50 protein-coding genes and 1 tRNA gene (1 of these 51 running past the window's edge) are annotated in these 56,771 nt (G+C 68.4%); 19 read left to right on the top strand and 32 right to left on the bottom strand.

What is annotated here, in order from left to right:
* From kdpA to V6D00_04355, 6 genes are all read left to right on the top strand, one after another.
* A protein-coding gene (gene kdpA, locus V6D00_04380; protein HEY9898397.1) for a potassium-transporting ATPase subunit KdpA crosses the window boundary here: on the top strand, positions 1 to 1,106 show its 3' portion. It extends 616 nt beyond the left edge of the window; the window shows 1,106 of its 1,722 coding nt (coding positions 617-1,722); its start codon lies off the left edge, out of view; the stop codon is at positions 1,104 to 1,106.
* Between the two features lie 18 nt (positions 1,107 to 1,124).
* Positions 1,125 to 3,212 (top strand): potassium-transporting ATPase subunit KdpB, encoded by a 2,088-nt coding sequence (gene kdpB / locus V6D00_04375; GenBank protein ID HEY9898396.1) that lies wholly within the window; start codon positions 1,125 to 1,127, stop codon positions 3,210 to 3,212.
* A gap of 10 nt (positions 3,213 to 3,222) precedes the next feature.
* Positions 3,223 to 3,792, top strand: coding sequence for a potassium-transporting ATPase subunit KdpC (gene kdpC, locus V6D00_04370; GenBank protein ID HEY9898395.1), 570 nt, complete (start codon positions 3,223 to 3,225; stop codon positions 3,790 to 3,792).
* The gene (locus V6D00_04365) at positions 3,793 to 5,328 is read left to right on the top strand and encodes a universal stress protein (protein HEY9898394.1); all 1,536 of its coding nucleotides are present in this window, start codon (positions 3,793 to 3,795) and stop codon (positions 5,326 to 5,328) included.
* Between the two features lie 82 nt (positions 5,329 to 5,410).
* Positions 5,411 to 5,899 carry a chemotaxis protein CheX gene (locus tag V6D00_04360; GenBank protein ID HEY9898393.1) on the top strand — a complete coding sequence of 163 codons (489 nt, stop codon included), beginning with the start codon at positions 5,411 to 5,413 and terminating at the stop codon, positions 5,897 to 5,899.
* A gap of 88 nt (positions 5,900 to 5,987) precedes the next feature.
* The gene (locus tag V6D00_04355; GenBank protein ID HEY9898392.1) at positions 5,988 to 7,184 is read left to right on the top strand and encodes a hypothetical protein; all 1,197 of its coding nucleotides are present in this window, start codon (positions 5,988 to 5,990) and stop codon (positions 7,182 to 7,184) included.
* A gap of 55 nt (positions 7,185 to 7,239) precedes the next feature.
* On the opposite strand, the gene V6D00_04350 is transcribed toward V6D00_04355, so the two are convergent.
* The 5 genes from V6D00_04350 to V6D00_04330 form a co-directional block, all read right to left on the bottom strand.
* Positions 7,240 to 7,416 (bottom strand): hypothetical protein, encoded by a 177-nt coding sequence (locus V6D00_04350; GenBank protein ID HEY9898391.1) that lies wholly within the window; start codon positions 7,414 to 7,416, stop codon positions 7,240 to 7,242.
* 2 nt (positions 7,417 to 7,418) lie between these two features.
* Complete coding sequence (locus V6D00_04345) at positions 7,419 to 8,954, bottom strand: acyl-CoA carboxylase subunit beta (protein ID HEY9898390.1); 1,536 nt, start codon at positions 8,952 to 8,954, stop codon at positions 7,419 to 7,421.
* Between the two features lie 120 nt (positions 8,955 to 9,074).
* Entirely contained in the window at positions 9,075 to 10,115 is a 1,041-nt protein-coding gene (locus V6D00_04340) for an L-erythro-3,5-diaminohexanoate dehydrogenase (protein HEY9898389.1), read from the bottom strand.
* The gene (locus V6D00_04335) at positions 10,116 to 10,955 is read right to left on the bottom strand and encodes a 3-keto-5-aminohexanoate cleavage protein (GenBank protein HEY9898388.1); all 840 of its coding nucleotides are present in this window, start codon (positions 10,953 to 10,955) and stop codon (positions 10,116 to 10,118) included.
* Between the two features lie 107 nt (positions 10,956 to 11,062).
* Positions 11,063 to 11,344, bottom strand: a complete 282-nt coding sequence (locus tag V6D00_04330) for a hypothetical protein (GenBank protein HEY9898387.1) — start codon at positions 11,342 to 11,344, stop codon at positions 11,063 to 11,065.
* A gap of 265 nt (positions 11,345 to 11,609) precedes the next feature.
* Between V6D00_04330 and V6D00_04325 the strand changes: the two genes are divergently transcribed.
* From V6D00_04325 to V6D00_04315, 3 genes are all read left to right on the top strand, one after another.
* Positions 11,610 to 12,461, top strand: a complete 852-nt coding sequence (locus V6D00_04325) for a hypothetical protein (GenBank protein HEY9898386.1) — start codon at positions 11,610 to 11,612, stop codon at positions 12,459 to 12,461.
* 158 nt (positions 12,462 to 12,619) lie between these two features.
* The gene (locus V6D00_04320; GenBank protein HEY9898385.1) at positions 12,620 to 13,468 is read left to right on the top strand and encodes a hypothetical protein; all 849 of its coding nucleotides are present in this window, start codon (positions 12,620 to 12,622) and stop codon (positions 13,466 to 13,468) included.
* 18 nt (positions 13,469 to 13,486) lie between these two features.
* Complete coding sequence (locus V6D00_04315; protein HEY9898384.1) at positions 13,487 to 14,140, top strand: hypothetical protein; 654 nt, start codon at positions 13,487 to 13,489, stop codon at positions 14,138 to 14,140.
* Between the two features lie 39 nt (positions 14,141 to 14,179).
* Here the strand turns inward: V6D00_04315 and V6D00_04310 are convergent, their stop codons facing one another.
* Positions 14,180 to 15,619: a PLP-dependent aminotransferase family protein gene (locus V6D00_04310; protein HEY9898383.1), complete on the bottom strand. Its 1,440-nt coding sequence runs from the start codon at positions 15,617 to 15,619 to the stop codon at positions 14,180 to 14,182.
* Between the two features lie 361 nt (positions 15,620 to 15,980).
* Here V6D00_04310 and V6D00_04305 point away from each other — a divergent pair, with 361 nt between their 5' ends.
* On the top strand, positions 15,981 to 16,310 hold the full coding sequence (locus tag V6D00_04305; protein HEY9898382.1) for a hypothetical protein: 330 nt from the start codon (positions 15,981 to 15,983) through the stop codon (positions 16,308 to 16,310).
* 65 nt (positions 16,311 to 16,375) lie between these two features.
* Here V6D00_04305 and V6D00_04300 read toward each other — a convergent pair whose 3' ends face one another.
* From V6D00_04300 to nosZ, 6 genes are all read right to left on the bottom strand, one after another.
* A complete protein-coding gene (locus V6D00_04300) occupies positions 16,376 to 17,203 on the bottom strand; it encodes an ABC transporter permease subunit (protein ID HEY9898381.1) in 828 nt (275 codons plus the stop codon).
* A gap of 1 nt (position 17,204) precedes the next feature.
* Positions 17,205 to 17,642 (bottom strand): nitrous oxide reductase accessory protein NosL, encoded by a 438-nt coding sequence (locus V6D00_04295; protein HEY9898380.1) that lies wholly within the window; start codon positions 17,640 to 17,642, stop codon positions 17,205 to 17,207.
* Entirely contained in the window at positions 17,639 to 18,565 is a 927-nt protein-coding gene (locus V6D00_04290; protein ID HEY9898379.1) for an ABC transporter ATP-binding protein, read from the bottom strand. Before V6D00_04290 ends, V6D00_04295 begins: the two co-directional genes overlap by 4 nt.
* A complete protein-coding gene (locus V6D00_04285) occupies positions 18,562 to 19,923 on the bottom strand; it encodes a nitrous oxide reductase family maturation protein NosD (protein ID HEY9898378.1) in 1,362 nt (453 codons plus the stop codon). The genes V6D00_04290 and V6D00_04285 overlap by 4 nt, the downstream gene beginning before the upstream one ends.
* Positions 19,923 to 20,531 (bottom strand): hypothetical protein, encoded by a 609-nt coding sequence (locus V6D00_04280; protein HEY9898377.1) that lies wholly within the window; start codon positions 20,529 to 20,531, stop codon positions 19,923 to 19,925. Before V6D00_04280 ends, V6D00_04285 begins: the two co-directional genes overlap by 1 nt.
* Before the next feature lie 63 nt (positions 20,532 to 20,594).
* Positions 20,595 to 22,460: a Sec-dependent nitrous-oxide reductase gene (gene nosZ / locus V6D00_04275; protein HEY9898376.1), complete on the bottom strand. Its 1,866-nt coding sequence runs from the start codon at positions 22,458 to 22,460 to the stop codon at positions 20,595 to 20,597.
* A 304-nt stretch (positions 22,461 to 22,764) separates the two neighbouring features.
* Here nosZ and V6D00_04270 point away from each other — a divergent pair, with 304 nt between their 5' ends.
* Positions 22,765 to 25,062: an aconitate hydratase gene (locus tag V6D00_04270; protein ID HEY9898375.1), complete on the top strand. Its 2,298-nt coding sequence runs from the start codon at positions 22,765 to 22,767 to the stop codon at positions 25,060 to 25,062.
* A 68-nt stretch (positions 25,063 to 25,130) separates the two neighbouring features.
* Positions 25,131 to 25,661, top strand: coding sequence for a methylated-DNA--[protein]-cysteine S-methyltransferase (locus V6D00_04265; GenBank protein HEY9898374.1), 531 nt, complete (start codon positions 25,131 to 25,133; stop codon positions 25,659 to 25,661).
* Here the strand turns inward: V6D00_04265 and nhaD are convergent.
* The 4 genes from nhaD to V6D00_04245 all read right to left on the bottom strand — a co-directional run bounded on the left by nhaD (position 25,642) and on the right by V6D00_04245 (position 29,366).
* The gene (gene nhaD, locus V6D00_04260) at positions 25,642 to 27,099 is read right to left on the bottom strand and encodes a sodium:proton antiporter NhaD (GenBank protein HEY9898373.1); all 1,458 of its coding nucleotides are present in this window, start codon (positions 27,097 to 27,099) and stop codon (positions 25,642 to 25,644) included. The genes V6D00_04265 and nhaD overlap by 20 nt on opposite strands.
* 87 nt (positions 27,100 to 27,186) lie before the next feature.
* A complete protein-coding gene (gene mscL / locus V6D00_04255; GenBank protein ID HEY9898372.1) occupies positions 27,187 to 27,675 on the bottom strand; it encodes a large conductance mechanosensitive channel protein MscL in 489 nt (162 codons plus the stop codon).
* Positions 27,676 to 27,815: 140 nt separating this feature from the next.
* Positions 27,816 to 29,057 (bottom strand): DEAD/DEAH box helicase, encoded by a 1,242-nt coding sequence (locus tag V6D00_04250; protein ID HEY9898371.1) that lies wholly within the window; start codon positions 29,055 to 29,057, stop codon positions 27,816 to 27,818.
* 24 nt (positions 29,058 to 29,081) lie between these two features.
* Entirely contained in the window at positions 29,082 to 29,366 is a 285-nt protein-coding gene (locus tag V6D00_04245; GenBank protein ID HEY9898370.1) for a CxxC-x17-CxxC domain-containing protein, read from the bottom strand.
* Positions 29,367 to 29,796: 430 nt separating this feature from the next.
* Between V6D00_04245 and V6D00_04240 the strand changes: the two genes are divergently transcribed.
* Positions 29,797 to 31,536, top strand: a complete 1,740-nt coding sequence (locus V6D00_04240; GenBank protein HEY9898369.1) for a thiamine pyrophosphate-dependent enzyme — start codon at positions 29,797 to 29,799, stop codon at positions 31,534 to 31,536.
* Here V6D00_04240 and V6D00_04235 read toward each other — a convergent pair.
* Genes V6D00_04235 through V6D00_04220 form a run of 4 tightly spaced genes read right to left on the bottom strand, consistent with a single transcriptional unit; the run spans position 31,520 to position 37,152 of the window.
* The gene (locus tag V6D00_04235; protein ID HEY9898368.1) at positions 31,520 to 32,608 is read right to left on the bottom strand and encodes a glucose 1-dehydrogenase; all 1,089 of its coding nucleotides are present in this window, start codon (positions 32,606 to 32,608) and stop codon (positions 31,520 to 31,522) included. The two genes, V6D00_04240 and V6D00_04235, sit on opposite strands and share 17 nt — an antisense overlap.
* 21 nt (positions 32,609 to 32,629) lie before the next feature.
* Positions 32,630 to 35,668 (bottom strand): FAD-linked oxidase C-terminal domain-containing protein, encoded by a 3,039-nt coding sequence (locus V6D00_04230; protein ID HEY9898367.1) that lies wholly within the window; start codon positions 35,666 to 35,668, stop codon positions 32,630 to 32,632.
* Positions 35,669 to 35,679: 11 nt separating this feature from the next.
* Positions 35,680 to 36,768 carry an enolase C-terminal domain-like protein gene (locus V6D00_04225; GenBank protein HEY9898366.1) on the bottom strand — a complete coding sequence of 363 codons (1,089 nt, stop codon included), beginning with the start codon at positions 36,766 to 36,768 and terminating at the stop codon, positions 35,680 to 35,682.
* 6 nt (positions 36,769 to 36,774) lie between these two features.
* Complete coding sequence (locus tag V6D00_04220) at positions 36,775 to 37,152, bottom strand: sensory rhodopsin transducer (protein ID HEY9898365.1); 378 nt, start codon at positions 37,150 to 37,152, stop codon at positions 36,775 to 36,777.
* Positions 37,153 to 37,378: 226 nt separating this feature from the next.
* Here V6D00_04220 and V6D00_04215 point away from each other — a divergent pair, with 226 nt between their 5' ends.
* Together V6D00_04215 and V6D00_04210 are read left to right on the top strand one after the other, a co-directional pair.
* Positions 37,379 to 37,711 (top strand): hypothetical protein, encoded by a 333-nt coding sequence (locus tag V6D00_04215; GenBank protein HEY9898364.1) that lies wholly within the window; start codon positions 37,379 to 37,381, stop codon positions 37,709 to 37,711.
* 28 nt (positions 37,712 to 37,739) lie between these two features.
* The gene (locus V6D00_04210; protein HEY9898363.1) at positions 37,740 to 38,282 is read left to right on the top strand and encodes a hypothetical protein; all 543 of its coding nucleotides are present in this window, start codon (positions 37,740 to 37,742) and stop codon (positions 38,280 to 38,282) included.
* Between the two features lie 81 nt (positions 38,283 to 38,363).
* Here V6D00_04210 and V6D00_04205 read toward each other — a convergent pair whose 3' ends face one another.
* From V6D00_04205 to V6D00_04195, 3 genes are all read right to left on the bottom strand, one after another.
* Entirely contained in the window at positions 38,364 to 39,191 is an 828-nt protein-coding gene (locus tag V6D00_04205; GenBank protein HEY9898362.1) for an endonuclease, read from the bottom strand.
* 153 nt (positions 39,192 to 39,344) lie between these two features.
* Positions 39,345 to 40,220 (bottom strand): DMT family transporter, encoded by an 876-nt coding sequence (locus tag V6D00_04200; GenBank protein HEY9898361.1) that lies wholly within the window; start codon positions 40,218 to 40,220, stop codon positions 39,345 to 39,347.
* A gap of 49 nt (positions 40,221 to 40,269) precedes the next feature.
* A complete protein-coding gene (locus V6D00_04195) occupies positions 40,270 to 41,169 on the bottom strand; it encodes a MerR family transcriptional regulator (GenBank protein HEY9898360.1) in 900 nt (299 codons plus the stop codon).
* A 127-nt stretch (positions 41,170 to 41,296) separates the two neighbouring features.
* On the opposite strand from V6D00_04195, the gene V6D00_04190 reads away from it, so the two are divergent.
* Together V6D00_04190 and V6D00_04185 are read left to right on the top strand one after the other, a co-directional pair.
* A complete protein-coding gene (locus V6D00_04190) occupies positions 41,297 to 42,256 on the top strand; it encodes a TIGR01777 family oxidoreductase (protein HEY9898359.1) in 960 nt (319 codons plus the stop codon).
* Between the two features lie 10 nt (positions 42,257 to 42,266).
* Positions 42,267 to 43,214 (top strand): aromatic ring-hydroxylating dioxygenase subunit alpha, encoded by a 948-nt coding sequence (locus tag V6D00_04185; GenBank protein ID HEY9898358.1) that lies wholly within the window; start codon positions 42,267 to 42,269, stop codon positions 43,212 to 43,214.
* A 3-nt stretch (positions 43,215 to 43,217) separates the two neighbouring features.
* Here the strand turns inward: V6D00_04185 and V6D00_04180 are convergent, their stop codons facing one another.
* Both V6D00_04180 and V6D00_04175 read right to left on the bottom strand, forming a co-directional pair.
* The gene (locus V6D00_04180) at positions 43,218 to 45,623 is read right to left on the bottom strand and encodes an ATP-binding protein (GenBank protein HEY9898357.1); all 2,406 of its coding nucleotides are present in this window, start codon (positions 45,621 to 45,623) and stop codon (positions 43,218 to 43,220) included.
* Positions 45,624 to 45,777: 154 nt separating this feature from the next.
* Positions 45,778 to 45,850, bottom strand: a tRNA-Glu gene (locus V6D00_04175).
* Positions 45,851 to 46,112: 262 nt separating this feature from the next.
* Here V6D00_04175 and V6D00_04170 point away from each other — a divergent pair.
* Entirely contained in the window at positions 46,113 to 46,667 is a 555-nt protein-coding gene (locus tag V6D00_04170) for a hypothetical protein (protein ID HEY9898356.1), read from the top strand.
* Here V6D00_04170 and V6D00_04165 read toward each other — a convergent pair whose 3' ends face one another.
* The 4 genes from V6D00_04165 to V6D00_04150 form a co-directional block, all read right to left on the bottom strand.
* Entirely contained in the window at positions 46,668 to 47,099 is a 432-nt protein-coding gene (locus V6D00_04165) for an ATP-binding protein (protein ID HEY9898355.1), read from the bottom strand. It abuts the gene before it with no gap.
* 89 nt (positions 47,100 to 47,188) lie between these two features.
* On the bottom strand, positions 47,189 to 47,377 hold the full coding sequence (locus V6D00_04160) for a hypothetical protein (protein HEY9898354.1): 189 nt from the start codon (positions 47,375 to 47,377) through the stop codon (positions 47,189 to 47,191).
* A 70-nt stretch (positions 47,378 to 47,447) separates the two neighbouring features.
* Positions 47,448 to 49,679: a hypothetical protein gene (locus V6D00_04155; GenBank protein ID HEY9898353.1), complete on the bottom strand. Its 2,232-nt coding sequence runs from the start codon at positions 49,677 to 49,679 to the stop codon at positions 47,448 to 47,450.
* 93 nt (positions 49,680 to 49,772) lie between these two features.
* Positions 49,773 to 53,021 carry an adenylate/guanylate cyclase domain-containing protein gene (locus V6D00_04150; GenBank protein ID HEY9898352.1) on the bottom strand — a complete coding sequence of 1,083 codons (3,249 nt, stop codon included), beginning with the start codon at positions 53,019 to 53,021 and terminating at the stop codon, positions 49,773 to 49,775.
* A gap of 186 nt (positions 53,022 to 53,207) precedes the next feature.
* On the opposite strand from V6D00_04150, the gene V6D00_04145 reads away from it, so the two are divergent.
* Entirely contained in the window at positions 53,208 to 53,654 is a 447-nt protein-coding gene (locus tag V6D00_04145) for a hypothetical protein (protein HEY9898351.1), read from the top strand.
* Positions 53,655 to 53,696: 42 nt separating this feature from the next.
* On the opposite strand, the gene mce is transcribed toward V6D00_04145, so the two are convergent.
* The 3 genes from mce to V6D00_04130 all read right to left on the bottom strand — a co-directional run.
* A complete protein-coding gene (mce, locus tag V6D00_04140) occupies positions 53,697 to 54,119 on the bottom strand; it encodes a methylmalonyl-CoA epimerase (GenBank protein ID HEY9898350.1) in 423 nt (140 codons plus the stop codon).
* Positions 54,120 to 54,123: 4 nt separating this feature from the next.
* The gene (locus V6D00_04135) at positions 54,124 to 55,809 is read right to left on the bottom strand and encodes a methylmalonyl-CoA mutase family protein (GenBank protein ID HEY9898349.1); all 1,686 of its coding nucleotides are present in this window, start codon (positions 55,807 to 55,809) and stop codon (positions 54,124 to 54,126) included.
* Position 55,810: 1 nt separating this feature from the next.
* A partial coding sequence (locus V6D00_04130) for a biotin/lipoyl-containing protein (GenBank protein HEY9898348.1) occupies positions 55,811 to 56,771 on the bottom strand: 961 nt, incomplete at its 5' end.

The following is a 56,771-nucleotide window of genomic DNA, read 5'->3' as shown; positions in this document are numbered from 1 at the left end:
GGGCCTTCGGCCCCCAGGGCATCGCGCAGACGATCCCGCGCGGGCCGGTCGCCTCGCTCGACTCCATCAAGCACCTGGGCACCAACGGCGGCGGGTTCTACGGCCAGAACTCGGCGCATCCGCTCGAGAACCCGACGCCCGCGAGCAACGTGCTGCAGCTCCTCTTCATGATGGCCCTGCCCATGGCGCTGGTCGTCACCTTCGGCCAGCTGCTCGGCAACCGCAAGCAGGCGCTGGTTGTCTTCGGGGCCATGGGGGCGATGTTCCTCACCTTCCTCGCGATCGTCGCGTGGGCGGAGACGGCGGGTAATCCCATCCTCTCGCACCTGGGGCTCGACCAGGCGTCCAGCCCGATGCAGGCGGGCGGCAACATGGAGGGCAAGGAGGTTCGCTTCGGCCAGGCGATGAGCATCGTGTTCGTGGCGGTCACGACCGCCTTCACCACCGGATCCGTCAACACCATGCACGACAGCCTCACCCCCATGGGCGGCTTCGTGCCGCTCGCCCAGATGATGCTCAACAACGTCTTCGGCGGCAAGGGCGTGGGCTTCATGAACTTCGTGCTGTACGGCATCATCGCCGTCTTCCTCACCGGCTTGATGGTCGGGCGCACCCCCGAGTTCCTGGGCAAGAAGATCGAGCAGAAGGAGGTCGTGCTCGCCTCCATCGCGCTCTTGATCCACCCGCTGATCATCCTTGGGCCCACCGCCTGGGCGGTGGTTCACGGCTACGGCCTCTCGTCCTTGACCAACACCGGCTACCACGGCCTGAGCGAGGTCCTCTACGCCTACACCTCGGGGGCAGCCAACAACGGCTCGGCCTTCGCCGGTCTCGACGCCAACACCCCCTGGTTCAACCTGTCGATCGGCCTGGTGATGCTCTTCGGGCGCTATCTCAGCATCATCGCGCTCCTGGCGATCGCGGGATCCCTGGCGCGCAAGCGCCGCATCCCCGAGGGCCCCGGCACGCTCAGGACCGACACGCCCCTCTTCGGCGGCATCTGGCTCGCGGTCATTCTCATCGTCGGCGCCCTCACCTTCTTCCCCGTCGTGGCGCTCGGCCCCGTCGCCGAGCACCTTGCCATGCTCGCGGGCAAGACCTTCTAGGGCACAGGAGACTCACGCATGACAACCCCGCTCACCTCCGAGCGTCCCACGCAGGCTCACACCCCGCGCGGCGAGCGACGCCACACCCCCAAGGTCCAGACCGCAGGCCTCTACCGGCGTGCGATCGCCGACGCCTTCAAGAAGCTCGACCCGCGCGTCATGGTACGCAACCCCGTCATGTTCGTGGTCGAGATCGGCACCGCCCTGACGTTTCTCTTGACCCTCGAGCCGGACCTCTTCGGATCGAGCCGGGTGGGTGCCGGCTACAACGGCGCCATCGCCTTCATCCTTTTCCTGACCCTCCTGTTCGCGAACTTCGCCGAGGCCGTCGCCGAGGGCCGCGGCAAGGCCCAGGCCGACAGCCTCAAGAAGACCAAGGGCGACACCGTCGCCCACCGGCGCGAGCCGGACGGCACCTACCGCGACGTCAGCTCCACCCAGCTCGGGAAGGGCGACGTGGTCCGCGTCGAGCGCGGCGAGATGATGCCCGGCGACGGCGAAGTCATCGAGGGCGTCGCCACCGTTGACGAGTCGGCCATCACCGGCGAGTCGGCCCCCGTGCTCAAGGAGCCCGGCACCGACATCGCCAGCTCGGTCATCGGAGGCACCAAGGTCGTCTCGGACTGGCTCGTGATCCGCATCTCGGCCAACCCCGGCGAGAGCTTCCTCGACAAGATGATCGCCCTGGTCGAGGGCGCCGCGCGCCAGAAGACCCCCAACGAGATCGCCCTCACGGTCCTTCTGGCGGTCTTGACCCTCATCTTCCTGATGGTCACCGTCACCCTCGCGCCCTTCGGCCTCTACTCCAGGAGCCCGGTGGACGTCGCCACCTTGATCGCGCTTCTGGTCTGCCTCATCCCCACGACCATCGGCGGTCTGCTCTCGGCCATCGGCATCGCCGGCATGGACCGGGTGGCCCAGTTCAACGTCATCGCCATGTCGGGCAAGGCCGTCGAGGCCGCGGGCGACATCAACACCGTCATCCTCGACAAGACCGGCACCATCACCTTCGGCAACCGCATGGCGGCCGAGTTCTTGCCGGTGGGCAGCCACCCCCTCGAATCGCTCGCCGAGATGGCGATGGCAAGCTCCTGGCATGACACGACCCCCGAGGGCCGCTCGATCGTGGCGCTCGCCGCGCGACTCGGAGTCAAGGACCGCCCCGAGTGGAGCCAGGGCGAGGGCATCGCGTTCTCGGCCGAGACCCGCATGAGCGGCCTCGACCTGCCGGGGCTCGGCGTGCGCAAGGGCGCGACCGACGCCATCAAGCGCTACGTCCAGGAGCGTGGCGGCAAGGTGCCGGCCGAGCTCGACCTCGCGGCCCGCCAGGTGGCCGAGCTGGGCGGTACGCCGCTCGCGGTGGTCGCCGGCAACGAGGTCTTCGGGGTGATCTACCTCAAGGACACCATCAAGCCCGGGATGCGCGAGCGCTTCGAGCAGATGCGGCAGATGGGCATCAAGACCGTCATGTGCACGGGCGACAACCCGATCACCGCCCGGGTCATCGCCCAGGAGGCGGGCGTGGACGACTTCCTCGCCGAGGCCAAGCCCGAGGACAAGATCAGGCTCATCCGCGACGAGCAGGCCAAGGGCAAGCTGGTCGCCATGACGGGCGACGGGACCAACGACGCTCCCGCCCTCGCCCAGGCCGACGTGGGCCTCGCCATGAACTCGGGGACCCCCGCTGCCAAGGAGGCCGCCAACATGGTGGACCTGGACTCGGACCCCACCTCGCTGATCGACGTGGTGGCCATCGGTAAGCAGCTGCTCATCACCCGCGGGGCACTCACCACCTTCTCGATCTCGAACGACGTGGCCAAGTACTTCGCCATCATCCCGGCGATCTTCGTTGTCGGCGTGCCCGAGCTCATGGCCCTCAACGTCATGCGTTTGCACAGCCCCCAGAGCGCGGTCCTGTCGGCCCTCATCTTCAACGCCCTCATCATCCCGGCGCTGATCCCGCTGGCGCTCAAGGGCGTCAAGTTCCGGGCGCTCACGGCCGACCAGATGCTGTTTCGCAACGTGACGATCTACGGCCTCGGGGGCCTCGTCGTCCCCTTCATCGGCATCAAGCTGATCGACCTCGCGGTCGCGCTCTTCGTCTAGGAGGTCCGAGATGTTGCGCCAGGAATTCGGCCCCTCGCTCAGGCTGACGCTCGTCATCTTCGTGCTGTGCGGCCTTGCCTACCCGCTCATCACCACCGGGATCGCCCAGGTGGCGTTCCCGCGCCAGGCCAACGGGAGCCTGATCACGAAAGGAGGCATGGTCGTCGGCTCGGAGCTGGTGGGGCAAAGCTTCGAAGGGCCCCAGTGGTTCCACGGTCGCGTCTCGAGCATCGGCTACAAGGCCGAGGCCTCGGGCGCGAGCAACCTCGGCCCCACCAGCAAGGCGCTGGCCGAGCGGGTCAGCGCGGACGTCGCGGGCGAAAGGCGGCAGAACCCCCAGGCGGCAAATCAGGCGCTGCCGGTGGATCTCCTGACCCAGTCCGGCTCGGGGCTCGATCCCCACATCACCCCGGCAGCGGCCCGCTTCCAGGCCGGCCGGATCGCGGCCGCCCGGAGGATGACGCTCGGCGAGGTGGAGGAGCTCATCGCAAAATCGACCGAGTCTCGCACGCTCGGCCTGTTCGGCGAGCCGCGCGTCAACGTCCTGAAGCTCAATCTCGCCCTGGCCGAGAGGGGATAGATGAAATCGTTCAAGGAACCCCGCGCGGTTCTTGCCATGAACGAGGGGCCGGACGCGGACGCCGTGTCCGGTGCCCTCTTGAACCTCGGGATCGAGGCTTACCGGGCCGCCCAGATCCCCTGGGCGGTCTCGATGGCTGCCAGGGCCGACACCCTCGTGATGGTCTACGACGCGACGGTCGTGCCCCGCGAGCAGTTGCTCGCCGACCTGCGCGCGATCCGCGAGCGCCCCGAGTCGCGCGACGTCCTGCTGGTCGTGCTGCTGCCGCTCGAGGCGGCCGCCCAGGCCGAGACCTACTCGGCAGCAGGCGCGAACCTCGTCGAGCAGACCCCGCTCACCCCGGCCAAGGCCACCCGGATCCTGCTACGCCTCCTGCGGCAGGCGCGCTTCGCGGACGAGGAGGCGGCGAAGGACGCCTCGATCGCCTCGACCCCGATGGCCGCCCTCCTGCAGCGCGCGACGCGCCGCCGGGGCCGCCACAAGATCTACGTCGGGGCGGCCCCGGGCGTGGGCAAGACCTACGCCATGCTGCGCGAGGCCCACGATCGCAAGGGGCGCGGTGAGGACGTCGTCATCGGGCTCGTCGAGACTCATGGCCGCCATGAGACGGCCCAGCTCGTCGAGGGCCTCGAGATGGTGCCGCGCCTGCACCTGAGCTACAAGGGCACGACCCTGACGGAGATGGACCTGGACGGCATCCTGGCGAGACGGCCCGGGCTGGTGCTGGTGGACGAGCTCGCGCACACCAACGTGCCCGGCTCGCTGAACGCCAAGCGCTACGAGGACGTCCAGGTGATCAGGCTGGCGGGACTGCCCGTCATCTCGACCCTGAACATCCAGCACATCGAGAGCCTCAACGACATCGTCGAGCGGATCACGGGCATCAAGGTCCGCGAGACGGTGCCCGATTCGGTCCTCGAGGACGCCGATGAGCTGGTCTTGGTGGATATCTCGCCCGAGGCCCTGCAAGAGCGCCTGCAAGCGGGTCAAATCTATGCCCAGGACAAGGTGACCCAGTCGCTGGGCAACTTCTTCACCACCCACAACCTGACGGCCCTGCGCGAGATGGTGCTGCGCGAGGTGGCCGACAAGGTGGACGTGCGCCTGGAGGCCGTGCGCGCGGATATCGGCAAGGCCGAGGAGCCCATCGGGATCCAGGAGCGCGTCCTCATCTGCCTGACCCCGACCGTCCAAGCCCAGCGTCTCGTCCGACGCGGCGCGCGCCTGGCCGATCGCCTCAACGCGGAGCTGAGCGTGCTCTTCGTCGAGGACCATCGTCCGACGCAAGAGGAAGAGAAGATCCTGGCCCAGAACTTCAGCCTCGCCGAAACCCTGGAGGCCGAGACGGCGCGAATCCGGGGCCTGGACGTCGGTCAGGCGATCGCCCGGTACGCCGCCGAGCACCAGATCACCCTCATCCTGCTCGGGGAGTCGCGGCGTTCGCGGGTCACGGCCCTCTTCCGGTCGCCGATCCTCGATGCCATCCTGCATGCGACGAGCGACATCGACGTGGTCACCGTCGCGAGCCAGGAATAGCCCTGTCTTCACGATATCTTCGGTTTTGGTAGGGCCGGCGAGGGTTATATTGGTACGGTGTCCGTCGCTACGAGGTCCTAGCATGAGTACCCTTTCCTCCCTGGACTACGTCCGCGCCTTCAGCCAGGCGGCTGAGAAGGTCCTGGAGCAGTTGCTCGGGGAGAAGCCCGTGCGCGGCACTCCCAGCTTCCAGCTCGGGGCCACCCTGCAGTTGCAGCAGGTCAACGCGATCGTTGGCCTGACGGGTGGGGTGAAGGGCCAGATCGCCTACGGGATGGACAAGCAGACCGCGCTGGCCGTCGCCGGGGCCATGATGATGGAAGAGGTCACGGCCCTGGACGAGATGGGCATCTCGGCGCTGAGCGAGCTCTCCAACATGATCTCGGGCAACGCCACCGTGATCCTGAGCCAGTCGGGCGCGGTCTCGGACATCACCCCGCCTTCGGTCGTCATGGGAAGCTCGGTCATGGCCGCATGGTACGGCATCCGGGCCATGGTCATGCCGCTCAAGCTGAGCCTGGGGACGCTTTACGTGACGGTCGGTCTGAGGCCGAAGCTCAACAGCCACTGACGCCGGGGTACCCTCCTGGCGTCGCTTCGCAAGTCGCCTGCGTGCGAGGGGTATAACCTTCTCATGTACCGACCTTGCGAGGAATCCCATGAACGTTGATCGATCCAATGCCGCCACGCCCCCGGCCAAGCCTTCTCGCCTCGAGCCGATGGGCACCGCTGCTCCTCTGCCCGAGACGCCGCCGAAGGCCGCGATCGCCAGCGATCGCTTCGTGCCGACTTCGAGCGGAGCAAGGCCGTCGGCCGACGGCGCCCTGCGCGAGGCCCGTCGCGTCTGGGTGAATCCCAGGACCGAGGAAAAGGGATTCCGCCGCATCCTCCAGGACCCCTACGACGTCAACGGCACACAGGCGAGCGTCGCCAAGGCGAACAAGCTTCTCGCGGCCAACGCCCCCGAGGAGAAGGGCGCGATCGCCGCGCTGGACGACACCCGCAGGCAGCAGTACGACCGCCTCAAGGCGCTGAGCGCCCAGGATCCGCAGGCCCGTCTCGCCCTCCAGGCCCTGCTGCTGGACGGCAAGTTACCCGGCGAGCGAAAGAACCAGGCAGGAGACGACCTGCTCGGGGCCCTCGACAGGCTCGCCCAGCAGCCGCTCGCGAGCGGCCTCAAGCGCTCGGAGCTGGTCAGCGATCTGCTCCAGGAGCTTGCGATCCCCTCGGCCATCAACCAGAAGAACAAGAACACCTGCGCCCCGGCGACCCTCCAGATCCTGTACGCGACCGAGGAGCCGGCCGAGCTGGTCCGCGTGGTCGCGGGCCTCGCCACCCCCGAGGGGCGCGTGAGGCTCGCGAGCGGCACCGAGATCGCTCGTGTGAGCGGCACCGAGCGCCCCGACGGCAGCAACCGCACCGCCTCCAGCCGCCTCTGGCAGGCGGCACTCATCGAGCTCGGCAACGGCCCCAGCGCCACCTACGACAACGCCAAGGACCAGAATTCCAGGGGGTTCGACGGGCTCGACCCGATCCAGATCGGCGAGGTCCTCAACGCCCTGAGCGGCCGAAAGGTCGAGAAGCTCACGATCTACGGCCAGAAGATCGACGACATCATCGACCGGATCGACGCGCAGACCAAGGCGGGAAGTCCCGTGCCCATCGGCCTCAAGTGGGGAGAGCGCGACGCCGACGGCGAGATCCACGGGGGCCACATGGTCCTGGCGACCGGTATCCAGGACGGGCGGCTGTACTTCGACAATCCCTGGGGGATCGAGGAGAGCCTCCCCTTGAGCGAGATCAAGGCCCGCCTCACCAACGCCCATCCTTTCGAGCCGTTGCCGGCAAAGCCTTAGCCCTTCACGAAGAATCCCCCTTCCGAGCGGAAGGGGGATTCTTCGTGAAGGGCGCTTACACGCGGCTCGGGAACTGGTCCCGGGCGTTGATCCCCGTCACGGCGCCGACCTGCTCCAGGCGCGCCGCGAGGCCCCAGGGGTTCACGGGCTTCGCGAGCTCGACCTTGACCTCGGCCTCCAGGTAAACCGAAAGCGCGGCGGCGATCGCCGCCATCTGCTGCTCTGTGGCCATGGCTAGAGGGGGATGTTGCCGTGCTTGCGGCGCGGGCGCTCGACGCGCTTGTTGCGCAGCATCTGCAGGGCGTCGATCAGGCGCGGCCGGGTCTCGGCCGGGTCGATCACGTCGTCGAGGAAGCCGCGCTCGGCCGCCACGTAGGGGTTGGCGAAGCGATCGCGGTACTCGGCGATCAGCTCGTCGCGCTCCTCGGGGTTGGCCGAAAGCTCGCGCCGGTACAGGAGGTTGACCGCGCCCTCCGCGCCCATGACGGCGATCTCGGCCGAGGGCCAGGCGAGGTTCACGTCGGTGCGGATGTGCTTGGAGCCGAGCACGTCGTAGGCGCCGCCGTAGGCCTTGCGGGTGATGACGGTGATCATGGGGACCGTCGCCTCGCAGTAGGCGTAGAGCAGCTTCGCGCCGTGGCGGATGATGCCGCCGTACTCCTGGGTCTTGCCGGGGAAGTAGCCGGGAACGTCCTCGAAGGTGACGATGGGGATGTTGAACGAGTCGCAGAAGCGCACGAAGCGCGCACCCTTGACCGAGGCGTTGATGTCCAGGGTGCCCGCCATGTGGCTGGGCTGGTTGGCGACGATGCCCACCGTCTGGCCGCCCAGCCGGGCGAAGGTGGTGATGATGTTCGGCGCGAAGTGGGGCTGGAGCTCGAACAGCTCGCCGTCGTCCACCACCAGGCTCAAGAGCTCCTTCATGTCGTAGGGCTTGCTGGGCAGATCGGGGATGATGTCGCGAAGGGCCTGCTCGGTACGGTTCGCGGGGTCCGCGGTGGGCACCACCGGGGGCTCTTCGAGGTTGTTGGAGGGCAGGAACGAGAGCAGGTAGCGCAGATTCTGGAGGCACTCCTCCTCCGAGGGGTACATGAGGTGCGCCACGCCGCTGGTGCGGTTGTGAACCCCGGCGCCGCCCAGCTCCTCCTGGGTCACCTCCTCGCCGGTCACCGTCTTCACGATGTCCGGGCCGGTGATGAACATGTAGCTGGTGTCCTGGACCATGGCGATGATGTCGGTCATGGCCGGCGAGTACACCGCGCCGCCCGCGCAGGGGCCCATGATGGCCGAGATCTGGGGCACCACGCCCGAGGCCTGCACGTTGCGCCAGAAGATCTCGGCGTAGCCCGCGAGGCTCTCGACGCCCTCCTGGATGCGGGCGCCGCCCGAGTCGTTGAGGCCGATGACCGGCGCCCCGGTCTTGACCGCGAGGTCCATGATCTTGCAGATCTTCTCGGCGTAGACCTCGCCGAGGCTGCCGCCCCAGACCGTGAAGTCCTGGCTGAAGACGTAGACCAGGCGCCCGTCGATCCTGCCGTAGCCGGTGACGACGCCGTCGCCCGGGACCTTCTTCTGGTCCATGCCGAAGTTGTTGCAGCGGTGGGTGCGGAAGCGGTCCGTCTCGACGAAGGTGCCCGGGTCGAGCAAGAGCTCCAGCCGCTCGCGGGCGGTCAGCTTGCCGCGCTCGTGCTGCTTGGCGATCGCAGCCGCCCCGCCACCCTGCTGGGTCGCCTCCTGGCGGCGCTTGAGGTCGGCCAGCTTGTCGGCCATCGTCGTTTCCTTCGGCTTGGTCAATTCCTTCACGGTTCGCCTCATCTATGATTCCCCGCCCCCCGGTGGGGCGGGGTCAGGGGTGGGGGGATCGCATCGTTCGGATCCCCCCGTGAACCCTCAGCCCTTCGACACTTCCTCGATCATCGCCCGCAGCGCGGGATTCTTCCGCACCAGGTCGATGGCGTAGTCCGCGTGGCCCTCGGCGTAGCCGTTGCCGATGAGCAGCTCCACGTCCTGCCCGACGCTCTCGGCGCCGAGGGCGGCCCCCTGGAACGAGGTCGCCATGCTGAAGAAGTACACCCGGCCGTGGTTGCGGCACGCGAGGATGCTCGCCATCTCGGTGTTGGGGATGTTGACGCAGTTGATCACGAGGTCCGCGTAGGCCCCGCCGGTCAGCGCGCCCACCTGCTCGTAGGTGCCCACCGGGTCGAGCGCGTTGCCCTCGACCACCTCGACGGCCTTGGGCATCTTCTTGAGGAAGTCGGCCTGGGCCTTGGTGGGAACGATCCCGATGACCTGGCCCTCGGGGCCCGCGAGGTCGGCGGCCACCCACGAGCAGAGCATGCCGCTCTTGCCCGCGGCGCCGAGGATCACGACCTTCATGCCGGGCTTGACCAGGCGCGCGGTCTGGGCGGGCGCGCCGCACACGTCGAGCACCGACATGGCGAGCTTCTCGGGCAGGTCGGTCGGGATCTTGGCGAAGAGGCTCTTCTCGAACAGGAAGGCATGGCCCGAGACCTTGACCTGGTGGGCGCTCCAGTCGATCGCACCGATCGAGTCGAGCAAAAGCGGGGTGGTGGTCAAGGAGACGAGGGTCACGATGCGATCGCCGACCGCAAGGTCGCCGCGCGCGCTGCCCACCTCGGCCACGCGCCCGATGAGCACGCCGCCCGAGCCGGTGACCGGGTTGTGCATCTTGCCGCGCTCGGAGATGATCTCCATCAGGCGCGAACGCATGCGCGCGTCGTCGCGGCCGGTCTCCTCGGCCAGCTGGGTGAAGGACGCCGAGTCCACGTTCAGGGCCTCGACCTCGATCCGGATCTCGGTCTCGCGGGTGGGGCCGTTCACGTCCAGCTTCTGGGCCGAGTAGGGCAAGGCGCTCGCGGGGGCGAGGACGCGGTGGGTTCCGAAGGGGTTGGTCTTAAGCACGGTCGTCATCTAGGCAAGGCTCCTGATGGGCATCTTGAGGATTTCACGGGCCTGGTCGGGGGTCGCCACGGGGCGGTTGGCCTCGGTGGCGAGGCGCGCCATGCGCGCCACGAGCTGGGCGTTGGACTCGGCGAGCTCGCCCTTGCGGTAGTAGAGGTTGTCCTCGAAGCCGGCGCGCACGTGGCCGCCCATGGCGATCGCGATCATGCCGAGGGTGAGCTGGGCGGCGCCGACGCCGGCCACGGTCCAGGTCGCATCGGCGGGGATCTGCTCGATCATGTGCATGAGGGCCCTGGGGGTACCGGGCGAGGCGCCGGGCACCCCGAGCACGAAGTCGAAGTGGAGGGGGCCCTGGAGGATCCCCTTCTTGAGCAGCTTGGTGGCGCTCGCGATCATCCCCGGCTCGAAGATCTCGAGCTCGGGCTTGATGCCGCGCCTGGTGAACTCGCCGGCGAAGGTCTCGATCAGGCTGGGCGGGTTCCAGAACACCTCGTCGCCGAAGTTGACCGTGCCCATGGTGAGCGAGGCCATCTCGGGGGTCGGGTCCAGCTCGCGCACCGGCTTGAGCCGATCGTCAACCGTGGCCGTCACCGCGCCACCGGTCGAGATCTGGATGATGCAGTCGACCTCGGCCTTGATCAGGCGGATCGTCTCGGCGAAGCGCGCCGGGTCCTGGCTCGGGGTGCCGTCGTCCTCGCGCACGTGCAGGTGGACGATGGCCGCACCCGCCTTCACCGCGCCGATCGCCTCGCGGGCGATCTCGTGGGGGGTGTAGGGAAAGCCGGGGTGCTGGGCGCGGGTGATCTCGGCGCCAACCGGGCAGCAGGTGATGATCAGTGGATTTGCCATGCATTGCTCCTTGTGTCCCTCCCATTCTGCCCGATCCGACCAGGCGCGGCAAGGGAAAGCGAGGGCATCGCGCCCGCTGCGGCCGAAGGGAAGTGGATGAGCGGTCCTTAGAGCGGGATCTCCATTTCCTTGAGCTGTGAAAACATCTCGTTCAGCTCTTCGATCTGGGCCTCCAAGGCACGTAAGTCCCGGGCTTCGGCGTGTTTCTCGAGCCGGCGCGCAATGGCCTTGCAGAGTTCGGCCATCTTGCGGCGCAGGTTCAGCCCCTCCTCGATGAGCTCGTACTCATTCTTGGTCTGCTTCTCGGGGGGCTTGCCGAGGAGCTCTTCGAGGCTCTTGGCCTTGAACTCCCCTTTTTTGAACTTCAAGAAATCTCTGGACTCGTCCATGGGCCCTCCTGTTGTTGTAACCGTGCCTGCTCATCGAATGGCGATGCTATCGGCCATGAGGTCTGTCGCTCGAGGCGGACGGCCCCCGTGGATCGTACCCCGCCATCACTCTCGGATCAAGGACGGCGGCCTGCTCTCGAGCAGCCCGAACGCCATCGAGGCGCGCGGTGAAATTTTCGAGCAAGGTTTAAGGGTAGATTTGCTATAATTAAAAGAAAGATTTTGCTTCTTTAAGAGATTATTAAATACAGGAGGCCAACCCCCGATGAAAGCCCTTCGTGTCCTCCCCCTTCTGACCCTTACCGCCGTCTTCGCCGCCGCCGGCTGCGGCCTGACCCCCTCGCAGGTCGCGAGCACCAAGCAGGATGCGGTCATCTCGCCCTACGCGCTGACCGGCGACATCACCTTCAACCTCTCCGAGAACGGCGGGTACAGCACCCAGGCGACGGCCGCCGACGTGGCGACCTTCGCGTTCGAGATTTCGAGCAGCGTCCTGTCGGCCCCCCGCACCCAGGTCTTCACCAAGGCCAGCCTGCCTGCGGACAAGCGCGTGAGCTTCAAGGAGCTCGCCCCCGGCGCCTACACCGTCAAGTCGACGGCCAAGGATGCGACGGGCAAGGTCATCGGCACCGTCACGGGCAGCACCACCGTGGTCGCAGGCAAGTCCAGCGTCCTCAAGCTGAGCCTCAAGCTCGCGGATACCGAGCTCGACAACCCCAACGGCAACCTGTACTTCGACCTCGAGATCCTCGACGGCGACCTCAAGGTGAAGCCCATCGAGGAGCCCGCCACCCCCTCGGCCACCCCGACCCCCACGCCGAGCGCCACCCCCAGCCCGGCTCCTTCGGTGAACGCGATCGCCATGTACAACCTCGCCACCCGCGTCACCGGCTCGGGCGCCTTCGAGGTCAAGGGCAGCCTCTACAACGTCGACACCGTGGTCCGCGTGGCCGAGGTCAAGGTCGAGTTCAAGAAGAAGAAGCTCTTCAGCAGCGAGTACAGGGTCACCGAGACCAAGGTGGTCCCGGTGGTCGTGAACGCCAAGACGATGCAGGACTTCACCATCGTCTCGGACGACGAGGCCGCCTCGGCCTCGGTGAGCTTCACCGCGAAGTAGGAAACACCCCTCGACGGAAAAGGCCCCGGAACGCGCGCGATCCGGGGCCTTTTCCGTTGAAACCGACCCTGGGTGATGCTAAGATTTCGTCCAGCTAAGCAGGTGATCTTACGGTTAACATGTCACGATAGGCATCCATACATCAGGAGACGCACCAGATGAAGCAATTTTCGCTGCCGCGCCTGGCCATTCTCGCCGCGTCCTGCCTTTCGGCCTACGCCGCGCCTGCAATGGCCGCAGACAGGTACCTCGGGAACAGCGCCCTTCCGTCCGGGGACATGCGCTACGGCTACGACGTCATGACCTGGCAGAACACGACCGCCGGAGCCAGCACCCCTTTGATGTCGGGGGGGATGCACACCTTCACCGTCACCGACAGGACGGGCGTCGTCCTCGCTGCGCTCACCTCGATGTTCGGGACCGAGGCCAACCGCATGAACGCGGAGCGCGAAGCGATTCGCAGCCGAAAGACGAGCTACAGCTACGCCGTGCGCGAGGCCGCACCTAACCCCGACATGCTGCTGAGCCTCACCACCGGCTTCAGCGCTCAGGGCGGCTACGCGATGACGGCCGCAGGCGGCGCCGCGGCCCCCCTCGACGCCTCGCTCGTGCGGGTGGACCTCGGGTTCGACATGTTTCCGCTGCTCGGGGGCGTCGTCGCCTTCGACACCGGGATGGGGTCTTTCTCGAGCACCTCGGCCACCGGGAGCGTCGTTGCCCCCAAGGCCGTCATGCTCGCTCCTATCGGCCTGAGCTGGCGATGGGTCCCGGACCTGCCGGTGCTCAACAACCTGGTCCTGCGTCCGTTCGCTCACCTCGACTGGGCCGACGCGCTGAGCCGGAAGGGCTTCGGGGCGAACGACTTCGGCCTCTCGGCCTCGCTCGTGCTGTCGCCCTACCTTCAGCTCGATGCCCGTCATGCCGTCTCCAGCCGGGGGGTGACCACCGGGACCACGACCGAGCTGGGTTACACGACGACCACGCTCGGCACCACGATGTACTTCTAGCGCGAGGAGACGATCACCATGACCAAGCGATTTTTCAGCCTTCTCGCCCTGACCGCGGCCCTGGTCCCGGCGCTCGCCGCTCCCGCCTCGGCGGCCGCCGGCTGGGGCAAGGGCCTGTTCGGCGTCTTGCCCGCATGGGGCCCCCAGCCTCCCGAGCAGATGGCCCGAGGCCCGCTTCACTTCTCGATGGGAGCCCAGCAGCACCCCGTGCACGGGATGGTGGGCAGCGCCCTCTTCTCGGCCGTCGGCCCCATGGCCGAGGGGGACGTCTCGCTCGTCGCCTCGCAGGGATTCATCAACCACTTCGTGGCCGGGGCGGGCGCCCGGTTCGTCGGGCAGACGGGGCTCTTCCTGCCCCTCAACCTGATGCCCGTGATGGGGATCGAGGGGGCCATGTACATGACCGAGTCCACCCCGGGCGCCAATACCGACGTGGGCGTGCCGATCCTCGTCCCGCTCGGCCTGCGCTATTCGCTGCCGATCGGCATCGGCTCCGTCTCGGCCGAGGCGACCTATCACCGCCAGATCTACGACGTCCTCGGCGGCAAGTCGGACTTCAGCCGCGTGCATTACGAGCTCAGCCTGAGGCTCGGCGGTTTCAGCGTGGCGGCCTTCCGCGACGACGGCGGGATCCTCGCCGGTCCCGGCGCGCGGATCGGCATGAACTTCTGATCGCTTCTCGGCTTAGAGGGCGGGGCCATTCCCCGCCCTCTAAGCCGAGGTCTCGAGGCGCCGGGCGATCGCTCCCAGGCGCATGATCCCGTCCTCGATGCGCTTGGACCAGGAGTTCGCGCAGCTGATCCGGATGCAGTTCTGGAAGTTGCCGCTCGCCGAGAAGATGGGACCCGGCGTGATGCTGATTCCCCCCGCGAGCGCCTCCTGGTGGAGCGCGACCGCATCGACCCCCTCGGGCAACTCGACCCACAGCAAGAACCCGCCCCCGGGATGGGTGACCTTGGTCCCCTCGGGGAAGGCCTCGGCGATGACCCGGTGAGTCCGGGCCATGTTCGCCTGGAACGTTCCGCGCAGCCCCTTGAGGTGGCGCTGGTAGCCGCCCTGCTCGAGAAAGCGGGCGAGCGCGACCTGCTGCAGGCCCGGCGTGGCGAGGGTCGTGACCCCCTTCAGCAGCACCACCTCCTGAAGGAAGCGCCCGGGCGTGCACCAGCCGATCCTCAGCCCCGGCCCGATGGTCTTCGAGAAGGAGCTGCACAACAGCACCAGGCCCCGGGTGTCATAGGCCTTGCAGGGCTTGGGCCGCGTGCCGTCGAAGGACAGGTCCCCGTAGATGTCGTCCTCGATCAGCGGCACGCCACGCTCGCCCAATAGCTCCACCAGCTCGCGCTTCTTCTGGTCGCTCATCACGCTGCCGAGCGGGTTGTTGAAGGTGGGCATCACGAGGCAGGCCTTGACCTTGTGCTCGTCCAGGGCCTGCGCGAGGGCCTCCAGGCTGATCCCCGTCTCGGGGTGCGTCGGGATCTCGACGGCGTGCATGCCCAGGCTCTCGATGGCCTCCAGGACGCCGAAATAGGTGGGGGACTCGATGGCGATCGCATCTCCCGGCCGGGCCACCGCCCGCAGGCAGAGGTTGAGCGCCTCGATCCCGCCGCTCGTGATGACGAGGTCATCGGGCGAGACGCTGCAGCCGAACTCGGCCGAGTAGCGCGCGATCTGCCGCCTCAGCTCCAGCGAGCCCGGGGCGAAGTCGTACGCCAGCACCAGCTCGGGTCGATCCTGGCAGACCCTTGCGGTGATGCGGGCCATTCGGTCGAGGGGGAGCAGGTCGAGGCTGGGGGTGCCCGCGCCGAGCGGCAGCAGCCCGGGGTCGCGCGAGACCACCAGCACCTGGGTGATCAGGTCGCGCACCGTGACGGGGCCCGCGTAGGTCTGGCTCAGGACGCTGAACGGCTTGGCCTCGGCGTGGCCTTTCGCGCTGACGTAGAAGCCCGAGCGCTCGCGCGCCTCGATGAGGCCCTTGCGCTCCAGCAGCAGATAGGCCTGGTTGATGGTCGAGGGGCTCACGCGCTGCTGGCGGCTGAGCGCGCGAATGGACGGGACCCTGTCGCCTGGGCGCAGGGTCCCGTTTCCGATGAGCCGTGCGACGTCATCGGCGATGGACCGGTAGAGGTTCTGCTGGTCTTGAACCGGCTTCATCCCTGGCTCCTGAACGGCGGGCTCAGTCCGCCGCGTCTTGTGCCCCCGTCTCGAACGCCTGGCCGAGCAAGGGCACCATGCCGCCGCCGCGTGCCATGATCTCGAAATACCTCAGCAGGAACTTTCCGAATCCCATGTGCCCCCCTTCCCTTCGGCGCGGTGAGGAAACGCCCCCTCACCCGATGCCTCCACGCTATCACCCGGGCGGATCCGCCAACAGGAGCAGTTTCGGGACATTTCGACCAGTACAGTTGCGGGCGGGCGGGCGTTTTCATGTCGGGGGAAGTCGTATTATGCTCGGCCCAGCCTGGCCGCAGGGTGGCTTGGCCTCTTCCCACGGCGATCGAGAGGGGGATACGAGGTGAAGGCATTTGCAGGAGTTGCCCTGGTGCTCGTCACGGCGCTGATCGGCTGCCAGGGGGGAGAGCGGGGCGCGCAGCAGGCGGGCGGCGGGGGCGGGCCCAGCCCCAGCCCGTCGGTGATCGCCCACGGCGCCACGGGCGGCCCTGGAAGCTACGGCGGCCCCGGGATGGGCGGCGTGGACCTCGATGGGATCGGTCCACCCGCCACCCAGGGCGGTGGCGGCGGTGGCGGCGCCGGCTGGGATAAAGGCGGACACTATTCCCCGGGGATGTCCGCGAGCACCTCCGAGGATCCCAACGTCAACCCGATCAATAAACCGCGCCGCTAACACCCCCAAGCACGAGCATCCCCCGCCCCAATCAGGGGGGCGGGGGATGCTCGTGCCATCGGCGCTTAGAGGTCGGCGCGGCGGAACAGGCGCAGGGCGAGCCCCAATGGGGCGACCATCCAGAGCGCCAGGGCGACGATCAGGGCGACGAGGGCGCCGACGGGGCCGAACATGCGCATCAGGCTCGCCCCGGTGGCCCCGAAGGCAGTCGCCGAGTCGAGGCTCAGGATGCCCAGCACCCTGACCAGGTCCACCGGGTTCAGGAACAGCAAGAGGACCAGGGCGGCCGAGAGCTGCTTGGCGCCGATGAGCACGGCCCCGCCGACCACCAACAGGTCGTAGAGGATGACGCTGCCGAACCAGACCGCGACGGCGGCCCCCAGGGCGCGCACCCGGTCGGCCGTCACTGCCGAGATGAGCAGGGAAACGCTCAGGAAGGCGACCTCCAGGGCGATCGCAAGCCCCGTCAGGGCCAGGAAGCGCCCGGCGTCGGCGCCGCCCGCCCGGACGCCGATGACCAGACCGGCCGCGCCGAACCCCACCAGGGTCGAGGCGACCAGCGTCAGGGCCAGGCCCAGGAACTTGCCGACCATCACCTCGGAGCGGGTCACGGGCTGGGAGAGCAGCAGCTCGAGGGCTCCGCGCTCGCTGGTCATGCTCGAGGTGCCCAGGAAGAGCGCGACCAGAGGAAAGAGGATCAGCACCAGGTTGAGCAGGCTGGCCGAGGTCTTCGCGAACCCGGTCACCTCGGCGTAGCCCGCCCCGACCAGGCCGAAGTACGACAGGCCCAGCGCCAGGACGGCGAACACCGCCGCGAACATCCAGACGAGGCGGCTGCGCAGGGCGTCCAGGAGCTCGCGCTGGGCGATCGTCCAGATGGGTTGCCATTCCATTTTAAAACCCCTTCAGCACCGAAGACCAGGTGACGGTCTTGCCCTTGTACCTGGCAGGCAGCGCCTTGGCGTCCGCAAGGGACGAGAAGGCCACGATGCCGTAGCGCATGGGCGTGGGGTACGTGCTCTTGACCAGGATCGCGCGCTCGAGCGGGAGCCACCGCTCGCTCTTGAGGTCGTGCACGAACATGCCCTTGATCTTGTCCTCAAGGAGCTTCTTGCGCCGGACGTACTGGGCCATGCAGCCGATGTCGTCGAACTTCTTGACGTCGCCGTTCTTGAGGGTGATCTCGGCGGAGAGGGGCACGTCGGTGACGGCCATGGCGCAGGTGGCGCACTCGTCGGCCTCGGGCATGACGTCGACCGGCTTGCCCTGGCTGGTGAAGCCCACCAGGGCCAGGCTCGCGAACAGGGCGACGGACGGGATCGTGGGCTTCATCGGATGGATACCTCCTCGGGGGACGAAGTCGAGCGGTGGACGACGGCCATGAAGATGTCCTCAAGGCTCGGGTCCTCGGTGCGCAGGTCCTGGACGGCGACCCCGCGCTCCTCGAGCGCCAGGATCACCGCAGCCTTGCGGTGATAGTCGATGGTCAGGCGCAACGTCTCGCCGCGCAGCTCCGCCTCGCGGGCCCCCGAGCGCAGGGCGATGGCCGCGGGATCGGTACCGCCCGCCACCCGCAGGACCATCCGGGTCGGAAGGGCCAGGCTCTCGCGCATGGCATCCAGCGAGTCGATGGCGGCGATGCGCCCCTGGTTGCAGATGGCGATGCGGTCGGCGACGGACTCGACCTCGGCGAGCAGGTGGGAGCACAGCAGCACGGTCGTCCCCGAGCGCCGGCGCTCCTGGATCGTCTCCTTGAAGAGGAGCGAGCCCTCGGGGTCGAGCCCCGCGGTCGGCTCGTCGAGCACCAACAGGCGTGGCTCGCCCAACAGCGCGACGGCCAGGCCCAGGCGCTGCAGCATGCCCCCCGAGAAGCCAGCGGTGCGCCGATCGGCGGCATGGCCGAGGCCGACGTGCTCGATCAAAGGGGCGATCTGGGTGCGGGGGGCCTTGCGCAGCTGCGCGTAGAAGGCCAGCACCTCGCGCGGGGTGAGGTTGTCGTAGAAGTGGACCCGCTGCGGCAGGTAGCCGATCAGGGCCCGGGCGCGCCGGGGCTCGCGCGCCACGTCGATCCCGTCGATCAGGACCCGGCCGCGCGTGGGCGTCACGAGGCCGACGATGCTCTTGATGGTCGTGCTCTTGCCGGCGCCGTTGGGGCCCAGGAGCGCCAGGACCTCGCCCGAGCGGGTCTCGAGGCTCAGCCCGTCGAGCGCCTTGAGCGCTCCGTATTCCTTTGCCAGGTTCTCGATTCGAATCATGGGCGCAGTGCTCTTCGTGATGCAAGGAGGGGAAGCAGGCCGAGCAGCAGGAGGCCGGCGGCCAGGGCCAGGAAGGGCGCGCTGGGCGACGCCTCTCGCCGTTCACCCGCTGCCGGCTCGGCGGCGACGGTGGGGTGGACGGCCGGGGCCGGATCCCGGATGCTCGGCGCGTCGACGATGGGGAAGGTACGCTCGGCGAACTCCAGGGCCTGCACGGCGGGGCTCAGCAGGAAGAGGCGCGCGGGCGGGTAGTTCTCGACCAGGAAGGAGAAGACGCTCCCGGCCTCGTGGGGAACGTCCCCCAGGCCGTCGCCGTCCAGGTCGTAGCCGCGGTAGTCGCTCCAGTAGTTGCCGCGCCAGGTGTTCTCGCCGATGCCGGTGGGGGTCGCGATCGTCTCGGTGTTGCCCGCGATGGTGTTGGCCGAGAGGGTGTTGCCCTCGGAGCTGCCGCGGACCTCGAAGCCGAGGTCGTTGCCCACGACCCGGTTGCGGGTGATCGTCGAGCGCATGGCCCCGTCCAGGAAGATGCCCACGCGGTTGCCCACCACGGCGTTGCCCTCGACGGTGCTGTCCTCGCAGTCCTTGATCAAGAGGCCGTAGGCGCGGTAGCCCCGGTTGCCCGCGAAGAGGTTGTCGCGCAGGTGGATGCGCCGGCTGAACATCAGGGCCGAGCCCGCCTCGGTCTCGGTGAAGCGGTTGCGGCTGAAGGTGTTGTCGTCCGAGGACATGTAATGCAGGCCGTAGCGCACCCGGCGGATCGCGTTGTCCCGCATGTCGTTGAAGGGCGAGGCGTTGAAGTAGATCCCGTCGCGCGTGTCCTGGATCCGGTTGCCCTTGATCAGGTTGTGCGCGGAGTTGTGAAGGCGGATCCCGTCCCCGCGCTCGTGGATGCCCATGGTCGCGATCCCGGTGATGTCATTATTCATGATTCGGGCGTGCTGGGTGTCGCTGATGTAGAGGCCGTAAAGGCTCTGGTCGATCGTGCAGCGCTCGACCACCGTGCGGTCGGCGTCGATCTTGATGGCGGCCGCGTCCGAGAGGATCTCGCGGCTGCTGCCCGTCAGGTGCAGGCCGACGATCCGGCAGCCGGGCGCCTTGACGGCGACGACGTCGCCCTTGCCGAGGCCGTCGATGGTGGGCATGCCCTCGCCCACCAGGGTCAGCGGCTTGTCGAGGAAAAGCCGCTCCGGGTAGCGGCCGGCCGGGATGCGGATCACGTCGCCGGGATGCGCCGCGGCGATCGCCGCAGCGATGGTGGGAAAGCCGCCCGGGCCCACGCGCCACTCGGCGGCCCGGACCGCAAACGGGAGGGCCAGGGGCGCGAGGGTTGCAACCAGGATGAGCGCTGCCGGCCGCATCACGCTCTTCGCGGCCTCAGGTGCAGATAGAGGGCGTAAAGCAGCAGCCCACCGGTCACCATGAGCATGAAGCCGCCCAGCCCGAACATGCCGTGGGTCATGAAGTTCACGAGCTTGTTGCTGCCGAGCAGCGGCGGGGTGAAGCCCTTGATCTTGAGAGGAGCGTCCAGGGACAGGTTGTGACCGTAGGAGTAGAGCTTGAAGTAGGCCGAGGCGATGCCGGCCACGCCGGTGAGCGCCAGGGTCGCCGTCGCGGCGGCGAGCAGCTCCCACCAGGCGAGGGCCGCGGCCAGGACAAGCAGGACTGCCGTTGCGGCCAGGGCGATGGGCATCAGCTTCAGCTCGGGGAAGTTCTGGGCGTGGATCTCGGCCATGCCGATGTAGTGGTTGAGGGTGTTGATCTCCTGGAGGTCGTTGATCAGGGGGTTGGCGCTGCCTTCGAGCTTGTAGGCGTAGACGTTGAGGTTCAACATCTCGGGGTACTGGGGTGCCTGGAGGTGGAGGGTCCAGAGGGGGAAGAGGAAGGAAAGACCGACGAGCACGGCGGCGACGAGCGCCAGAAGGCGCGGGATCTTGGTCATGCGGCGGTCGGTTCTGGGGATGGCCATGGCTTGCTCCTTTGAGCCCTGTGGTGAGGGGCCCGGCTGCCCGGGCCCCTCGATGGTTGCCTGCTAGGGCTTGACAGTCAAGTAGCCCTGCATTTCCTGGTGAAGCGCCGAACAGAAGTTCGTGCAGTAGAAGGGGAAGACCCCCGGCTTGTCCGCAACGAACGACACGGTCTTGGTCTCGCCCGGGTCGATCACCACGTTCAGGTTGTACTCGCTGATGCCCAGGCCGTGGATCTCGTCGCGGGTCTGCTCCGCGTTGGTGACGTGGATGGTCACCCGGTCGCCCTTGTTGACCGCGATCTCGGTCGGCGCGAAGAAGGTGCGGATGGTGAACATCTTGATGGTCACGTCCTTGCCGTTGCGGGTGATCGTCGCGTCGTTGGGGTTCCAGATCGCGTTGGGATTCTTGTTCTCGTCCTTCGGGTAGACCTCGATGGGCTTGATCGCATCCGTCTTGATGATCTGGGCGTAGTGGGGCTCGGGCTCGGTGAAGGTCTCGTAGAGCATCGTCATCTTGTTGCCGGTGATGTCGATGAGCTGCGAGCTCTCGGGCTGCGAGGGACCGGTGGTGATGTGACGGCCCTTCGAGAGCTTGTTCAGGGAGACCAGGTACTTGCCGTACGGATGGCTGGTGTTGCCGCCTGCGGCGGCGATGTGGCCGACGTTGTAGGCGACGGGGATCTTGTCGAGGACCTCCCAGGTGCCGACCTTCCACTTGGCGACCGCGCTCTCGAGGAAGAGCGAGGTGTAGGCGTTGCCCTGGTCGTCGTACTCGGTGTGCAGCGGGCCCATGCCCACGGGCACCTCGGCGGTCTTCACCGACTCGAACTTCACGACCGGCACGCCGTCCTCGTCGCCGGTGAAGTCCTTCTTGTCGATCGCCGCCTGGAGCTTGGCGAAGTCGAAGATGGTCACGACCGGGGCGAGCTTGCCCGAGGCGGCCATGTACTTGCCGTCGGGGGTCACGTCGACGCCGTGCGGGCTCGACGGGGTGGGCAGGAGGTAGACGATGCCCGGCACCTTGGCGGGGTCGATGACCGGGACGCCGCCGACCATGTCGGCCTTGCCCGCCTTGACCGCGGCCTCGGCCGCCTTCCAGTTGCAGGCCACGACGTAGTCCTTGGGGTTCTTGCTCGCGGTGACCTCGAGGCGGCCGGTGGCGCGCTCGGAGTTGTAGCTCGTCCAGAAGGCCCAGCCCTCGGAGGGGCCCTTGCCGGTGCTGCCCAGGTCGAAGTCCAGGGGCGGCATCTTGATCTGGAAGCCGTTGGACATGTTGCCGGTCTTGGGGTCGATCTTCACGCCCGCGACGATGCCATGGTAGGCGGTCTTGTACTGGCTGACCGGGGCGAAGCCGCCGGCCAGAGGCGCCGAGAAGCGCGAGGCCGACAGGATGTACTCGGTGTTGTTGGTGACGAAGGCCGAGCCGTGGTTGCCCGAGACGTTCGGGATCTTGATGATCTGGTGGGTTTTCATGTCGCGCAGGTCGATGCGGGCCGCGCGGTTGTTGGCGTTGTCGTTGACGAACAGCCAGCGGCCGTCGTAGTCGCCGTTGGTCTTCGAGAGCGAGGGGTGGTGCACGTCGCCCCAGGTGTAGCCGCCGAGCATCTTCTTGGACTCTTCGTCGTACCCGTAGCCGGTGCCGGGGTACGGCGTGAAGACCGGGATGGTCGCGATGTGGCGCATGGAGGGGATGCCCGCCAGGTAGACCTGGCCGGAGTGACCGCCCGAGTAGAACAGGTAGTAATCGTCGAGCTGGCCGGGCGGCACGAAGGTGCGCTGAGCCGCATCGTGGGCGATTCGATCGTCCCCGCCCGCGGCCCCGCCCTTGGTGGCGCCCTTGTCGCCGCCACCGGACGGGCCGCAGCCCGCAAGAACGATCAAGCTGGTGGCTGCCGAGAGGGCGGCCAGGAACCTCGCTTGTTTCCTCATAGATACATCTCTCCCTGCTGTTTGCGATGGAGGGCGCGGTCGCGAGCCTCCACCTTGGGCATGAATGCTGGGGCCTTGATTCGATTCAAGGCATGGAGTCCTTACATTAGGTTACCATGCGCCGAGATGTAAGCGACATCCGTGGAATACCCAGAGGGCGCGCCGGCCTCGGCGCTTGGAGGACCTGTTCGCTCCGATGGGACCGGGACATGCGCCTCGTTGCTGTAGGCGGGTGGCTTTTGCTCTAGGATGGGAGAAAGGGCGGGTCAGGCTCTTGAACAGGCCTTGGAGAGAGGTGTTTCCCATGATCGACACCACCCCCGAGATGGTCCAATCCCTCTACGAGCGGATGGAGGAGCGCCTCGCCCTGGTTCGCAAGCGCCTCGCTCGTCCCCTCACCCTCTCCGAGAAGGTCGTGTTCGGCCACCTGGACAGGCCCGCGGACCAGGTCCTGATGCCGGGCGCGGCCTACCTCAGCCTGCGGCCCGATCGCGTCATCATGCAGGACGCCACGGCCCAGATGGCCATCCTCCAGTTCATGCAAGCCAAGCTGCCCAGGGTCAAGGTGCCCACCACGGTCCACTGCGATCACCTGATCCAGGCCTACGAGGGCGCGCTCGCCGACACCCGGCGCGCCGAGATGAGCAACAAGGAGGTCTACGACTTCCTGAAGAGCGCCTGCGCCAGGTTCGGCATCGGCTTCTGGGGACCGGGCTCGGGCATCATCCATCAGGTGGTGCTCGAGAACTACGCCTTTCCGGGCGGTCTCATCATCGGGTCCGACTCGCACACCCCCAACATGGGGGGCCTCTCGATGGTGGCGATCGGCGTCGGCGGGGCGGACACGGTCGATGTCATGGCGGGCTTCCCGTGGGAGGTCCTGCAGCCCAAGCTCGTGGGCGTCAAGCTGATGGGTGAGCTCTCGGGCTGGACCGCCCCCAAGGACGTCATCCTCAAGGTGGCGGGCATCCTCACGGTCAAGGGCGGCACCAACCGGATCATCGAGTACTTCGGGCCCGGCGCGCGGACCCTCAGCGCCACCGGCAAGGCGACCATCTGCAACATGGGGGCCGAGGTCGGCGCGACCAGCTCGATCTTCCCCTACGACCCGCACAGCGCCCTGTACCTCGAGGCCACCGAGCGCGCGGCGCTCGCCGCGCTCGCCAACCGCCATGCCCACCTGCTATCGGCCGATCCCGAGGTCGAGGAGTTCCCCGACCAGTTCTTCGATCAGGTCGTCACGATCGACCTCAGCACCCTGGAGCCCCACGTCGTGGGCCCCCACACCCCCGATCTGGCGCGGCCGGTCTCGCAGCTCGCCAAGGACGTCGAGAGCCACCAGTACCCCAGCCGGATCTCGGTGGCCCTCGTCGGCAGCTGCACCAACTCGAGCTACGAGGACATCTCGCGCGCCGCCGATATCGCCGAGCAAGCGCGTGCGGCGGGGGCCAAGATGAAGGTCCCCTTCATGGTCAGCCCCGGATCCGAGCTGATCCACCAGACCATCCAGCGCGACGGCCTGCTCGACAGCCTCGAGGCGGTGGGGGCGACGGTGCTCGCCAACGCCTGCGGCCCCTGCATCGGCCAGTGGCGCCGCGACGAGGTGCAGAAGGGCGAGCAGAACACCATCATCACCTCCTTCAACCGCAACTTCCCGGGCCGCAACGACGCCAACCCCGAGACCTTCGCCTTCATCGCGAGTCCCGAGATCACCATGGCCTACGGCCTGGCCGGGACCCTGTGCTTCAACCCCCTGACGGACTCCCTCACGACCCACGACGGCCGGGTCTGGCGGCTCTCGCCGCCCAAGAAGGCGCCCGAGGTGCCCGAGAAGGGCTTCTTGGGGCGGCGCGTGGGCTACGTGGAGCCCCCCGCGGACGGCAGCCAGGTGGCCATCCTCATCCCCGAGAGCAGCGAGCGCCTGCACGTCCTGGATCCGTTCGAGCCCATGGCCGATACCGAGTTCAACGAGATGCCCGTCCTGATCAAGACCAAGGGAAAGACGACCACCGACCACATCTCCCCGGCGGGGGCCTGGCTGCGCTTCCGCGGTCACCTGGACAGGATCTCGGACAACATGCTGACCGGGGCCATCAACGCCTGGACCGACGAGCGGGGCAAGACCAACAACGTCTACACCGATCAAGGGGGCTTGGACGTGCCCGCGGTCGCGCGCGACTACAAGGCGCGCGGCAAGCGCTGGGTGATCGTCGGCGACGAGAACTACGGCGAGGGGTCGAGCCGCGAGCACGCGGCCATGAGCCCGCGCTACCTGGGGTGCGCGGCGGTCGTCGCGCGCAGCTTCGCGCGCATCCACGAGTCCAACCTCAAGAAGCAGGGGATCTTGCCCCTGACCTTCGTCAACCCCGCCGACTACGACAAGATCAAGCAGGGCGACCGCGTCTCCATGGAGTACCTGCGGGAGCTGGACCCCGTGCGGACCGTCAACATGCTCGTGAAGCACGCGGACGGCAGCGCGGACATCGTCACCCTCAACCACACCCTGACCATGGAGCAGATCGGCTGGTTCTATGCGGGATCCGCCCTGAACCTCCTCACGAAGATCGAGAACAAGATGGGTCAGCCGGGCAGCTCGTGCTGAAGAGGTATCGGGCCCCTGCCGTTCGGGGTAGATAGTGTTCACGACGTGAAAGGGTGGATGGAGCGCACATGAAGGTTCAGGGAAATGCCGAGATCCGCTTCGCCTTCGGCGAGCGCTCGCTCGGCGCGCTTCTCGTCGCCATCAGCGAGCGGGGCGTCTGCGCCATCCTGATGGGCGACGACCCGGACGCCCTGCTGCGCGACCTGCAAGGTCGTTTCCCCGGGGCCGATCTCATCGGCGGCGATGCCGACCTCGAGCCGCTCGTCGCGAAGGTGGCGGGCTTCATCGAGGAACCGGCCCTGGGGCTCGATCTGGCGCTCGACATCCGCGGCACCGCCTTCCAGGAGCGGGTCTGGCAGGCCTTGCGAGAAATTCCCGTCGGCTCGACGGCGAGCTACACCGACATCGCCAGCCGCATCGGCTCGCCGCGCGCTTTCCGGGCGGTCGCCCGGGCGTGCGCCGCGAATGCCCTGGCCCTGGCGATTCCCTGCCATCGCGTCGTGAGGAGCGACGGCGGGCTATCGGGGTATCGCTGGGGCGTCGAGCGCAAGCGCGAGCTTCTCGCGCGAGAGGCGAAAATCAGAACAGCGAACGGTTGATGAGCAGGTGCGCGCCGATGCTCGCGGCGTAGCCCAGGGCGATCGCCCAGCTCCAGCGCAGGTGGGACATGAAGGTGTAGACCCCTCGGGCCTGGCCCATCAGGGCCACCCCCGCCGCCGATCCGATCGAGAGCAGCGACCCGCCGACGCCCGCGGTGAGCGTCACGAGCAGCCACTGGCCGTGGGACATGTCGGGGTTCATGGAGAGCACCGCGAACATGACCGGGATGTTGTCCACCACCGCCGACATGAGCCCGACGAGCACGTTGGCCGTCGTCGGGCCCAGCTCGCCGTACATCCAGCCGGAGGCCAGCCCCAGGTAACCCAGGGTGCCGAGCCCGCCCACGCAGACGATGACCCCGTAGAAGAACATCAGGGTGTCCCACTCGGCGCGCTCGAGCTGCTTGAACACGTCGAAGCGGTCCTTGTGGACGTGGGCGTGGGGAATGGCGAGCGGCTCGGCGAACACGTCGTCCGGCTCGTTGACGATGGCCACCTGCCTTTCGGGCGCGCGGCTCAAGAAGTAGCCGTAGAGCTTCAGGATGCCGAGGCCGGTCATCATCCCGAGCACCGGGGGCAGGTGAAGGAAGTTGTGGTAGCTCACCGCGAGCGCGATGGTCCCGACGAAGAGGGCGAGCACCGGCATGGCGCCGGGGCGCATGGTGATGGTCTCGGCGATCGGCTCGGGCTTGCCCTGCTCGATGGAGAAGGCCATCAGGGTCGCGGGCACCAGCCAGTTGACCAGCGCCGGCACGAACAGGTCGAAGAACTCGCCGAAGGTGACGAGGCCCTTCTGCCAGACCATCAGGGTGGTGATGTCCCCGAAGGGGCTGAACGCCCCCCCGGCGTTGGCCGCCACCACCACGTTGATGCAGGCGACCGCGACGAACTTGGGCTTTCCGGCCCCCACCGCCAGCGCGACCGCCCCCATCAAGAGCGCGGTCGTCAGGTTGTCTGCGACGGGCGAGATGCAGAAGGCCAGAGCCCCCGTCACCCAGAACAGGCCCCGCAGCGAGAAGCCGCGCCCCACCAGCCACGCGCGCAGCGCGTCGAACACCCTGCGATCGTCCAGGGTGTTGATGAAGGTCATCGCGGCGAGCAGGAAGAGGAAGAGCTCGCCGAACTCGAGCAGGTTGTGCCGGATGGCGGCCTCGGCGGTGTGGGTGTCGCCCACGCGCGCGTAGGCCAGGCCGATGAGCGCCCAGATGAGCCCGGCTGCGATCATGACCGGCTTGGACTTGCGAAGGTGCAGGGCCTCCTCGCCCATGACCAGGGCGTAGGCCACCGCGAAGACGACGACGCTCGCGATGCCGAACCAGGTGAGCGTCAGATCCAGCGGGGCGGCGCTCTGTGGGGCGCTCGCCCAGGCGCTCGCCGGCAGCATGAGCGCCAAGAGCGCCGTCAGGAGAGGAACGAGCAGGGTGCGAAGCGACGTCATCGGCCATCCTTGCGGGGTACGAGGGGGATTCCCCCTCAAGCATGCCCTGTTTGCCGCTTGAGGGCAACCGGGGCCGCGAGGGGGCGCCTAGCCGCGCGGGGCCTTCTCGGGCGCCTCTCGGGCCTCGGGCAGCCATGTCGTGGTGACGCCCGGCTTGAGGGCCGAGGTGCAGTTGGGGCAGCGGCTCGCCTTGGTCGAGATGTCGGTGTCGCAGAAGGGGCAGTGCTGGGTCGCGGCGCCGCGGCCCGCGAGGCGGTTGTAGGTCCTGATGACGGCGAAGATCGAGGCGGCGACGATGAGGAACTGGATCAGGGTGTTGATGAATGCCCCGTAGGCGATGGCGGGGGCGCCGGCGGCCCGGGCTGCCTCGAGCGACGGGTAGCTCGTGCCGTTCAGGGTGACGAAGAGGTTGGAGAAGTCCGTCTTGCCGAACAGCATGCCGATGGGGGGCATCAGCACGTCGTCGACGAAGGAGGTGATCACCCGCCCGAAGGCCATCCCGATCACCACCGCGATCGCCAGATCGAGGACGTTGCCCCGCGCGACGAACTCCCTGAACTCCTTGACGATGCTCATGCGACTCTCCTTTCGGCGCGTCAGTGCCGGCAGCTTAAGCGCGCACGGGATCAAAGGCCTACAGGGATGCGGCCCTAACCGCGGTCCCCAGAACGGCACGCCGGCCGCGAGATGTCTCGCGGCCGGCGTGGGTGATTCGCTTAGCGTCTGCGCGAGCGCTGTCCAGGCGCCTGGGGCTGCCTGTTCCTGGCGCCGCGCGCATCCATGCGCGGGGCCCTGGGGCGATCCTCGTCCTCTCCCGGCACGCCGAGGGCGGGGGCGGGAAGGCGCGAGAGATCGAGGGGGAAGGGCTCGCAGGCGATCTTCTTCTGGATGGCCTTGAAGGTGGCCTCTCCGTCGGCGGTCACCATGATGACGGTCTTGCCTTCATTGCCGTTGCGGCCGGTGCGGCCGCTGCGGTGGATGTAGGTCTCGGCCGTCGTCGGCACCGCGTAGTGGAAGACGTGGCTGACCCCTTCGATGTCGAGGCCGCGCGCCGCCACGTCGGTCGCCACCAGCGTCCGGATGTCGCCGGAACGGAAGCGATCGAGCATGGTGTTGCGCGCGTTCTGCGACATGTTGCCGTTGAGGAAGCCCGCCTTGATGCTCGCCTTCTGCTCCAGCTTGAGGGCGAGGCGCTTGGTCTCGTGCTTCATCTGGGTGAAGATGATCGCCCGGTCCGGGCGCTCGTCCTCGAGCATGGCGATGAGGGCGTCGAGGCGCTGCTCGGGCTTGAGCCGCAGGTAGTAGTGGCTGATCTCGATGGGAGAGACCTCCGCCTGCTGCACCAGCTTCACCACGGCGGGCTGCTTGAGGTGCCGGTGGGCGATCGCCTCGATCTCCTTGGGCATGGTCGCCGAGAAGATCAGGGTCTGCTGTCGCTGGGGCAGCTGCGCCATCAGGTGCTCGATGTCGCGCCTGAAGCCCATGTCGAGCATCTGATCGGCCTCGTCGAGCACCAGGATGCGCACCCGGCCGAGGTTCAGGCTGCCGCGCTGGAGCAGGTCCTTGAGGCGGCCCGGAGTGCCGACCACCAGGTCCACCCCCCGGCGAAGGGCGTCTTCCTGCCGGTTGAGGCTGACGCCTCCGTAGATGGGGAGCGCCTTGATGCTGCCCGTGCTCCCGATCGAGGCGATCGCCTCGCAGACCTGGATCGCAAGCTCCCGGGTGGGAACGATTACCAGGGCCTGAGGATACCCCTTGGGCGCGAGCAGCGTGAGCAGCGGCAAGCCGAAGGCAAGGGTCTTGCCCGAGCCGGTCTTGGCCTGGACCAGGGCGTCACGCCCGGCCAGGACAAGCGGGATGGCGTGCTGCTGGACGGGCGTGGGGTGCTCGAAACCGAGCGCCTTAAGGCCCCGCTGCACGGCGGGATGGAGGTCGAACTCCTCGAAGTGAGAGGCCAATATGGTTCCTTTCCTCGCGTCGGGTTAGACGCGCGCCTTGGGCTGGAAGCAGTTGCGGCACTGCACCGGCTTGCCGGCGGTCGGCTCGAAGGGCACGGTGGTCTCGATGCCGCAGGTGCTGCACACCGCGGGGTAGAGGGTGCGCGGAGCGCCCATGCCGCCGCCGACGGGGGCGCCGGTCGAAGGCGCAGCCGTGGGGCTAGGAGCCGGACGCGAGAAGCGGCGCGTGGGAGCGGCCTTCTTCTTGTGGGTCTTGGCGTACTCGAGGTTGCGCTTGGCCTTCTCGGCCTTGGTCGAATTCTTGCCCATGGTAGGTTTTCCCCCTTCTTACGAGCGGCCCGGACCGGTTGGCCCGGGCGTCTCGCAAAAGAAAGAGCCCGCGCTGTTAAACGCAGACTCTCCACTTTTAACAATCGTATGGTGGCAACCGGCCTGAGGGCCTATCGCCGATATCCTGATCCATCATAGCAGGACCTGGCCTCATGGGAAAGAGGGAAGCTTCCTTCTGGCGCCAAATACTTGCTCCTGGCATGCGCCCGGGAGGGCCCGCGTTTTTGCCTGACCGGAGGGGCCAGGCGGCGGCAAGGGGGCCGATCGCTTCCCGGCCTTGGGCGAATGTTCCTGCACTTTCTCGAACGGATTGAGCGATTGGGCCATCGCCAGGAGGCGGGGGACTCTCTAGGCTAGAGGCGTGAATCCACCCGCCGTCCGGCGATCCGCCCTATCCTTGGAGGTGCGCATGCCCATTTCTCGCTCGCCGCTCGATCAGGTTCGAAGCGGCCTCCAGAAGACGACCGGCGAGGCGATCATCGAGACGCTGGCCGACTGGGGGGTCGAGGTCGTGTTCGGCATCCCCGGCGACAACGTCGACGGCCTGATCAACGGCCTGATCAAGGAGCGGGACCGGATCAAGTTCGTGCTGGTCAGGCACGAGGAGAACGCCGCCTTCATGGCCACCGCCTACGCCAAGCTGACGGGCAAGCTCGCCGCCTGCCTGACGACCGCGGGGCCCGGCGCCGCCCACCTCACCAACGGCCTCTTCGAGGCGCACCGGGACAAGATCCCGCTCCTGGCGCTCACGGGCAACACCGACTCCTTCAGCCTCGGCACCGAGCAGAACCAGGAGTACAACCCTTACCTGACCTTCGGCGACTGCACCGTCTGGAACGGGGTGCTCGGCGGCTCGCTCAACGCCCGGATCGTCACCTCCAGCGCGATTCGCGCCGCCTACGCCCGCAGCGGGCCTGCTCACCTCAGCGTGCCGGTGGATCTCGGGCTTTCGGTCCTGCCCGGCAACGCCCCCAGGGCCGACCACCAGTTCTCGAAGCCCACCCACGCGCCGGACCCCGAGGCGATCGCCAAGGTGGTCGAGGCCCTGGACGCGGCCAAGCGCCCGGTGCTCTTCGTCGGGCGCGGGTGCCAGGGCCTGGAGACGGCCCTCCTGCGGCTGGCGGACAAGCTCGGCGCTCCGATCGTCAAGGCGCTGTGGGGCAAGGAGACCGTCTCCGACTTCGACCCCCACGTGCTCGGCGGCCTGGGCCTGATCGGGACCCGGCCCTCGGTCGAGGCCATCGCCGACGCGGACCTGCTCCTGATGCTCGGGACCTCCTTTCCCTACACCGACTTCCTGCCCCACGACACCGACTGCGTGACCATCCAGATCGACCAGGACCCCTACCAGATCGGCAAGCGCTACCCGGTGACGATCGGCCTGTGCGCCGACGTCCACCTGGCCGTGCCCGCGATCGCCGAGCGGTGCCAGCGGCACGAGGCGCGCGAGTGGCTCGAGCGGTGCCAGCGCTCGCGCAGCGCGTGGAACAAGATCATGGATCAGCAGGCCGCCAGTTCGCGCACCCCCATGCGCCCGCAGGTCATGGCCCGGGCCCTCCAGGAGTGCGCTGCCGACGATGCCATCATCGCGACCGACTCGGGGGCCAACACCGTCTGGATGGCGCGGAACTTCCTCGTCAACGGGCGCCAGCGCTTCATCGGCTCGGGCCTGATGGGGACGATGCAGTGCGGCCTGCCGTACGCGATCGGCGCGAAGTTCGCCTGTCCCGATCGCCAGGTGCTCGCGGGGGTGGGCGACGGGGACTTCGTCATGGGGATGGGCGAGTTCACGACGGCGGTGAAGTACGCGCTGCCCATCGTGGTCGTGGTCTTCAACAACTCCAAGCTGGGCCTCATCAAGTACGAGGAGGAGGTCGCGGGCATCCCCGAGTTCGGGATCCGCTTCCACAACCCCGACTTCGCCAAGTTCGCCGAGGCCTGCGGCGGCTTCGGCGTCCGGGTCGAGGACCCCAAGGACGCCCGCGACGCCGTGCGCGCCGCCATCGCCTCCGGCAAGCCCGCCATCGTGGATGCCGTCGTCCAGCCGAACGAGATCCCCTTCCCCCCCAAGATCGAGCGGGGGCAGGCGACCGGCTACGGGATCGCCTTCCTGCGCGAGATGTTCGAGGGGATCAAGGAGGAGGGCTGATCGAAAGCACGACCTTGATGTCGTCGGGCTCCTTCTCGAAGGCGGCATCCAGCGCCGAGAGGGGGATCCTGCGGCTGATCAGGCCCTCGAGCCAGCCCGGAAAGCGCCGCTCGCTCTCGAGCAGGTCGTCGACGCCCCGGGCGAAGTCCCGGATGTTGGCGTTGACGCTGCCGAGCACCGCGATGTTCTCGAGCACCATCACCTGGTTGATGACGTCGCCGGGCAGCGCCAGCGCCTGCCTGGAGGGGCTGAGCCCCAGCCTCACGAGGACGCCGTTGGGCGCGAGCGTCAGGATGGCCGGAAAGGAGATCGCGCTCACCCCGGTCGCCTCGACGATCACGTCGGGGCGACCGATGCCCTGGACCAGCTCGCCTAGCCCGTGGTGGGCGTCGCTCGAGTGGAAGCTCGCCCCCAGCGCCCGGGCGAGGTGCGCCTTGGGGTGATCCGCCTCGACGAGATCCACCAGGTGGGTCTCGATCCCCCTGAGCCGCAGCACCAGCGCCGCCAACAGCCCGATGGGCCCCGCGCCGGTGACGAGCGCCCGCTCGGCTTTCCAGACGAGGCGCTCCTGGACGAACGAGACCTCGCGCAGCGCCTTCTCCACGACGCTCAGGGGCTCGAGCAAGACCGCCACCCTGGTCAGGCTCTCGGGGACCCTGACCAGGTACGCTTCTTTCTCGACGTAGGATTCGGCCGCGTAGCCGTGCATGCCCTTGATCCCGCGCTCGCGAAAGTGCCCGGTGCGGCACATGTCGATCTCGCCGGCCTGGCAGTTAAGGCACAGCTCGGGGCAGGGGCGCCGGACGGTCGCGACCACGAGCTCGCCGGGGCGTAACGAGGTGACGCCTGAGCCCGCACGCGAGACGACCCCGAGGTTCTCGTGGCCGATGATCAGGAAGGACTCCCCCGGCGGCGCCTCGCCGTACTTGCCCAGGACGATGTCCCGGTCGGTGCCGCACAGCCCGACCTCGAGCACGTCCACCCGCACTTCGTCCGGGGCGGGCTCGGGAGCGCAGAGGGTTTCCAGGTGAAGGCTCTCGGGCTTGCTGGTCTCGACGGCGGCGGCTCTCATGGGGCCTCCTCTCTGGCGCCTTCAGCGTCCGCGCCGGCGCCAGGCGAACGCGAGCGCTCCTCCCAGCAGGACGATTCCGGCAGCCCCAAGCAGCGCACGCCGGCGGGGCGCGTCACGCGCGGGCTCGGGCGCTCCTCGAGGGGCGCCTTGCCTGATGGCCAGGCTCAGGACCTGGGCCAGGTGCAGCGCCTTGCGGGGCGTGCTCTGCCTGATCTGCTCGCGGCAGCTGAAGCCGTCCGCGATCACGAGGGTCTCGGCGTCGGCCTCGCGCACGGCAGGCAGCAGGACGCGCTCGCCGACTTGCATGGCCACCTCGTGATGCTGCTCTTCGAAGCCGAAGGCGCCTGCCATGCCGCAACAGCCCGAGTCGAGGATCTCGAAGTCGAGGCCGAGCCGCTTGAGCAGCGTCGCGTCGCCGTCCATCCCCATGATCGCCTTCTGGTGGCAGTGGCCCTGGACGATGGCGCGGCCCCCAAGCGCGGGGGGCGAGTAACCCTGGCTCACCAGGAACTCGCCGAGCAGGAAGACCTGCTCCTTGAGGCGCTTGGCGTCCTCGTCGTCGGGGAAGAGATTGCCGAGCTCGTCCCTGAAGACCGCCACGCAGCTTGGCTCGAGTCCCACGATCGGCGTGCCCCGGCGCAAGGCCGGGCGCAGGGCCCGGAGGATCGTCGCGAGCTGCGTCTCGGCCTGGTCGAGGAAGCCGTAGTCGTAGAGGGGGCGGCCGCAACAGAGCTTGCCGCCAGGCAGCACGACGCGGAAGCCGGCGTCCTCCAGGACCTCCACGGCGGCCATGGCCACTTCGGGCTGGAAGTGGTTGCTGAAGGTGTCGGCCCAGAGCACGACCGGCGGGGCGTTTGTGCGCTTGGCCTCGCGTTCGGAAAACCACTGCTTGAAGGTCGTGGGGGCGAAGGCCGGGATCGCGCGGGCTGGGGCCACCCCGGCGATCGCCTTGGCGACCTCGCGGAGGAGGGGCGTCTGGGTGGCGAGGTTCGCGAGCCAGGGCACCCGAGAGGCCAGCTCGGCCCAGCGCTGGATCTGCCCGAAGGCGTAGGCCGCGCGCGGGCGAAGGCGGCCCTCGTAGTAGTGGGAGAGGAACTCCGCCTTGTAGGTCGCCATGTCCACGTTCACGGGGCACTCGCCCTTGCACCCCTTGCAGGCCAGGCAGAGATCGAGGGCCTCCTTGACGCTCGGCTCGCGCCAGCCGCCCTTGAGCACGTCTTGCTGGAACAGCTCGAAGAGCAGGCGTGCGCGCCCGCGGGTCGCGTGCTTCTCCTCGCGAGTGACCATGTAGCTCGGGCACATGGTGCCCATCTTTTCCTTTCGGCACTCGCCGACCCCCACGCAGCGCAGGGTCGCGCGCGAGAAGCTGCCCTGGTCCTGGGGGAACTTGAAGTGGGTCTTCGGCTGGGGCGGCCGGTAGCCGGTGCCCAGGCGCAGGTTCTGGTCCACGCGGTAGGGATCGACGATCTTGCCGGGGTTGAGCTTGCCCTCGGGGTCCCAGATGGCCTTGAACTCCTCGAAGGCCTCGAGCAGCTCGGGGCCGTACATCTTTCCCAGGAACTCCGCCTTGGACTGCCCGTCGCCGTGCTCGCCGGAGATGGATCCCCCGAAGCTCACGACCAGGTCGCTCGCGTCGGAGACGAAGGAGCGGAACTTCTCGATGCCTGCGGCCGTCTCGAGATCGAAGTCGATCCGCGTGTGGACGCAGCCTTGCCCGAAGTGACCGTACAGGTCGCAGCCGTAGTCGTAGGTCTCGAGCAGCTCGCGCAAAGCGCGCAGGTACGCCCCGAGCTTCTCGGGGGCGACCGCCGAGTCCTCCCAGCCCTCCCAGGTGAGGGGCTTGCCGGGCACGAACGCGGTCGCGCCGAGGCCGGATTCGCGCACCCGCCACACGATCGCCTCCTGGGTCGGATCGTCGAAGAGCTTCATGGTGGGGGGATGCGCGAGCTTGGCGAGCTTTCGCATCAGGGCCCGGGCGCGCGCGTCCGACTCGGCCTTGGTCTCACCGCCGAACTCGGCGAGCAACCAGCCGCGCCCATCCGGCAAGAGCTTCAGGTCCCTCGGGTGCAGCCCCTTCACCGTCATGTCGTTGACGAGCCGATCGTCCATCCCCTCGAGGCCGATCGGGTCGGCCGAAAGGACCTCGAGGACGTGATCGCCCGCCTCGAACACGCTGGGGTAGCCCAGCACCAGGAGGCTGCGCGCCGGGGGGCTGGGGACGAGCCGGACGGTCGCATCGAGCACCATGACGCAGGTGCTCTCGCTGCCCACCAGCGCCCGGGCCACGTTGAAGCCGTTCTCCGGCAAGAGCTCGTCGAGGGCGTACCCCGAGACCCGGCGCGGGATCTTCGGGAAGCGCGCGCGGATCAAGGGGGCGTAGCGATCGCGCAGGGAGAGGAGCTTTCGGTAGCGCTCGGCCTGCGCGCCGCCCGCTTCGAGGATCCGCTCGAGCTCCGCCTCGTCGGTCCTTCCGACGCGCATCCGGTGGCCGTCGTAGGTCAGGATCCCCAGCGTCTCGACGTTGTCGGAGGTACGGCCGGCCATGACCGAGTGGACGCCGCACGAGTTGTTGCCGATCATCCCGCCCAGGGTGCAGTGGGTGTGGGTGGCAGGGTCCGGCCCGAAGGTGAGCCCGTGCGCTTCGGCTGCCTCTCTCAGGCGGTCCAGGACGATGCCCGGCTCGACGCTCGCCAAGCGCGCCTCGGGGTCCAGCCAGAGCAGCCGATGCATGACCTTCGAGAAGTCGAGCACGACGGCCACGTTGCAGCCCTGGCCCGCGAGGCTGGTGCCGCCGCCGCGCCCGAGCACTGGAGCCCCGAAGCGGCGGCAGGTCTCGAGGGTCGCCACCACGTCCTCGGCGTCGCGGGGGATGACGACGCCGATTGGTACCTGGCGGTAGTTGGAGGCGTCGGTGGCGTAGAGGGCGCGGCTGCCGTCGTCGAAGCGTACCTCGCCCTTGATGCGCTGGGCGAGCGCCGCTTCGAGCGCTGCTGCCTGGCCGCCCTCTCGAAAGAAGGCGATCCGGGGATCCGTCTTTCGGCTCGTGCGTGACTGGCGCATGCCCTACCTCCTTAGATCGCGTAGCGCTCCGCGTCGGCGCGCTTGAAGGAAAGCCCGAACCCGGGGCGCTTGCGGTCGGGTTCGAGCGCGCCGTCCACGGGCGAGAGGACCCCTTCGAAGAGCATGTGCTCGATGCGCGCGTGGTCGTGGAAATACTCAAGGTGCCGGACGCCAGGGACCGCGCAGCAGACGTGCGCATGCAGGCTGGGGGCGGTGTGCGCCGAGAGCGGGATCATGTGCGCCTCGGCGAGGGCGGCGGCCTTGAGGAAGCCCGTGATGCCGCAGCAGCGGGTGGCGTCCGCCTGCAGGACGTCCACGGCCCCGGCCTCGAGCATGCGGCGGAAGTAGGGGGGATCGAAGCCGTACTCGCCGGCGGCGATGGCCATGCCCGCGGGGGCGCGATCGCGCAGCAGGCGCAGCCCCTCGAGATCGTCCGAGGAGACGGGCTCCTCGAACCAGCTCACCTGGCAGGCCTCGAAGGCCGCGGCGAAGGCGAGGGCCTCCTTGCGCGCGTAGGCGCCGTTGGCGTCGACGAAGAGCGAGGCCTGCTGCCCGATCGCGCGCCGCGCCGCTCGCACCCGCTCGAGGTCGGCGGCCGGATCGCTGCCGACCTTCATCTTGACCATCGTGAGCCCCTGGTCGATCCAGCCTCCGAGCTGCCGTGCGAGGTGTTCGAGGGAGTAGGAGGTGAAGCCGCCGCTGCCGTAGAGCGCGATGCGCTCGCGCGCGGCCCCCAGCAGGCCGACGACCGGGACCCCGAGGGTCCTCGCCTTGAGGTCCCACAGCGCCGCGTCCACGGCCGCGATCGCCATGCTGGCCACGCCGGGCCGGCCCAGGTTGCGGACGCTTCGGATCATCGCCTCCCAGGCGGCCGGGATGTCCAGGGCGTCCCGGCCGATGAGCAAAGGAGCGAGTGTCTTGTGGGCGACGAGGCCCGCCGCCTCGTGGGCGTAGGTGTAGCCGAGCCCCGTCGTCGCGCCCGCATGCGCCGTCACCAGGACCAGGGTCGTCGCGTCCCAGGCGATGGTGCCGTCCGCCTCGGGCCCATCCGTCGGGATGCGGTAGGCCGAGACCTCGATTCGCTCGATCGGTGCGTGCATCTCGGATCACTCGGCGAAGGCGATGGTGCTCAGCAGGGCGTTCTCGGCCTGCCGCGAGTCGAGCCGGGTGTGCTGGACCACGATGGGGACGTCCGACTCGATGACGCTTGCGTAGTCGGTCCCGACCGGGATCGGCTCCGGATCGCTCAGGTCGTTCATGCGAAGGTGGAGCGTCCTGCGCGCGGAGACCTGGATGCGGTACGGCCCGACCGGATCCCGGTTGCTGAAGTACACGGTGATGGCGACGTGGGCGACGCGATCCGAGGTGTTGAGCAGGCAGATCGCCTCGTGGCTGACCATCTCGGGGGCCGGGCCGTGGCTCCAGGCGGGTAGGTAGCCTTCAGCGATCGCCCAGCGGGTCCGCCCAATTGAAGAAGCGCTCATCTGCCCCCCCTTTGCGGCCGTTGCGGGTGCGGCGTGGGCGCATCCTAATCCCCCGCCATTGGGCGAGTCAATTGCCACTCGGCCCTTCCGGGAGGCCGTTTCATCCTTTCCTCTGATTAATGAAAAATCTCCCAAAGGTTTACCTGGACTTGGGAAACTATTCCTGTTAACGGCCCGATAACACCCTCGTGAGTGAAGGTCGCGTGAGACGTCGAGGAGGATTCCGATGAGCAACCTGCAGATTCAGTCGCGCCGGGCCGTTGCCGCTCCCCAGCCCCCGAAGAAGCCTCAGGCGCCCAAGGCGGAAGCCGGCGAGGATCGGGGCCTCACCACCAAGGACGTGCTCAAGCTCAGCGGCAAGGCCGCAGGTGGTGCCGCGGCCGGTGCCGCCGCGACCTGGACCTACGACCTTTTCTTCCACTTCGGCAACAACGGCGGCACCAGCTACGGCGGCGGCGTCTACGCGGCGGGGGCTGCCGTAGGTGCCGCCATCGGCGCAGGCCTGGGCCTTCGCAAGTACCACAAGCAGCAGGAAGAGCAGAACGCCCAGGGCCGCTAGGTCTCTGGGCACGGCAGGAGGGCGTCTCGTGAGCGGTGTTGTCATCCAGCAAAAAGGGGCTTCTGTCGTCGCCCCCCGGGCGCCTCGGCGCCCCGCTTCGCCCGAGGCGCCGGTGCCTGGCCTCGCCAAGCAGGACGCGCTTGCGCTCTCGCCAAAGGCCCGCAAAGAGACCTACGCCAGTCCCGCCGAGGCGGCTGCCCAAGGCGCTGCCGAGGGAGCGGCGATAGGCGGGGCGATCGCCAACGCCGCGATCGGCACCATGATGATCCGCAAGGGCCTGCAGGGGGCCGCCGCCCTTCCCACCCGGGCGGCCGGAAAGGTCCTGCCGGTGGTGGGCATCGGCCTTTCGGCGTGGGGGATGGCCGCCTCGGGAATCGCCCTGAAGAACCAGCTCGGCGCCGAGACGATCGACAAGCGCGCCGTGGCGGCGAGCGGCCTGAGCTTCGTCGGCAATGCCCTGATCGCCGGCGGCAGCGTCGCCGTCCTCACGGGCGTCGGCACCGCCCCTGGTCTGGTCGCTTCGGGTGCCGGCTTCGTGATGACCGCTGCCTCCGCCCTGATCGCTCCATAATCCCTACCGAGACTCACAACACAAGCTCAGCGCCCGGATCCGACGTCGGATCCGGGCGCTGAGCCGTTGAATGGGAAGCTGCTACCGCAGCTTGAACGCGGGGGTGTTCAGGGTGGGCAGGAAGCTGCCCACGCCCTGGACGAACTCCGGCACGTCGACGAACGGATTGCGGTTGCCCTGCAGGCGGTAGACCGCGTCGTTGCGCGCGCGATCCAGCGCCGTGACGGGGTCCTTCGCGTGCCACTTCTTGAGGGTCGCTTCCTCGTGCCGGAAGTTCGAGAGGTCGGCCTGCTGGCCGTAGACGGTGTAGAAGTAGAAGAGCGCCCGGGCCGTGTTGCCCTTCTGCTCGTCGCGCGGCTCGAACACCGTCTCGCCGCTCGCATCCAGCCCGAGCTTGCTGCCACCCTCGCTCCAGGTGACCGTCACCACCTCCCCGAAGGGAAACGAGCTGCGCATGGAGTTGGCGTTGCAGTCCGTGGGGAAGAGGTGATGGAGGTCCGACTTCGCCACTCCGACCGCGCCCTTGCTCTGGGGCCAGGTGTGCTCGGCGTTGAAGCCCTTGCCGTTGCGATAAGCGGAGTTGCGATCGGTGATCTTGTCCAGCTGGCGGTCGGTGTAATCGCACTCGACGACGTCGTCGCCGTCCAGGTCGTCCACGTCGGCGAACATGACGTCGCGGGCGCGGTCATAGCCCAGCTCCTTGTGCTTGGAGACGATGCCGGCGAGCGAGCGCAGCAGGGACTGGCCCTGCTGGCCTTCAGCCGCCCGGTAGTAGTCGGCCGGGGCCTGGTCGAAGGCCTTGGTCCTGGACGTGCCGTACGGCGCGGGCTGCAGGTGCTGGCTGGTCCCGCAGGCGGCGAGCGACGAGGCGAGAAGGACGGACGCGAGGGCGATCACGAATGGTTTCAAGGCTTCCTCCGGTCGGGTTCATGCGTGAATTTAAGAGAAGGTTAACACACCTCGACTCATGAAGGGAAGCCCCTCGGTCGGCTAAAATCGAGAAAAGAAGAGAATTTTAGGCTCCATTCCCCTGCGGACAGGGTCGGATAAATTATCTTCAGATTAAGGGCGGCTCTCGACCCGGGCCCCCTCGGCCTTGCGCGCGCCGAGTGTGCTGCCGATCGAAGCGACGATGACGCTGCCGATCGCCAGCCACTGCCTCGGCGTCAGCGTCTCGCCGAGGACGATGAACCCGATCACCGCCCCCACGGCGGGCTCCAGGCTGAGCAGGACGCCGAAAGTCTTTTTGGGGAGGCGCCTGAGCGCGATCATCTCCAGCGAATAGGGGAGCGCGCTCGACATGATGCCGACGCCGAGCCCCGCGAGCATCAGCGACGGATTGAAGAGCGCGGCGCCGGCATGGGCGAGCCCGAACGGGAGGACGACCAGAGCGGCGACCGTCAGGCCGAGCGAGGTCGCCTGACCGCCGTGCGCCTTGCCCGCTCTCTGGCCGAAGACGATGTAGAGCGCCCAGCACACCGCAGAAGCGAGGGCGTAGCCGACGCCGAGCGGATCGAGCCGGTTCGCGCTCTGGTGGAGCGGCAGCAACAGCAGCAACCCCAGCACCGCGAGGCCGATCCAGACGAAGTCCCTGGGCCTGCGCGAGGCGGCCATCGCGACGCAGAGCGGTCCGGTGATCTCGATGGCGATCGCGATCCCGAGCGGGATCGTGCGCAGCGCCATGTAGAACGTCAGGTTCATCAGGCCGAGCGCGGCGCCGTAAAGGGCGATCGTTCGTGCCTCGCGCGCGGACAGCGGCAGGCGCCAGGGCCGCCAGATCGCAAGCAGGATGACGGCTGCGAAGGTCACGCGGAAGCTCGTGGTGCCCTGCGCCCCGATCAGCGGGAAGAGATGCTTGGCGAACGAAGTGCCGAGCGTCAGGGAGAGGATGCTTGCGATCAGCGCCGCGACGGGCAGCAGGTTCCTGGCGCTATTCAATCGTCTCTTCCACGCGCGCGTCTCCTGTTCCCGTGGTGCCCGGCTACCATCACCTTACCACGGGATCCTGCAGCTGCCTTTCGATCGCCTCGTGGCTCGCCAACACGAGAGACCTGGCAGGCAGCGCGCCAGGGGGCGCCGAGAGCGCCCCCTGGCCGCCGAGCCAGAGTGCGGTCCCGGGCGCGAGCTCGCTCGCGAGCCGATCGAGCTCGGAGAGCTGCGCCTCGTCGGGGCTGTTGACGACGCTGATTCCCACGGCGAATGCCCCGATCTGCTTGGCGGCGAGGGCCAGCCCGGAAGCGGGGAGGTTCGGGCCCAGGTAACAGACTGGAACCCCGCACGAGGCGATGGTCAGGGCTGCGACGAGCAGCCCCATCTCGTGTGGCTCCCCTGGCAAGGTTCCCAGCAAGACCGGTGCATGGAGCCTGTCGATGTGTCGCGTCCTCAGGAGCGCTCCCAGGAGGCTTCTCAAGAGCGAGGTCGCCAGGTGCTCTGCGGCGATTCCGAGCGGATACTGCGACCACCGGGCGCCGACGTGCTCCAGCACGGGCAGCACGACCTCGCGGATCAGCTGCGCGGCAGGAATCACCACAGCGGCCTGGCCGAGCGCTTCATCCGCCGCCGTGTAGTCCAGCCGCTCGATCGCGGCGATGATCCGCTGGGCAGGCAAGCCCTGGTCATGCGCGCGAGCAGGCGCGACGGGCGTGACGAGCGAGGCCAGATCGGCGTCCGCGAGCGTGGCGATCCGGCCGATGGCGTGGCCGGCTCCTGTCGCTTGCTTGAGCAACAGGAGCCGCGCGACATCGCGTTCGCTGTAGAGGCGCAGGTTTCGTTCGGCGCGAACGGGCGAGATCGCACCGTACCGCCGCTCCCAGGCGCGAATGACGTCCGAGCTGAGGCCCGTCAGCTGGCAAACGGCCTTGATCTGATACTTGCCGGAGTCTGGCATGAGGGTCCTCCCGCCTACTTTCTACCCGAGCGGGGGTGGTTTTGTCAATTATTTGTAATGGACAACTCATTGACAGGATCGAGGTGCCTCCCTACACTCCAGGCACGTGGAGGAAATGGAGGTGTCCATGAACGTCTTCGAAGCGAGCACCCCTCTCGAGCGGCGCCATCAGGCCTTCGCTCAAATTGGAACCCAGCGGATCGCCATCACGGGCGCCTCGGGGTTCGTCGGCACGCGGCTCGGATCTTTCCTCGAGACCGGCGGGCACGCCGTCTGGCCGCTTGTGCGGCGCGAGGCGGGCGCGCATGAGATCTCGTGGGACCCGGCGCGGGGTCAGCTGGACCTGGAGGGGCTCGAGGGCGCCGACGCGGTGGTGCACCTGGCGGGCGAAAGCATCGCGGGCGGGCGCTGGACGCCGGCTCGCAAGGCCGCGATTCTCGAGAGCCGCGTGGAGGGGACGCGCTTGCTCGCCGAGGGACTTGCAAAGCTGCGCCGAGCGCCCAGCGTCCTGGTCTGCGCCTCGGCGATCGGTTACTACGGCTCGCGCGCTGACGCCGTCCTCACCGAGGACAGCGCGCCGGGCACTGGCTTTCTTTCCGAGGTTTGTCAGGCCTGGGAAGCCGCCGCCGAGCCCGCTCGCCAGGCGGGAATCCGGGTCGTCCACCTGCGAACCGGCGTCGTGCTGTCCGCGCGCGGGGGGGCGCTCGCGCAGATGATCCTGCCCTTCACGATGGGGGTCGGCGGGGTGATCGGCGGCGGCCGGCAGTGGATGAGCTGGATCGGCTTCGACGACCTCATCGGGGCGATCCACCATGCCCTCTTCACCGAGGCCCTGAGGGGGCCCGTGAACGCCACCGCCCCGCAGCCGGTGACCAACGCGGAGTTCACGCGGATCCTGGGAAAGGTGCTCGGCCGGCCGACGCTCTTCCCGTTGCCGGCCCCGGTCGTTCGCCTGATGTTCGGCGAGCTCGGCGACGCCTTGCTGCTTCAGGGAGCGCGCGTCCTGCCGACGAAGCTGCAGGCCACCGGGTTCACCTTCCGTCAACCCGATCTCGAGGCGGCGCTTCGCAGCGAGCTCGGTCGCTAGGAGGCCCCCCATGCCGGCTGCGCCCTACTACCTCTGGGACTTCTGGTACATCGCGGCCCGGTCGCACCAGCTCAAGCCCCGCAGGCCCCTGGCGGTCACGATCATGGAGACGCGCCTGGTCCTCTACCGCGACGGGGCCGGCGAGGTCGTGGCGCTGCGCGATCGCTGTCCCCACCTGGGGGCCTCGCTCTCGCTCGGTCGCGTGAACGATGGTTGCTTGAGCTGTCCCTTCCACGGCTGGACGTTCGACGAGCAGGGCCGCTGCGTGGCCATTCCGGCGCTCGGCGAGCCGTCGCACAGGCTCGCGAACCTGCGCATTCCCCGCTACCACGCGATCGAGGCGGGGGGCCTCATCTGGGTGTTCTTGAGCCGGGATCCTGCCGCCGCTCCCGGAGGCGACCCGGTCCCGCCCGAGGTGCGCGAGCACGGCTGGGCTTGGGGGATCATCGAGGACCTGTGGCCCACCAACTTCACGCGCTTCGCGGAGAACATGCTGGACATGGGGCACCTCCCGTTCGTTCATGAACGAACCATCGGCCGCTTCGCCAAGCAGCGAGGCCCCCACGTGCCGAAGGTGACGCCTCGCCCCGACGGCTTCGATCTCGAGGACGGCTTGCTGACGTTCCGGCTGCCCAACGTTCACCGCCTCTCGATCTCGCCGAGGATGGTCAACTACATGTGGGGCGTGCCGGTCGGCCCGACGGAAACCCGCGTCTATATCCTCGGCCTGCGGCGCTTCGCCCGTTCGAAGCTGCTGACGCCCGTCTTCAACCGCTTCAATCGAAGGGTCCTCGAGGAGGACCGGCGGATCATCGCCAGCCAGGAGCCGAAACACGTCACCTTCGGGCCCGGCGGGGATCTGCTGATGAGGCCGGACAGCGCGGCGCGGGCGTATCGCCACCTGCTGGAGCGGGTCCTGGACGGAGGCCCGGCCCACGACGAACCGATCGAGCCCTGAGCCTCAGGGGATGACCCGGGAGCGCTCGGCGTCCTCTGGCAGCTTCGAGGCGATGAAGGGCAACTCGAACCAGAAGGTGCTTCCCTGACCCTGGGTGCTCTCGACCCCCACCTTGCCCCCGTGGGCCTCGACGATGGCCTTGACGATGTAGAGCCCCAGGCCGACGCCGCTTTCCCTTCCATCCTTCGTGTTCGCCAGGCGGCTGAATCGCTCGAAGAGCTTCGGAAATTCCTCGGGGGGAATCCCCAGGCCGTCGTCCCTGACTTCGAAGCGGACACCGTCCTCGCCTGGGAGCGCGCGCACCTCGATGGTGCTGCCCTCGGGGGTGTACTTGATGGCATTGAGCAGGAGGTTTCTGAGCACCTGGCCGATCCGCTGGGTATCCCCTTCGACGGCGGGACAGCCCGCGCCGGGCTCGTGGCTGATCACCTTCCGCTTTTCGGCGGCCATGGCCTGCAAGTCGACGACGGCGTTCCTGATGGTCGCGTGGGGATCGAGCGATCGCATCGTCAGGGCGAAGCGTCCGGACTGGAGCTGGCCGGCATTCAGCAGGTCGTCGAGGAGAATGGAGAGTTGCCCGGCATTGCGCTGGATCCGGTCGAAGTACGTGGCGAGCAGGGGGTGATCCTCCGCATGCCCCGTGTGCTTGAGCACGCTCATCGAGCCCAGGATGATCGCGACGGGCGTCCTGAGCTCATGGCTGACCGTGTTGAGGAACTGGTCTTTGAGGGTCTGGGCCTCGCGAATGGCTGCGATCTGGCGAGAGTGAGCATGCTCCTGGTCGATTCGGTCGTAGAGGCTCATCCAGACGGCCAGCTTGTCGATCAAGCTCGTGATGAGGTTGCGATCGCTCACGGAATAGGGGACTTCCGAGCGCTTGGGACCGATGACCACCTGTCCGATAGCCTGGCCCTTCACTTCCAGCGGAAAGTGCAGGCTGTCCCCGTCCGGGTCGGGCAACCGGAAGGCATGAAGGTCGTGACCACCCCGCGAGTCCCTCAGCTCCCACGACGCATCGGGAGTCCGCAGAAAGACCGCGCTGAACCTGGGATGAAGGGTGTCGTCGAGCAGGTCCAGGAACGCGGCGAGCAACGAGGCGCGATCGGAGGTCTGCTGCGCCTCGCTCGTGAAGGCGGCGCGCACCGCGTCCGGGTCGTAGGTCGTGCGAAAGAAGCGCCTGTCCAGCCAGGCCTTGATCCGGTCGCGCGCGGGCGAGAAGCAGAGAGCGACGATGGCGGTCGCCACGAAATTGGCAAGCGCCGAATGGGATCCGAAGCTGAACGAGACCAGGCCCAGGACCGCCAGGTACAGGGCCACCAGGAACACGCTGAGCAGCGAATAGGTCAGCGAGGGCCTGAGGAGGATGTCGATGTCGAACAGCTGATGGCGCGCGATCGCGTAGGCGATCGCCAGCGGCAAGATGATCCCGCAGACCGAACCGATGTTCAGGATCGGGCCGTCGTATCGAATGAGCGGTCCTATGAAGAGCATGAGCAGGGGGAGCAGGGAAACGGAAGCCCCCAGCAGGATGATCTGCGCTTGTACCTTCTCTCGCGCCGAGCTGCTCTTGCTCAAGACCGCCCAGATCGGAACCAGGACGACGGTGAGGCCGCCGAGGACGGCGTAGATCGCCGTGCCCAGGTGAGTCAATGGCCTGAGCGAGGGTTCCGAGTAGAAGGCGAACGAGAACATGCTGAGCGCCAGGCTGAACAGGGCGATGAGCATGACCATCCCAGCGAAGTGCCGCCGGGCGATGCGACGGGGGAAGAGAAGGACCAGCGTCAAGGCCGTCAGGCCCTGGAGAGCGCGCACGAAGACGACCGTGGTCGGGGGCAGATAGAAGGTGGTGTTGGAATCGAAGATGGACAGGAAGTTGAGGGCGCCCGCGACACAGAACGCGAAGTGGGCTCTGGCCACCAGGTCGCCGGGCTTGAGGATGGAGACGACCACTCCGATCAGCAGGTAGAAAACGCCGGACAACCAGAAGCCCAGAGAGTAGGCGATCCAATCGTCGAGTTCGTAGCGCTGGGTCGGGATGACCTTGGTCAATCGTTCGCGGCCTCCGGTCCAGGACACGCGCTCGATCTCGTAGCGAAGGGGTGACCCCACCGGCCTGGTCCGAACGTACTGATAGAACTCCTTGCCCGAGGCGAAGGCCATGTCGTCGACGCTCATGACGCGATCCATGGGCATCAGGTGGGCCTGGGTGCCGCTCCACGACGAAGGAAGCTGGACGTCGACGACCCGATCGCTCAGGACCTTGAAGCCGGGAAATGGGCGGTCGATCGTCTGGAAGGAGAGGATCAGGCTAGAGAGGGCATATCCCCCGAGGAGCAGGAGCAAGGCGTAAAACGCGACGGAACTGGCCTTGAACGGGTGCGAATGAACGCGGACGCGGGTCGGGTTCACGCTTGCTCCTCATGTTCTGGCACGGCCAAGCGCCTGCGGCGCGTTTCAGGCGAGGTGACCCCCCGAATAAGCAAGGGGAAAGGGTTCCTGCCGCTGCCGAAAAGACAGAAAAATGGCGACATGCTAACAATCAAGCATGTCGCCATTTTTTTAGTACCCGATACGGGATTCGAACCCGTGTTACCGCCGTGAGAGGGCAGCGTCCTAGGCCTCTAGACGAATCGGGCGCGTCGTCGAATTGCCTTCGATGTATTCATAATAGCACAGTTTGATTGGCTTGCAAGCCCCTTGCCAAAAAAATTTCCGCTCGCTTAGTGCCCCCATAACCTCAAATCCAGCGGGGACGGGCCTTTTGGTCCCGATGAAATTCGCTCTCTGGCTGCACTTCAGCCTGCGCGATCGCCTGAAATGGCCGGAGCGCCCCCTTCCGTTGCGGGTTAAGGGGTAACAGAGCGAGGGTATACCTCCCGGGACGGAGGTCGTTGCTCGATGAATCGCATGTTTCCCCTTGGTGTCGCGGCGCTGATGGTCGCGGGCTGTGGCCCCTCCTTCGACGAGCGCCACCTGGACGGCCTGGACCTCGCAGGGGCGACCATCGCCGAGTTCCGGGCCAAGTACGGCCCCGAGGACGAGCGCACTCCCCTCTACGTCATGGGGCTGCCGGTCTACCATCGCCTGCTCTTCAAGCTGCTCCCCGAGGATGCGAGCCGGATCACCACCGCCCCCTCGGGCAAGCTCTTCGTCGACGAGGGGTCCTCCCACAACGCGATCCGCGTCTGGCTGCCGCTGCCCAAGGCTCCTCGCAGCTACGAGGATGCCCTCGGCCGCTGGGACAAGCCCAAGCGCAAGACCATCATCCAGCCCTCGGCGGGAGGCTCGCTGCCCCTCAACCTGATCGGGATGCGCTACGCGGAGTTCGAGGTCAACGAGATGGAGGTCGGCCTCTTCTACGACGGCGAATCCGATCGCGTCGCCGTGATGACCTGGGCCCCCCTGTTCAAGGCCGAGGACGAGAGCGCCAAGAAGAAGGACGAGGATCACTGATCAGGCGGCGAGGTTCTTCACCATCACGAGCTCTTGCAGGCCGTCGCGGGTCGAGCGGAACAGCACCAGGTCCATGAGCTGCTTCATGAGGAACACGCCGAGGCCGCTGGTGCGGCGCTCGGCCGCGTGCGCCTCCAGGTCGACCGGAGGCAGGCGATCGCCTTCGAAGCGAACCCCCGGGTTGGTCATGATCACCCGCACGTGGTCGTTCTCGCGGTACAGCTTGAGGGCGATGCTCGAATTCCGCGGGGAGCCGGCATGGGCGATGACGTTGGCGAGCGCCTCGTCGATGGCGAGGGTCAAATCCGCCAGGGGCGCCTCGGGGAGGCCTTCCAGGCTCTTGGCCACGAAGCGCCTGGCGCTCGATAGCGACTGGGTGTCCGGCAAGAAGCGCATCTCGGCGTAGACGTCGGCCTTCAAGGGTATCGACACGGCAACCTCCCCTTTCGTCTGGTGACTTGGAGGATTGTGCCCCGCCTGCATTGCGCGGGTTTTACCCGCCGGTTGAGAAGAGGTGTGGGTCAGCCTTCGAGGGCGGTCAGGGGCAGGGTGGTGGAGGCCCCCGCCGGCGAGCTGATGATCAGGGCGTTGCCCTCGTCCTCGTAGATCGCAGCGACGATCCGGCAATCCTGGCACGCGTACAGCCGTACCGTCGCGCGCTGCAGCGCGCGCTGGCACGAGGGGCAGATGAAGGCTTGCTCGGTCGACATATGCCCCTTGTACCCAATCCTGCTTCGATTACTGCTTGCCAATTCTCGCAGCACTCGTGCGGGCGGCGCCTCAAGGAGCGAGGCGCTGGCCGCCGATTGAAGGCCCGCTCGAGACGTTGCCGCCGAGCCAGGCCAGGAAGGCGTCGGGGCCGCTGCCGGCGATCGCGGGCCCCGAGAGCCCCCCTCCGAGGCTGACGGCGAACGGGGTGCCGGGCGCCGAGAGGTCCTTGTCGAGGACCTGGGCGAAGGCGCCGGGGGCGTCCGGGCGGCCGTCGATCCACGCGAGAAGGTAGCGGTTGGCGTCGAGCGAGGCGATCGCAGGCCACGCCTCCTCGCCGTGGCCCGGGTGCAGGGCCCCCAGGTAGGTCGGGCTCGTGCCCAGGGCCGTCCCCCCCACGACGCGCCGCGCGCCGATCTCGCGCTGGCCGCCTCGGGTCTCGGACCAGACGGCCATCATGTGCCCGAGGCCTCCCGTCAGCCACGGCTGACGCTGGCTGTTCGGCCCTTCGGCCACGCCGAAGGCGCTGAGCGCCGCCACCCCCGAGTCGTTGACGACCCGCGCCATCACGTCGGTGTCGGCGCCGATGGCCTGCTCCCAGCACACCGCGTACGCCGATCCGTCCCAGGCCGCGCTCGGACGCGAGGCGTTGCTCGCGACCAGGGTGGTCGGGGCGCCGAGGCCGCTCGAGTAGAGCCGGCACTGGATCGACGACGGGGATTCCTGCCACGCGACCAGGGCGTCGTTGACCCCCGGGGCCACCGCCAGCGAGAGGACGCCCGGCCGTGTGTCCGCCAGGGTGAGCGGTCCCCCGGATGGAGCGCCGCTGGCGTCGAGGCGCTGGAGCTTGATCTGTCGGCTGCCGGCGCTGCCGTCGGCGTAGGCCAGCCAGAACTTGCCGCTGCCCCACGCGAGGACCGGCATGGGGTCGGCCGGAAAGCTCGCGGCAAACGTCAGGTCGCTCGCGGCCCACGAGGTGCCGCTCAGGCGCTGGCCCTGGATGCGGTAGGTCCCGTTCGTCTCGTCGTAGCCGCTCCAGAGGGCGATCGCCCCTGCCGAGCCGACCGCGACCGAGACCCTGCTGCCCGGCGCGCCGGTGCCGTGCGAGAAGGGAGATCCCACCGTGGGCGAGACGAACACCCGCGCCTCGCTCGAGATGGTGCCGTTGAAGAGGGTCGCAAGCCCGCTTCCTATCGCGTGGCCCTGGTACTGGCCCGGGGTGGCCGGGTCGGGGGCGAGCACGGCGTCGGGGGTCGCCGCCCATGTGACGAACGGCGCCGAGATGGCCTCCCCGGCGCTGTCGCTCGCGAGCGCCGTGAAGCGGAACGAGCCGTTGAGCGGGAGGATGAGGGGACCCGCCGGCGAGAGCCTCAGGTCCGCGATCACCTTGAAGTCGGCGGGGCTGACCCCCGAGATCAGGCCGACCTTGACCACGACCCTGCCGCTCTGCGCGCCGTTGGGCACCCTGGCGCGGATGCGCTGGTCGTTCTCGACGGTCACGTCGCTGAGGCGCACCCCGCTGAGGTAGACCTCGACGGTGCTGCCGAGACCCGCGGACTTCCCGAAGTTCTGGCCGATGATCTCGAGCTGCGAGCCGGGCCCTCCCATCGCGGGGCGCAGCTCGCCGACGACGGGCGGCGTCAGCGAGAGCGGGATGGCGTCGAGGCTGGTGACCTCGCCCGGCCTGACCTCCACGTCGGCGAGCTCGCCCCGGCCGAGGCCCTGGTTGGTCGCCACCAGGCGGAAGCGGCCGGCCGGCACGTTGCTGAGCCTGAAGTTGCCCTGCTCGTCGGTCTTGACCAGGTAGCCGAGGCCCGGGGTGAAGACGTCGGTGCCGAGCAGGTTGATTCCTGCGAGGTTGGGGGTGGTGATGCGGCCCGCGATGCCGCCCACGGGCGCCAGGCGCATGTCGCCCAGGTCGAGCATCACCCCGGATCTCACCGCCACCGACTGGCGCACGGCCTTTCGCTCGTCGGACTGGATCGCCTCGACGTTGACCTCGCCCACCGGAGGGCTGGAGAAGGAGAAGCGCCCGTCCGTGCCGGTGCGGACCTCGGAGGTGGTCTCGCTGATGCCCTGGGTCGAGAAGGGGATGCCGTTGGTGAAGGGGATGGCGTTGGTGAAGCTCGCCCGCACCAGCACCCCGCCCACCGGGCGCCCCTGCATGTCCAGGATCCGCCCGCCCAAGGGCGAGGGCGTGGTGGCCTGAGTGCCCCACGGCCATGGGCAGCCCCCGAGCAGCGCCGCCGTGAGGCAGGCCGCCGCGAGGGTCCATCGGAAGCTCGTCTGGGCGCTGTGGCGCATGCGGCTGCCTTTCCGTGCGACGGGGGAACATTCGCTTGCTCGATAATAGCGAAGGGGGAGGGGGGACGGCCTCGTGGGGGTTGACCAAACAAGTTAGCTAGGTGGGGGAAGGCCGCGCTCGCCCCCTTGCCGGGCGAGGCTCTCCCGGACGCCGCTCATCTTGAGCGAGGCGAGCAGACGATCCGCCTCGCTCGCGGCCCGAAGGGCGTCCTCGGGCCTTCCCTCGGCCCGCAGCAGGCGCGACGAGAGCAGGAGGTGCCGGGCGCGATCGAGCGGGGTCTCGGCCTGGGCGAGGCAGGTCTCGGACAGCCCCAGGTGCCTTCGCGCCTGGGCCAGGTCCCCGAGCTCGAGGGCCGCCTGTGCCTGGGACCTGGCGATCGCCCCGCGCCGCAGCCGATCGCCCTGGGCCTCGGCGAGGCCCAGGGCCCGCTGGTGCCACCGGGCGGCCTCCGGGTAGTCGCGCGCGGCCAGCTCGATGTCGCCCAGGGCCGCGCAGGCCTCGGCGATGAGCTCGGTCTCCTTGATGGCCTCGAGCAGCCCGAGCCCCTCGAACAGCACCGCGCGCGCCTGATCCAGGTCCCCCCTGAGGCGCAGGGCCTCCCCCAGGGCGCAGAGCGAGGCGCCGATCCCGAACCGGTCGCCGAGTGTCTTGCGGATCTCGAGGGCCTCGCGGTGGTGCCGCTCGGCGTCGATGGCCGCGCCGCGCCGCGCCGCGAGATCGCCCAGGTTGTTGAGGACGGTGGCGACGTGGCCCTGGTCCCCGATGCGCTGGTAGATTCCGAGGCTGCGCTGGTAGTGGCCCTCGGCCTCGCCCCAGGCCCCGCAGTCGCTCTCGACCATTCCCAGGTTGTTGAGCGAGGAGGCGATCGCCGCCAGGTCCCCCGCGCGCTCGCGCGAGGCGAGGGCCTGGGTGTGGGCCCGGCGCGCCTCGATCCAGCGGTTCTGGCGGTAGTGGACGATGCCCACGACGCTCAGGGCCCGGGCGCGCTCGAGCTCGAAGGACCCGTTCGAGAGCTCGTCGAGGGCCTCTGCGCAATCGGCCAGGCAGGCTGCGTGGTCGCCGCCGCGCAGCTTGAGCCAGGCGCGGTTGACGAGCAGGGCGGCGCGCACGGGGACCCCGGGCAGGACCAGCCCCAGCGCCTCCTCGTAGCACTCGAGGGCCGCGCAGAAGGCCCCGCGTCGCTCGTGGAGGCCTCCGAGCGACTGCAAGAGGCGCGCCCTGGTCACCGGGTCGCTGGCCAGGGCGAGGGCGGCCTGGAGCCGCTCCTGGGCCGAGCCGTACTCGCCGAGGGTGGTCTCCACCTCCGCCAGGTCGAACAGCAATCGCCCCAGGCGCTGCGGGGCGTCGTCGCAGTCGAAGCGATCCAGGAGGGCGACGGCCTCGCGCAAAAGGGTCCGGGCCTCGTCGTTGGCGTAGGTCAGCCGCGCCAGGCTCGCGGCGCGTTGCAGGTAGGCGAAGGCCTTGGGGGCCTCGTCGGCCTGGAGGAAGTGGCGGGCGAGCGTGGAGACCTGGCCGTCGTGCGTCCCCTGGTGGTGCTCGAGGTGGTGGGCGACCCGGCGGTGGAGGTCGCGCCGCTTGCGCTGGAGCATGCCGTAGTAGACGACCTCGTGAACGATCGCCTGGTTGAAGGCGTAGCCGGCGGGCTCGGCGGGGCGGATCCACTCGCGCTCGGTGAGGCTCAGCAAGGCGGCCTCCGCCTGGGGGTCGAGCGCGACCGCGCGCAGCACCGCCGGGTCGAACACCCGCCCGATCACCGCGGCGACCTCGAGCAGCTCCCGCTCGCTCGTGGGCAGGCGATCGAGACGCGCGGCCACCAGCCCCTTGAGGGAGGGGGAGAGCCCCGCCTCGACGTCCGCCCCCTCCATGATGGATCGCACCAGCTCCTTGAGGACCATGGGGTTGCCCTCCGATCGCCGGACGGCCGCCTGGAGATCCTCGGGGGGGAACGCGCGCTCGGAGGAGAGGCTCTTGGCCAGGGCCAGGGCCTCGCTCTCGCCCAGGGGGCGGACCGAGAGCAGGCTACGGTCGAGGCCGCTCGAGGAGGTTTCCTCGGGCAGCCGGGTGCCCGGGCGCGCCTGGGCGAGCACCATGACGGGCCCCGCCTCCTGTGAAAGCGCCTTCGCGAGCGTCTCGAGCCACCCCCACGAGGCCGCATCGACCCACTGGACGTCCTCGACCACCAGGATCATCGCCTCCTGTCGGGAGGAAGCGACCAGGGCCCGGATCGAGGCCGAGACGGCCGCAGCGATCCGCAGCTGGTCCGCGACCCCCTTGAGCGGCTCCTCGGTGGCTGCGATCCCCCAGAAGAGCGCGATCAGCGCCGCGTCCTCGTCGCCGCTGCTGCCGAGCGCCGCCAGGCGCGAGTCGAGCTTGGCCCTGAGCTCCGCCGGGTGGGCCCCCGGCCCCAGGCCGAGCCACGCCTCGAGGAGCTGGCGCGCCAGCTCGAACGCGCGGTCCTGGTGATAGGAGACGCCGCGCCCCGAGAGGATCTGCGCCGAGGGGCGGGTCTCTTGCAGGAACGCGTCGACCAGGTGAGTCTTGCCGACCCCCGCGTCCCCGATGAGGGTGACCCACTGGGCCACCCCGCCGCGGGCGGCCTCCCAGTGATCGCGCAGGGCGGCGCGCTCGCGCGAGCGCCCGACGGTCTGCAGGCCGAGGCGCCGCACGCCGAGCGCGGCATGGCGGGCGATCAGCTCGAAGGCGACCACCCGCTCGCGCTTGCCCTTGAGGGAGAGGGGGGGCACCGCACGGTAGTCGAAGGCGTGCTGGGTCAGCCGGTGGGTTTGCTGGCTGACGAGGATCGTCCCGGGCTCGGCCGCAGCCTCGAGGCGTTGCGCCAGGTTGACCGCATCGCCCATGACGGTGTAGTCGCGCTTGTGGGCGCCGCCCACCTCGCCCGCCACCACCAGCCCGGTGTTGAGGCCGATCCGGACCTTGAGCCCGAAGCCCATGCGGGCCTCGAGGTCCGCCGCGAAGGCCTGGGCGGCCTCCTGCATGGCCAGGGCGGCGCTCACGGCGCGCGCCGGGTCGTCCTCGTGGGCCAGAGGCGCGCCGAAGATCGCCATGATGGCGTCGCCGATGTACTTGTCGACCACCCCGCCGTAGGCGTAGATCGGGGCGGTCAAGGCCGCAAAGCACTGGTTGATGATCTCGGTGACGGCCTCGGGATCGAGCTGCTCGCTCATGGCGGTGAAGCCCGAGACGTCGGCGAAGAGGACGGTGACCACCCGGCGATCACCCACCGCGGCATCGCGTGCGCCGGCCTGGAGCCGCGAGCCGCAGCGGCTGCAGAAGTTGGCGTCGGGCTCGACCGAATGCGAGCAGGCGGGACAAGGCTTCATCGGGCCCTCCTCGATCGCGCCCCGGCTGGGCGGGGACGCCCCGTCCCCACCTTATGCAACCAGCACCTGCGAGACAACCGAGCGTTAGCCAAGGTTCTTCGTCCCGCTGCCCAAGCCCGCCGAAAGCCGCGTCGAAGGGAGCTATAATGGGTTACCTTGCCCCCGACGTCCGCGAAAGGCCCCGCGATGACCCCTCAACCCCCGCTTCATGCTCCTTCCCGCGCCGCCAAGACCGTGTTTCTGGCGGCGGGAGGCGCGCTCGGTTTTCTGCTCGCCGTCATGGTGGCCGTGATCGCCTTCAAGGGGGAGACCACGACCCGGCCCTCCGGCCTGCGCATGCCTGCCGGGCCGATCGAGACCCGGTACGCCGCGCTCATGCTGAGCGAGGGGCACGAGGTCGCCTTCTACGACGGCGCCAGGGTGAGCGTTCTGGTGAAAGAGGCCGAGTGGAAGGCCCTGGGCAAGGGGGATCGCTTCGCGCGTTTGCGCTTCTTGAGCGACAGCAAGGCCAAGCTCGCCGCCCTCCAGCAGGAGCGCGGCGACAAGGTCGCCTACACCATGAGCGTCAAGAGCGCCGAGCAGCATCGCCTCCTGGCCGAGGAGACGGACTTCAACCCCAAGGTCTACGATTGAGACGAGACGCCCCCCGGTTCGCTGGAACCGGGGGGCGTCGGCCTAGGGGCGCTCGCAGAGCTCGAGCAGGACCCCGTGGGTGCTCTTGGGGTGGACGAAGGCGATCAGCGCCCCGCCCGCCCCCTTTCGCGGCGCCTCGTCGATGAGGCGGTAGCCCCTGGCCTTGAGGTGAGACAGCGCCTCGGCCACGTCGGCGACCCCGAGGGCCACGTGGTGGATGCCCTCGCCGCGCTTCTCCAGGAACTTGGCGATGGGGCTGTCGGGGTCGGTCGGCTCCAGCAGCTCCAGCCGGCTCTCGCCCACCTCGAAGATGGCGGTGCGGACCTTCTGGTCGGGCACCTCCTCGATCTCGTGCAGGGGAAGGGCGAGCCCTTCGGTGTACATGGGCATGGCGTCCGCGAGCGAGTGCACGGCGATGCCGAGGTGGTCGATCCTGCCGATGACGAGCAGGCTGGCTTCGAGCATGGCCCTACACCTTCACGGTGGCGCGGTAGGCCCCGAAGGCCTTGCGCAGGACGTCGCTGATCTCGCCCACGGTGGCGTAGGCCTTGACCGCGCGCAGGATGAGGGGAAGGAGGTTCTCCTCGCCCGAGGTGGCCCGGGCGAGCGCGTCGAGGGCCTCGCTCACGGCCTGGCCGTCGCGCTCGGCCTTGAGGGCGCCAAGCCTCACCTGCTGGGCGTTCTCGACCGAAGGATCGATGCGCTGGATGGGCATCGGAGCCTCGTCCTGCACCTGGAAGCGGTTGACGCCGACCACCACGCGCTCGCCGGACTCGACCTGGCGCTGGTAACGGTAGGCGCTCTCGTGGATCTCCTGCTGGAAGAAGCCGTCCTCGACGCACGCGAGGACCCCGCCCTTGGCCTCGATCTGCTCGAAGTAGCGCGAGATCCCCTCCTCGATCTCGGAGGTGAGGGCCTCGACGTAGTAGGATCCGCCGAGGGGATCGACGGTGCTGGTGACGCCGCCCTCGTAGGCGATGACCTGCTGGGTGCGAAGCGCCGTCAGGGCCGAGGCCTCGGTCGGCAACGCGATCGCCTCGTCCTTGGAGTTGGTGTGCAGCGACTGGGTGCCGCCGAGCACCGCGGCCATGGCCGAGATGGCGGTCCGGACGATGTTGTTGTCGGGCTGCTGGGCGGTCAGGCTCGAGCCCGCGGTCTGGGTGTGGAAGCGCAGCTGCAGGCTCTTGGGGTCCTTGGCATGGAAGCGATCGCGCATGATCTTGGCCCACACGCGCCGCGCCGCGCGGAACTTGGCGACCTCCTCGAGCAGGTCGGTCCACGCGCAGAAGAAGAAGGAGAGCTGCGGGGCGAAGCGGTCCACGTCCAGGCCCCGGTCCAGCGCCGCCTGCACGTAGGCGGTGGCGTTGGCCATGGTGAAGGCGACCTCCTGCACCGCGGTGCAGCCGGCCTCGCGCATGTGGTAGCCCGAGATGGAGATGGTGTTCCAGCGGGGCATCACCTCGGCGCAGTAGGCGAAGATGTCGGTGATGAGCCGCATGGAAGCTGCCGGCGGGTAGATGTAGGTGTTGCGGGCGACGTACTCCTTGAGGATGTCGTTCTGGATGGTGCCCGTCAGCTTCTCGGGGGAGACGCCCTGCTTCTCGGCCACCGCCTGGTACATGCACAGCAGGATCGCCGCCGGGGCGTTGATGGTCATCGAGGTCGAGACCTTGTCGAGCGGGATCCCCTCGAACAGCACCTCCATGTCGGCGAGGCTGTCGATGGCGACCCCGGTGCGGCCGACCTCGCCCACAGCGAGCGGGTGGTCCGAGTCGTAGCCCATCTGGGTCGGCAGGTCGAACGCGGTCGAGAGGCCGGTCTGGCCCTGGCCGAGCAGGTACCGGAAGCGCTGGTTGGTCTCCTGGGCGGTGCCGAAGCCCGCGTACTGGCGCATGGTCCAGAGCCGGCTGCGGTACATGGTCGGCTGGATGCCTCGGGTGAAGGGGAACTGCCCCGGCAGGCCAAGGTCGCGGAGGTAGTCGAGGCCCTCGGTGTCGAGGGGGGTGTAGACCCGCTGCACCGGCACGCTGGAGCCGGTCACCGTGCCCTCGGGGCGCTCGGGGAACTTGGCGAGCATGCCCGTGACCTTGGTCTCCCACTGGCCGAGCATCTCGGCAAGGCCCGGGATCGTCTGGTTGCGAACGGTCTCTTGCATCTTACTTCACCACCGCGAGCACCTGACCGCCCTCGACGGTTTGGCCCGGCTTGACGTTGAGCTCCACGACGGTGCCGTCGACGGGCGCCGTGATCTCGGTCTCCATCTTCATGGCCTCCAGCACCACGAGGGGGGTGCCGGCGGTGACCACCTGCCCGAGCTCCACCGGCACCCGCGAGACGGTGGCGTGCATGGGGGCGGTAAGGGAGCCCGAGGCGGCGGCCAAAACCGCAGAGCGGCCCGCACCCGGGCGCTTGGGCTTGACGGCCGTGAGCGTCGCCTGGGCGCCGATCTCGCTGACGGTGACGGCGAACAGCTCGCGGTTGACGACCACCTCGAACTGGCGCTCGGTGCCGCGCTCGCGGGGCTCGTCGCCCGCGACGACCGTCGCGAGCGGATCGAGAGCGGGGGGCGCGAGCTTCGCGAGGTCCTCCTTCGTCATCTCCTGGCCGATGAAGTGGGTCGTGAGGTCGCCCGAGACGAAGGAGGGGTGGTCGAGGATCGAAAGGTGCAGGGGGATGGTGGTGGGGACGCCCTCCACGATCATCTCCTTAAGGGCGCGCTTCATGCGGGCGATCGCCTCGGGGCGATCCTTGCCCCAGGTGACGACCTTCGCGATCATCGAGTCGTACTGGTCGGGGATGCGGTAGCCCGAGTAGACGGCATCGTCGATGCGCACCCCGAGGCCGCCGGGGCGGCGGTAGCGGGTGATGAGGCCGGGGCTCGGGCGGAAGTTCTGGCTCGGGTCCTCGGCGTTGACGCGGCACTCGAGCGACCAGCCGCGGGGCTGGAGGTCGCCGAGAAGCCAGTCGGCGATGGCTTCGCCCGCGGCGATCCGGATCTGCTCCTTGACCAGGTCGACCCCGTAGACCATCTCGGTGACGGTGTGCTCGACCTGGATGCGGGTGTTCATCTCGAGGAAGTAGAAGTTCTTGTCGGCGCCGACCATGAACTCGACGGTG

Source organism: Pantanalinema sp., assembly GCA_036704125.1.
GTDB lineage: Bacteria > Cyanobacteriota > Sericytochromatia > S15B-MN24 > UBA4093 > JAGIBK01.
This window is presented reverse-complemented; position numbering and strand designations above follow the sequence as displayed.

Coding starts and splice junctions, on each gene's coding strand:
- kdpB (HEY9898396.1), top strand. CDS start 1,125: ATGACAACCCCGCTCACCTCCGAGCGTCCCACGCAGGCTCACACCCCG.
- kdpC (HEY9898395.1), top strand. CDS start 3,223: ATGTTGCGCCAGGAATTCGGCCCCTCGCTCAGGCTGACGCTCGTCATC.
- V6D00_04365 (HEY9898394.1), top strand. CDS start 3,793: ATGAAATCGTTCAAGGAACCCCGCGCGGTTCTTGCCATGAACGAGGGG.
- V6D00_04360 (HEY9898393.1), top strand. CDS start 5,411: ATGAGTACCCTTTCCTCCCTGGACTACGTCCGCGCCTTCAGCCAGGCG.
- V6D00_04355 (HEY9898392.1), top strand. CDS start 5,988: ATGAACGTTGATCGATCCAATGCCGCCACGCCCCCGGCCAAGCCTTCT.
- V6D00_04350 (HEY9898391.1), bottom strand. CDS start 7,416: ATGGCCACAGAGCAGCAGATGGCGGCGATCGCCGCCGCGCTTTCGGTT.
- V6D00_04345 (HEY9898390.1), bottom strand. CDS start 8,954: ATGGCCGACAAGCTGGCCGACCTCAAGCGCCGCCAGGAGGCGACCCAG.
- V6D00_04340 (HEY9898389.1), bottom strand. CDS start 10,115: ATGACGACCGTGCTTAAGACCAACCCCTTCGGAACCCACCGCGTCCTC.
- V6D00_04335 (HEY9898388.1), bottom strand. CDS start 10,955: ATGGCAAATCCACTGATCATCACCTGCTGCCCGGTTGGCGCCGAGATC.
- V6D00_04330 (HEY9898387.1), bottom strand. CDS start 11,344: ATGGACGAGTCCAGAGATTTCTTGAAGTTCAAAAAAGGGGAGTTCAAG.
- V6D00_04325 (HEY9898386.1), top strand. CDS start 11,610: ATGAAAGCCCTTCGTGTCCTCCCCCTTCTGACCCTTACCGCCGTCTTC.
- V6D00_04320 (HEY9898385.1), top strand. CDS start 12,620: ATGAAGCAATTTTCGCTGCCGCGCCTGGCCATTCTCGCCGCGTCCTGC.
- V6D00_04315 (HEY9898384.1), top strand. CDS start 13,487: ATGACCAAGCGATTTTTCAGCCTTCTCGCCCTGACCGCGGCCCTGGTC.
- V6D00_04310 (HEY9898383.1), bottom strand. CDS start 15,619: ATGAAGCCGGTTCAAGACCAGCAGAACCTCTACCGGTCCATCGCCGAT.
- V6D00_04300 (HEY9898381.1), bottom strand. CDS start 17,203: ATGGAATGGCAACCCATCTGGACGATCGCCCAGCGCGAGCTCCTGGAC.
- V6D00_04295 (HEY9898380.1), bottom strand. CDS start 17,642: ATGAAGCCCACGATCCCGTCCGTCGCCCTGTTCGCGAGCCTGGCCCTG.
- V6D00_04290 (HEY9898379.1), bottom strand. CDS start 18,565: ATGATTCGAATCGAGAACCTGGCAAAGGAATACGGAGCGCTCAAGGCG.
- V6D00_04285 (HEY9898378.1), bottom strand. CDS start 19,923: ATGCGGCCGGCAGCGCTCATCCTGGTTGCAACCCTCGCGCCCCTGGCC.
- V6D00_04280 (HEY9898377.1), bottom strand. CDS start 20,531: ATGGCCATCCCCAGAACCGACCGCCGCATGACCAAGATCCCGCGCCTT.
- nosZ (HEY9898376.1), bottom strand. CDS start 22,460: ATGAGGAAACAAGCGAGGTTCCTGGCCGCCCTCTCGGCAGCCACCAGC.
- V6D00_04270 (HEY9898375.1), top strand. CDS start 22,765: ATGATCGACACCACCCCCGAGATGGTCCAATCCCTCTACGAGCGGATG.
- V6D00_04265 (HEY9898374.1), top strand. CDS start 25,131: ATGAAGGTTCAGGGAAATGCCGAGATCCGCTTCGCCTTCGGCGAGCGC.
- nhaD (HEY9898373.1), bottom strand. CDS start 27,099: ATGACGTCGCTTCGCACCCTGCTCGTTCCTCTCCTGACGGCGCTCTTG.
- mscL (HEY9898372.1), bottom strand. CDS start 27,675: ATGAGCATCGTCAAGGAGTTCAGGGAGTTCGTCGCGCGGGGCAACGTC.
- V6D00_04245 (HEY9898370.1), bottom strand. CDS start 29,366: ATGGGCAAGAATTCGACCAAGGCCGAGAAGGCCAAGCGCAACCTCGAG.
- V6D00_04240 (HEY9898369.1), top strand. CDS start 29,797: ATGCCCATTTCTCGCTCGCCGCTCGATCAGGTTCGAAGCGGCCTCCAG.
- V6D00_04235 (HEY9898368.1), bottom strand. CDS start 32,608: ATGAGAGCCGCCGCCGTCGAGACCAGCAAGCCCGAGAGCCTTCACCTG.
- V6D00_04230 (HEY9898367.1), bottom strand. CDS start 35,668: ATGCGCCAGTCACGCACGAGCCGAAAGACGGATCCCCGGATCGCCTTC.
- V6D00_04225 (HEY9898366.1), bottom strand. CDS start 36,768: ATGCACGCACCGATCGAGCGAATCGAGGTCTCGGCCTACCGCATCCCG.
- V6D00_04220 (HEY9898365.1), bottom strand. CDS start 37,152: ATGAGCGCTTCTTCAATTGGGCGGACCCGCTGGGCGATCGCTGAAGGC.
- V6D00_04215 (HEY9898364.1), top strand. CDS start 37,379: ATGAGCAACCTGCAGATTCAGTCGCGCCGGGCCGTTGCCGCTCCCCAG.
- V6D00_04195 (HEY9898360.1), bottom strand. CDS start 41,169: ATGCCAGACTCCGGCAAGTATCAGATCAAGGCCGTTTGCCAGCTGACG.
- V6D00_04190 (HEY9898359.1), top strand. CDS start 41,297: ATGAACGTCTTCGAAGCGAGCACCCCTCTCGAGCGGCGCCATCAGGCC.
- V6D00_04185 (HEY9898358.1), top strand. CDS start 42,267: ATGCCGGCTGCGCCCTACTACCTCTGGGACTTCTGGTACATCGCGGCC.
- V6D00_04170 (HEY9898356.1), top strand. CDS start 46,113: ATGAATCGCATGTTTCCCCTTGGTGTCGCGGCGCTGATGGTCGCGGGC.
- V6D00_04160 (HEY9898354.1), bottom strand. CDS start 47,377: ATGTCGACCGAGCAAGCCTTCATCTGCCCCTCGTGCCAGCGCGCGCTG.
- V6D00_04155 (HEY9898353.1), bottom strand. CDS start 49,679: ATGCGCCACAGCGCCCAGACGAGCTTCCGATGGACCCTCGCGGCGGCC.
- V6D00_04150 (HEY9898352.1), bottom strand. CDS start 53,021: ATGAAGCCTTGTCCCGCCTGCTCGCATTCGGTCGAGCCCGACGCCAAC.
- V6D00_04145 (HEY9898351.1), top strand. CDS start 53,208: ATGACCCCTCAACCCCCGCTTCATGCTCCTTCCCGCGCCGCCAAGACC.
- mce (HEY9898350.1), bottom strand. CDS start 54,119: ATGCTCGAAGCCAGCCTGCTCGTCATCGGCAGGATCGACCACCTCGGC.
- V6D00_04135 (HEY9898349.1), bottom strand. CDS start 55,809: ATGCAAGAGACCGTTCGCAACCAGACGATCCCGGGCCTTGCCGAGATG.